The sequence below is a fragment of the Acidovorax sp. 35-64-16 genome (assembly GCF_002281195.1).
GTDB lineage: Bacteria > Pseudomonadota > Gammaproteobacteria > Burkholderiales > Burkholderiaceae_C > Acidovorax > Acidovorax defluvii.
Map to the genome: position 1 here is coordinate 1 of NZ_NCFM01000021.1, position 56,974 is coordinate 56,974.

The following is a 56,974-nucleotide window of genomic DNA, read 5'->3' on the forward strand; positions in this document are numbered from 1 at the left end:
CGCAACTCCCGCAATACAATTTGCGCAGCGCAACTCTTGCACGCTGCGCAACCGGTCACGATCGACCGGAATCAGCGGTCACGATCGCCGGAATACGCAGTGGTCACCGTCCAGACGATCTCCGATGCCCACCTGCTGCCCGTCATTAAGCAGATGGTGGTGCAGTTCCCGTTCGATATCTTGGGGTTTCACGCCGACAACTGCAGCGAGTACGTCAACCACCAAGTCGCCAGCATATTGGCAAGCTACGCATCGAGTTCACCCGCAGCCGCCCGCGGCACAGCAACGACAACGGTTTGGTGGAGACCAAGAACGGCGCGGTAGTGCGGAAGCTCTTTGGCTACGAGCAAATTCCGCAGCGCCACGCCAAGCGCTTCAACATCTTCTGCGTGGAATACTTCAATCCGTTCTTGAATTTCCATCGGCTTTGCCTGTTCGCCACCGAGCTGGCCGATCCCAAGAAGCCCGAGCGCATCAAGCGGGTGTACTGGCCCCAGGACGCGATGACGCCAGAACAAGCTGGTCAGCATGCCAGATGCTGCGAGGTACCTTTGTATTGGTCAAAACATTCTTAACCTGCAGGCATTGGCCAGAGCGCTCACCGATGTGCAAGCCGCCGATGAACTCAACGAAGCCCGATTGGCTCTGTTCAGACGCACTACCTCTCTTGCCGCCTGATTGCCCTACGGGCCTGAGCGCCGGGGGCAGGGCTATGGACATGTGGATGATGCGCTGCGCGCACCGGTGCAGCCCGTGGACAACGCCCAAGCGTTGCCCACCGCCTGCACCTTCGACCACATGCCCATAGCCCTCTACGACTACCAATCAACCCACAACAGTTGAGGACCCAATACACTGGTCCCGTCTACGACAGATCGACTCGTTTCACCTCGCCGATCTCAGACCGATCCGGGTCACACCTGAATTGGAAAGGACTGTCGCACCGGCGCATCACGCGGTTTAGCCGCCTACCGCCATTCGTCGACCGACACCGTCTTCTGGTAGCTACCGCCCATGATCCGCCAGTAACCGTTGGTCTCGCCGCCCATCACCACCACGTGGATGTCCTCCGGGCGGAACATGTGGATGAGCTCATCCGGCCCGGCTTTGAGCCTTGTTGCCCAGGGCTCCTCGCCGAACGTTGCTCGAGGATAGATGTAGTTCTGGACCAACTGGTAGTCCCAGTACTCTCTTGCTGCAATGCGGGCATTGTCATGAACCCACGCGATGAGCTGTTCCTTCGTGGTGAAGCCGTGCTCCACAAACTGCCGTGCCGCAATGGGATCGAGCAGAAGCGTCGGGGGGCTGAGCGGATCCATCCCTCGCAGCATGTGCCGGACATGATTTCGCCAATGTTCGGCGCGCAGCCCGAGAGTGAAAGCCGTTGAACGACACCCGTTAAACACACTGACCGTGCTGTCGGTTGATAGGAACCCACGCTGTACGTGGAAGGGCTCCCAGGGGCTTCGCTCCTCGTTTTCAGCGAACATCATATTGTTGTACGAGTAGTTGTTGCCTTGCGAGCCCATGTAGCTGAGACCTGGCACCGAACCGCCCTGAAGGTTCTGCGACAGGAGCCCATAAGCCCGTCCAATGGTGGCATTAGCGTGGTTGTAGGGCCCCGTCGCGCCAATGCCGCTGTTCATGCCGAGTTCGTGGCGGATCGGACCATTGACCGCCACCATGGCGGCCGCAGAGCTGGTCGAGCTCTCCCGCGAAGTGACTCCGCTTGCAGCCAGCGCCAGAATCACCGGGAAGTACTCTGGCTTTGCTCCGGCCATCACTGCATTGACCGCAACATTCTCGACCGTATATTCCCAGTACTCGCGAAATTGCGTGGCGCGCATATGCCCGACCACGTCGTTAGGCTTGCGCCGGGTGCCGGCCAGCATGGCCGCCACCCGCTCCTCGGTGGGCAACATGATCGGAAGTTGATCCGTCCAGTGGTTGTCCCGGAACAGACGGTGCAGGTTCTCTTTGGAATCAGGCTCGACAAGCCGCGGGGTCGAACGCACGAAGGCCACGCTCTTCAGCTCTTCGTCAGTGATCGGCTTGGTGAGACTCTCGATCACGCCCTCCATAACCGGACGCCCAGTCGTCGGGTCGTTGCCGTCGACATAGGCCCACAGCTCCGGAGCGGACTTTCCCATCACTGGTTGAGGCACGAACACCTGCCGCATATATGGCATACCGTTGGCCTGAGCAACCGCTCGCACCACCCCCTCAAATACGCGCGTATGGATGGCGACTGTCGGTACACCGTATTTGCTGTCGATTGTCATCCCATGCGTGACGACGCCCGGCGCGCAGGTGCTGCAATGACCGACGCCGATGATCGCGGCATCTCCCTTGGCCTTGATCTCCTCCCACGTCGCCGGGTCGTCCTGCATATAGGTGCTCGAGAGTGGCTTCAATACAGTCTTAACACTGGGCACATGCTCGGCAAACCACTTTTGCATCTGCTGCAGCAAGATGTGCGAGTCATCGAAGCGCACGTCTATCAAATAGATCGTCTTGCCATCCAGCGTATTGAGACGCGCGGCCGGAGGCTTGTGGGTCACTTTGGGCGGATAGCCCATCGGATTCAGAACGGAAAGCTTGTCTCTTGTCGTCATATCACTTCCTATTGCCATCAAGTTGATTCAAACCAGGCGCTGACCGGGTTATTTGCCAAAGTTCACCACCGTGTTCTGTGGGCAACGGGCCAGCACACCCTTCCAGGGCTCATCGTCAAAAGGATGGTCGACAAGATGAACCAAACCCGGGGGATCGAAGGCGAAATCTCCAGGGCCAGGTTCTATGTAGTCGCCAAAGTTTTCGCCGAAACAAATTCGCGCCCGGCCCGAAATGGTGTAGGCCGCAGTGTGGGTGTCGCCATGGTGATGGGGCTGGCCCCTCTCGTGCGGGACGACCGTGAGAGAACACATCCATATCTGCGTGGCTCCGACCGTCTCGGCCGAGATGGCAGGCACGCGTACCATGCCCCGTGTTTGAGCGGTTGCACTGGCATCCTGCGGAGTGTGAACCACCTTGACACCGCGCCCTGCATTCGGGACCTTCGATTTGGCGGTAATGTTGGTTGTCGTCGTGTCCAATGAATAGGCGAGTACCAGCACCAGCGGTTCGTCGTGAGGGTTTCGGATCACGTAAGGCAGGTGGGTCGGAGTAAAGTAAAAATCTTCCGCGCCGACCTCAGTCGAGTCCGCGAAGTCTGCCCCCGAATGAAGTCGAGAGCGACCGCTAACAACGTAGCCTGCCGTCTCCGTCTCGAGGTCGTTCCCGGGCACCGCCTCTTCGCCCGGCGCGATGGTGAGAATCTGCATCGATATCTTGCTTCCTGGAACGGTGGTGGCAGAAATGCCGGATCGGCGTCCGGGCTCACTGCGGATCAAAATTGACTTGCTCGCATCCAAAACGGTCATGACAGACTCCTGCTTAGTTGTTCAATCGACTTCGACTTTTCCCTTTTGAGACCCAGCATCTGGTCAATGCAGATTTCTAAAGGCGTGGGTGTCAACCCGAATTCCCCGGCCCAATCGGTCGATATGGCGTCGCCGATCGCGAGCCCCCGGTACAGGCCGAGATGAGATTGCTTCAGCGGATCGCTGGTCTGGCTCATCGCGCTCTCAATCTGCTCGAGCGACATGTACTCGAGCGCGAACTTCTTCTTCGTCAGCCGTTCCAGGAGCTTCACCACCTCAAGCTGAGAGAAAGCCCTCGGTCCTCCCATCGGTATCGCGCCGCGGCCGCGCGGCTCGGCAGCGCATATGGCGGCAAGACGCGCGACATCCGCCGTCGCAACGTAACTGATCGGACGCGTCCCGTCGCCGTAAATCCTGGCACGCCTCGCCGTCACATCAAAGCCTACCAGTGGCGACATAAACTTCTCCGGAAAGTAGGACGGCAACAGAATCGTGTACTGCATCGCGGAGTTCTCCAGGCGTCGCTCCGCGGCGCGCTTGAATCTGGCGAGCGGCGTGTCGGAGTCGATGCCGCGACTGAACGAGACCAAGACGACATGACGGACACCGTTGCGGATACAAGCCGTGATCAGTTCCTGCAGTCCGCGGCCATCGACGGCCTCCAGCGAATCGCCATCACGCCGCGACAGCGTCGCCGTCGCCGTGATAATCACCGAGGTGGTCCCGCGAACCGCGGCATCTAGCTGCCTGGCCTCCTTGAGATCGGCGACACAAAGCCGCACGCCCGCCCCCTGAAGACGCTTTGCAGCCGGAGACTGCCTGTCTCTCACCATGGCCACGACGGCATGGCCGGCCGCCCGCGCCGCTTCGGCCGAAAGACAACCAAGCGTACCCGTACTACCCACCACAAGAATCGTCATGGCTTCACCTCGCAGACCTGATCCACGTCGCTTCGTTGCGCTGCCCCGATGGATGCCAAAAGCGTGAGCAGCTTGGCCGGGAAAGGCTCGCCGCGCACAAGGCCGTTTTCAGTTCGATGGACCCAGGCGAGTTGCTGGTGGCCAATCGCAATCTTCTCGTTGCCGCCCTGGTTCTTCCGCAGAAATTCGTAGCGCACCCGCGCGCTACGTTCTGTGGCTGCGAGCAACTTCATCTCGACGGTGATCTCGTCGAACGGGAACGCCTCGCGCAGGTAGACCATCTCCTCGTCGATGCACAGCGCTTCACCGAGATCTTTCGAGGATCTTTCGGCACGCCGGTTCATCTCGTTGGGGACGACCGAGTGCAGAAAGCGGTCTCGAACGTGAGCCAGCCAGCTAAAGAAGGAGATGCTGCTCACGTTGCCGACGAGATCCGAGTCCATCAGCGAGGGGCGCATCGTCTCGACGTACAGGACGGGTCCCCCTCGCGGACCGGGCGGTGCCTCGAAAAAAGGCTGACCTCCTTTGAGTTCGGCGAAACCTGGGCCTTTGTCGATTTCTGACGCGGGGAGACGCGCCTGAACGAACCTGTCGTAGTCGCGAAGCGCCGTCAATGCCTCGCGCGAACGACGTCCTTCGCCCGTCGCTCCGACCACCCCGCCCTGGGCTTCGACGGTTGCGACAAGCCTATGTGAGCCTTGCGGCAGTTTCTTTGAGAAGTCGACGCGCCAACCCGCTTGGTTCTCGGACAGGGTGGTCATCCAAATGCGCGCGCTCATTTCGTCGTGGGCGGTCACTTCATCGTGGAGTTGCACATGAATCGAGCGCGCGACCAAGCCGGATGTACCGTCGAGCATGCCTGCGACCAGTCGTCGAGCCACCTGCGGCGGCAGCATCATTTCACGGGCCCGGTGAAACCAATCGACGTAGTGGGCCGCCATCGCCTTGCGGCTGGGCGTCGTGCACTCCTTCCAGCTGACGTTGAATTCATGCTCAAGGACATCGCAGCCGAGTCGCTCGTCGCGCGCGATCCTCCTTCCCGGCGACGAAGCAAAGTTGGGCTCCTCGCCGCGGTTCGGAAACTTGGCGGTCAGCGCCACGATGCTTTCGGGCCCGCGCGACATGCGCAGCGGAAACGTCAAAACGAACACCTCCTTGTCAGGCGTTCGGACTCGAAAGAGCACGCTCTTCTCGCAGCGTTCGATGACGGTCAACTCTTCGTTCTCTGTCGCGACCGCCTTTCTGGCCGCCTCCAGTGCAGCCCAGATCCGCGTGCCCGCCATATCAAGAGGCTCGTGGGCGCTCAGTGCGTTTAGCAGCGGCGCTCGTGCGGACCCAAAGAAGGATTGCCACTGCGCCTCGCTGCGATGCGATATCGCCGCGAGGTCGCATCCCTGCGCGTCCGACCCGACCGTGCACATGCAGTACGAGCCCTCATGACTGAACGAGATGTCGAGTTCCGCGCTCGCTTCCAGGCGCGGTCGCCCGGTCGGCAGCCAAAGCAGGCTGGACGTCTCCTTCGCACCGGGGGCCACCACCGCCACAGCCCGCGTCGCGAGGGCGCGCTCATGGACATGCCGCTCCTGCCGTGGAAAGCCAGCGAAGCCGTTAATGCATTCAAGCGCGACGAACGGGGCGACGACGCCAACCTGTCGCGATGCGCTGACAACGCTCTCCGAGAGCTGTTGCTCGTCACGCGCGTTTGTGAGACCCACGTCGAGGAGATCCTGGAGCGATGGCCAATCCGCCGGCCGAGCCAGGGCCTTGCTGCAGAAACCCGTCCAGCGCTCGAGAATTTCCCCGCTCATCGAAGTTGCAACGAGTTCGAATTCGGCGTCCTTGCCCCCTGACCAATGCAGCCTTGCGATGCAAAGCCGCTGCGCTGCCTGCGCTGCGTCGCTCCCTTTGAAAAGTTCGATTTTGTCGATGCGGGACGTGAACGCCATGTGCTCCAGGTGGTGAAGGAGCGACGTGTGCAAGAGGGTATCGCGAAAGAACGGATCGCCAAGAATGAGCAGGTCCTCACGGGCTCCGTCGATGCCGTCGAATGCTGTCCGTGCGGCATCCCTGTCGCCATGGATCTCGCCGATGCAGACGGCATTCTTCGGGTCCACGGAGTGGATGGCGCCCATCCGTTGATACATCGGCCCGACGAAGAACTGCCGGCCGTACAGGTCCTCTCGCGCGTTGATTGGAACGGGTGGGCCGAGTTCGACCGGTTCCTGCGCACCAACCCGACGTTCGCCGAACACCACCGTTGCGGACAACGCACTGGTCTTGAATCCGGTCTGTTCGGTCGCAATTGAAACGTTGATCCTCCGAAATCCGTCGACAGTCGCCTGCTGCTGAACCTCGGCACGCAACTCCACTTCCAGCCCGTTATCGGGATCAACCACGATCGGATAGGGCATCTCCACCCCGTCCAGTCTGCACAACGGGATCGACTCTCCCAGGAGCGCGTATGCGGCCTGTGCGATCGCCTCGAGCGCGAGGACCGTCGGCACGATGTACATGTCGTTGTAAACGTGATCGTGCAGATACCGATCGCGTTGGAGGGTCAGCCGGCACCGCGCCACCAGCTCCACTTCCGGCTCAACATGGAGAATCCGTTCGATGAAACGGAGGTTCGTCGGAATGGCCGGCTCAGGCCGCAGCTGATCCCACGTTGCGTAGCCGACCGAACGGCCATAGATGCACAGGCGCTTCACCCCCGGATCGAAAACGAACGCCTCGACGAAGCGCCGCACCCCCTCCTCGGGAGGTATCTCTCCGTCATGCAAGCCGACCGAGAGCAGATGGTCGTTCGTCTTCAGGACAGCCGGTCGTCCGACATTGCCCCACAGCCCGAACGAGACGATCTGGAGCGGAATTGGCGAGTCGGCCATCGCGGCGGCCTGGACCACGCGCTCCATCACCTCGTTCGCGAACGCGTAGCCTGCGCTCCAAGGCATACCGTGCTCGACCACCAGCGAAGAGAAGGCGATGAAGAGCTTTAGCGGCCGTCCTTTCAGCGCTCGACAGAGATTCCAGGCCCCCAAGACCTTCGGGCTTACTTCCTGGAGCATGCCTTCGACCGTCAGGCCGTCCGCCCGGCACGGTCGCAGGATTGACGCGCCGTGGACGACGCCAGTGATCGGGCCCGCCTGCGCTTCGACCTTTTCGACCAACTCCGCGAGGGCCACGGCGTCGACGATGTCGCACGAATGATAGTGGTGGCGCAGCCCCTCCGATCGGAATCGTTCAAGCGTGCGGCCGATCTCGTCGTCTGCGCCGTCGCCAGCCGCCAGGGGTTCGCCGCGGCCAACCAGGACCAGGGTCGCGCCGGTTTCCCGTGCGATGCCCAGGGCGCATTCAGCCAGGATTCCCTTGGCCCCACCCGTCACGAGAATGACGTCCCGGTCGGACCAGGTGATTGGCCGGGGCTGATAGGCAACCGGCTCGCTGAGCGAAGCCTCAAGCATCCGACGCGTGAGCTCGGCATCGAACCCGATGGCCGCAAATGGTTCGCCACCGCCAATTTCATCGAGAACGATTTCGGCGATCGTTTCGCAAGCGATGGACTGCGCCACGTCGAGCACGCGGACACGCAGGTCCTGGCGCTCCAGATGGAGCGTGCGAGCAAACGCCAGCGCGTTGCACAGCTCCGGCTCTGCGCCGGTTGCATCGTTTCCAAAGAAGCCGCCACCAAATTGCACGTAGGAGACCGTCGTGCGGTGGTGCAATGGGGCATTCTTCAGAGGTGCCTGGGCGACCGAGGTCACCCGCGAAATCATGCCGGCAAGTCGCGCGGACGGCGCTCCTTCGTCGGGAACCCTCGGCAGGACGGCGATCTGGTGCGTAAAGCGGCCGTCGCGCTGAAGCGCTGCGCGCGCTGCCGCGTCGAACGGTGCCATCTCGGCGCGGCCGCCGCGCTTCATGATCTCAGCCAACAGCGCGTCGGCCGGCGCGCGATCGCGCGGCTCGAAGAATACGAGGAAGAACGCATCTGCCAAGCTGACTTCACTTCGCTGGCTGGCAACGACCTGCGCAGCGGCACGTGGCCTGGGCTCCGCGCGCACGACGAAATTCCTCGTCCACGTCGGATGGCGTGACACGAAGGACAGGTCGCTATCGACCAGCGGCGCACGCTCGGCTCGGCGGGTCGATGGCGATGGGGCCGGGACAGCAGCGATCGCCTGGCTGCTGGGCAGCACATCGCAAAGCGCCGCCGCGATGTCCCGCAGCGACGAGTTTGCAAACCGCGTTGCATCGATCGCGCCGGCTGCGCCGACGCGCCTGAGCGCCTCGGCGACCAGTTCACCGGCCTTGATCGAGTCGAGGTTGAGATCGTCGAGCAGGCGTGACTCGGGGGTGATCGACGAACCAGGATAGCCAGTACGCTGGCTCGTGACTTGGACCAGCAGCGCGATCATCCCGTCGACGGAGGACACACCCTCGGTGACGGCGACGGCATCGTTCCGCTGAGTTGGCGCAACGTTCACCGGCGCCGCCTCGACCGGTTCGGGCGCCACGCCGTGAAGGGCCGTCGCGATGTCCCGCAGCGACGAGTTTGCAAATCGCGTCGCATCGATCGCGCCGGCAGCGCCGATGCGTCTGAGCGCCTCGGCCACCAGCTCCCCGGCCTTGATGGAGTCAAGGTTGAGGTCATCGAGGAGGCGCGACTCGGCGGTGATCGATGAACCGGGGTAGCCGGTGCGCTTGCTTGTCAGCTCGACCAGCAGTTCGATCAGCTCTTCAACGGACGGCTTTCCCGGGACGGTTGCACTGCTTGCCTGACGCGCCGAGACCCCGGCGGGCACCATCGCGGTCAACTCGGGCGCCTTGATCGGACTGGGCATGGCGGCGCCGGCGAGCGTTGCCATGTCCAGGCGTGCGACGCCGGCCAGAAACTTGCCACGGTGACGCAGGTACTCGGTGAGATGTTCCGCGTTCATGCCAAGCTCTTGTTTGAGCGTGTCGTCGAGTCCATGGTCGTTCGCCAACCCGGACGAATGGCCCTCAGGTAGGGACGTGCTCTGAAACGTCATGGGACGCTCCGCGGGATTGCTCAGATAGACCCGCTGCGATGGTTTCATATATGGTCGGACCAGCCGTTGGTCGTAGAACGCAGGCCAGTGGATGTCGACGCCGTTAAGAAATGCGACGGCAACGGCCGGGTTCGGGTTCCACTTCACCGCATCGGCGGCGAGGGGAGTGCACACGCCACCCTCGTCGAAAATATCGCGACAGAGTCCGGACAGCGTGCGCCCCGGTCCAACCTCGATGAAGACGTCGCACAGACCCCTCATCGTCTTGGCCAAGTCGATGAAATTGACCGGGCTCGTGATCTGACGCGCCAGGTGCCGGCGCAGATCGGTCTGCCCATCGATGGAGGCAGCCTCGACGCCCGAGACGACGGGCACGGTGAGGGTCGGCAGCGACTCAGGCAGATCCAAGGCGGCCTCGAACGCCTGCGCGCTGTGTGCGACCAGCGGCGAATGGAAGGCATTCGACACAGGGAGACGACGACAAAGGATATTTTGAGTCGCCGCCAATGCGACGACCGCGTCGATGGCCTCGGTATCACCCGAAACCACGGTTTGATTCGGCGAATTGATGTTGGCAACGACCACCGTGCCCGGCAGTTGCGCAAGAAGGTTCTCGGCTTCCTTCCTCGCACAGGCCAGGCTCGCCATCCCACCCGCTCGATCGGGCGCCGCGCGCATCACCTGGCCGCGGGTCGATGCGATCGAGAACAGCTTCTCCGCCCCGAACGCGCCGGCCACATGAAGCGCAGTGATCTCGCCCAGGCTATGGCCACCGACGATGGTCGGCCGTATTCCGAGGAGAGCCAGGTAACGGGCGCACAGCACCGATGCAAGGCAGATCGCCGGTTGGGCCAATTCGGTTTCCGACAACAACGCAGTCCACCCGTCGATCTCCGACGCATCGCGGGCGCGATCGATGGGACGGTAGATGACATCCAGGAGCGATCGGCCTGCGACCGCACGCTCGGCCTCGTCGGCGAGTTGTCTCGCCCAATCGAACCGCTCGATGAGCGTCCGCGCCATCAGCAGCTGATGCGAACCTTGTCCCGGAAAAAGGAAGCCGATGCGCCCCGGCCGGTTTCCACGGGCAATGAGCACATCCTTGCGCGGGGTTGCCCACTGCTCGTTGAGAGCCGGAAGTTCATTCGTCAGCGCATCGCGCAACACGACGAGCTTTGCAGCCAGATCGTCAGGAGATTCTGCGATGACCGCAGCCCGGATCGACAAGCCGGACGGCAACTCGCTTGACAGCGCAGCCGCCAGATCGACGAGGTCGCTTGAACTCAGCAGCGAAGCCTCGATCAAGACAGCCTCGACGCAGGCGATGACTTCGTCCTTCGTACTGCCCCCGAAGACAAATAGCTCGCTTTCCTGATGCGACACGAGGAGCGAACGCTCGTCGACCTGCGGTGCCAGTTTAGGCGAGGGCGGCCCTCCCGATTCGATGATGAGATGGGTATTGATGCCACCGAAACCGAAGGCGCTGACGCCCGCTCGCATCACGGCGTCGGGGTCTCGGACCTCTCCGAGCCCGATGGGGAACAGACGCGTTCCCACGCCGTCGAATGCATCGTTTCGTTGTTCGCAGCTCGCCGTGGGCGGCACGGCCCTGCGGTTGACGGCCGCGACCGCCTTGATCAGCGAGGCGACGCCTGCGGTGGCCTTGGTGTGGCCAATGAGCGACTTGAGGGAACCGATGCCGCAGGTGCGCCCATGCTCGTCGGCGCCGTCGCCCGTGCCCATCGCGAGCGCGAGCCCTTCGATCTCGGTCCGATCCCCCGCCCGGGTTCCGGTTCCATGGCCCTCGATGAAATCGAGCTGGTCCACATTGCAGCCCGCGCGATCGACTGCGCGACGTATCGCAGCGGCCTGCTGGCTCCCAACCGGCTGCATGATCCCGGCTCTGCCATCCGAGGCAAGGCCCCAACCTCGGATCACCGCGTAGATCGCGTCGCCATCTCGCTGGGCGTCGGCGAGGCGTTTGAGCACGACCATGCCACCACCCTCTCCCGCTATGAATCCATCTCCACGACGATCGTACGGTCGGATTTCCCCCTTGGACAGTGCGCCGTTGCGAGAAAAACCTACAAGCTCGAACGGATCCAGGCTGATGTCGACTCCACCCGCAAGCGCAAGGTCGAGATCGTTGCTGGACAGCAAATTGGCGGCCGTGATGACCGTGGCCAGCGAGGAAGCGCACGCGCCGTCAACGACGAATCCCCCGCCATGCAAGTCGAAGTAATTGCAAATGCGGCCCGCGATGGTGGCGGAAATGGAGCCGGCGACGAAGTCCTCGTTGACCTCCGGAAACATCGACTTGTAGAAGTCTTCCGTTGCCTTCATGAAGGGAACGAGGTTCTCCGAGGAAAGGCCCTGCGACTGCGCCGCCTTCACCATCGCGCGACGAACGACAGGCCATCTCAGGCGCAGGCTGTTTGACCGCATGTCCTCGCCGGTGCAGGTATTTCCAATGAAGACGCCGGTTCGGTCCTTAGGCACGGAAGCACGCGAGAACCCCGCATCCTTGAGCGCTCGATGCGCAATCTCAAGGGCGAGCCACTGGCACATATCGGTCCGGTCGTAGGTGCTCTCGGGGATGCGGTACGAGGCCCAATCGAAGACGAATCCATCGATGACGGCAACCTTGCTTTGATAGAACTTGTCCGGGTCCGCGCCCGTCTTGTCGTAATAGTCGGACAGCGGCGTGCGAACGTCCGGCATGCGGCGAAATTCGCGCCGGCGTGCCAGCACGTTCTCCCACAGCTGTCGCGGGTCGGACGCACCGGGAAGCCAACATCCCATGCCGACAATCGCAATGGGAGAACTCGGAATCAGGTTATCAAGTAGACGTGACATGGAAAGCTCCGGTAGATTGGGGCGCGCCTTGCTCTTCATTTGGATTCGGTTTCACTTGAACATGCCAAGATGGCACGGAATAACGGTTGAAGTTAACTCGAAGCAATTTCGAACTGCAGCGCTTAGCAGTTCAAAAGAAGTTACTGACGTTCTTGGCCGAGAGGACGTTTTGCGGCAGGATCACCTTTCTGTAGGCAATCTTCCAGTCGCCATGGACATTTCTAACGATGTCCTCCCGGCTGCCGACATAGAAGTCCTGCTCCGTTTCGGCTCGGGTGCGGTACATGATGAAATTGGAGTAGACGGTCAGCTCTGACTCCTTGTCTCCCTCATGCACCTCTATGTTGGAGACGAAGTGACGTGTTTGGGATGGCGGATCCTCGGCCCAGGCCATGCCCGTATCCAGCCTTGCTATTCGCTTGGCGAGAGATTCCTTGGTCTCGTCGAGAATGGCCAGCTCGCCTTCCTGCGAGAACTCTCTTTCTTGATAACGATCACGGTCCAGGATGGAAACTGCCTTGCTGGACACCAGATATTTGCGGGACATGATTGGCATCCAGTACCGAATGTCTTCCGTGAGGAGACTCAGCCATTGCTGAAAGTCGCGTTCGTCGAGAAGGCGGGCTTCTCGGTACAAGAACTGCTCGACGTCGTGAACGACGTCCTGTTTCGCGGGGGCATGGCGCATTCTCATAATTGAGCCCAGTCGTCGGCCGCCATCATCTGTGCCCAGCGTTCATAGAAATGGCGCTGATTGCTTTCGCTGACGCAGAATCCACTTGTCGAGGCCTTGAGATCCTCATCGAACCGGTCTTGTCCCAGCCCCATTTGCATATTCAACTGATAGCGCCTTGACACCACGCCGCGGGCGGTTTGGGTGCACTCTTGCCAATTGTCGATATCGTCCTGCTCGAAAGTTCCAGCCGGGCCGAAACTGCGAAGGCTTCCCAAACGGATAGCTTCCTTAACCTTCGGCGGCGCCAGCTTGTCAACAAAGACCCATGACCAGATCTCGATACGGTCGGGCCCGCGCGGATGCCAGACTCGGATGGATTGGGCGGTACCCCGGTTGAATGAAAAGTTGGGAAAAACCGTCCCGACCGCTGGTCTCACGAGGTCGATGCGGGAGCCAAGGCGCTGTCGCACTTCCCCGCGGACTTCCTTTTCGTAAGCGACGACCTCCGGCGAATCAGACGTGTCGTCGGCTTGCCGCGCCATCACGCAGTGGCCGTTTCCAAGGGCAAGATGGAACCGTCCGACGTCTGTCGGGCGAGGACGCCTGGCGCTGAATCCCGTGTTCATGGCGGAACGATGCGCCCAAGGACCGTGGTAGCTGTCTCCGGCAAAATTCTCGGCAGCGATTTTCCAATTGCAGGGTACTACCCATTTGTGGACCCCGGCCAGCACATCAACCCCGCCTTCCCGGCGATCGAAGATGGCATCCAGATACCAAGCCATCTCTCCTAGTGTAGTGTTGCATTCTGTTTGGAACTTAATCGGCTATTGGCGCGGATGACCTTTTGCAGGATGTCGCGAGCGTTCTTGGTCCAGATGAACGGCTTGGGGTTGGTGTTGTGATGCGCGATGTACTCATCGATGGCCGAGACGAGTTCGGGCACGCTGGTGAACACCCCGCGGCGTAGCCGGTTCTCGGAGATGTCGCGAAAGAAGCGCTCGACCATGTTCAGCCACGATGCCGAGGTCGGCGTGAAGTGCATGTTGAATCTGGGGTGCTTGGCCAGCCACTCCTGCACAGCTGGATGCTTGTGCGTGGCGTAGTTGTCGGCGATCAGATGCAGCGTCTTGTCCTTGGGCGTCTCCCGATTGATTTGACGCAGGAACTTCAGCCACTCGATGTGGGTGTGGCGCTGCTGGCACTGGCCGATGACCTGACCGTTGAGCACGTTGAGCGCAGCGAACAAGGTGGTTGTGCCGTTGCGCTTGTAGTCGTGCGTCATGGTGGCCGCGCGCCCCTTCTTGAGCGGCAGCCCGGGCTGCGTTCGGTCCAGCGCCTGCACCTGGCTCTTTTCGTCGCAGCACAGCACCAGCGCATGCTCGGGCGGCGACATGTAAAGCCCCACGATGTCTTCGAGCTTTTGCACGAACTGCGGATCGCGCGAGACCTTGAAGCCGCGCACGATGTGAGGCTTGAGACCGTGGGCCTGCCAATGGCGCATCACGGTGCTGGCGCTGACGCCCAACTCAGCGGCCATCGTGCGCGTGCTCCAGTGCGTGGCCGCCTCGGGCTTGGTCTGTGTGGTTAGCTTCACAAGCTTGGCCACATCCACCTTCACCGGCGGTGCGCCGCGCGGCAAGTCGCGCTCGATACCTTGCAGCCCCAATTGCAGGTAGCGTTCACGCCAGCGCGCCACCTGCACGCGCCCAATGCCAAGCTGCTCGGCAATATCCTTGTTTTGCAGCCCCTGCGCGGCCAGCAGCACGATCTGGGCGCGCTGGGCCAATCTGACGCTGGTGCGCTTGGAGCGCGCCAGCCGGCTCAGCTCGCTTTCCTCTTCATCCGTCAACACAATCGTCGGGGCAACTCGCAATTTTTCACTCCAATGCAAACCGTAGTAGAGCATTGGAGCGTGGTTGCTCAATTAAGTTTCATTAAGAATCAAGCACTACACTAGATACTCGAGCAAGGGTGGCGCTGTGGGGTCGAAGGTAGCAAATATCAGGCCCTTGTAGTTGTCCAACTTCGCCACGCCGATCAACGGCCATTTCTCTTTTTCCAACTTGCCACAGTAAGCGGCTTGAAGATGAGGAACCCCTTTCAACGCGCCGTCGTTGCCATAGGTCCAACCGTGATAGGCACAGGTAAAAGCAGCCGCATTTCCGCTATCAGCCCTGCAGAGCCGGTTGCCGCGGTGACGACATATGTTCAGAAAGGCTCGTATGGTGCCATTGGTATCTCGCCACACCAACACCGGGTCCTCGCCCATATAGGCCGTGCAAAAATCACCCGGACGGGGAATTTGACTTTCGTGACACAAAAAAAGCCAGCATCGAGCGAATACTCTTTCGCTTTCTTGCTCGTAGATCTGCGGCTCGATGTAGATACGTCTGCTAACCAGGCCGCGGTCCACGTCCACCAGATTTTTTATCTCTATAGCCATCCCTGAGCCCTCGTAGTTTTCTTATTTAAAAAATTAGTTATTGGACTCGTCAAGCATAAGTACCCGCTTCAATGCAATCAAGCTAGGAACTTTCCCTGTGTCGTATCGGAACAGTGCGGCTCAGGCCGGTGCCGGGATAGCCTCGGCGATGCCGCGTGCCGTGGCCCAACAGGGGGCTGCGTCGGCGCTGCGATGGACGCCTACGTATACGTCGAACGCCTACTGCCTCCCCGGCAAAGCCGACAGGTCTCCCATTGGACTAGGAGGAAGACTGAACTACCGGGCAGAGAGGCTGCAATCACTTGATCGCAGCGCTGCTAGGTCCAGAATCCGCAGGACGCCGTACTCGACTGAGATCGCACCCTGCGCCTCCAGCGCTTTCAGTGCCTCGTTCACGCGCTGTCGCGACAGGCCGATCAAGTAGGCTAGTTCCTATTGAGAAATGCGCAGCGCCTCTCCTACGCCGGGATAGAGGATGGGATTGAATAGTGCCGCCAAACTACGCGCCACACGCATGTCTGGATTGTTCGAGCGGTCGATCTCGCGCGCGGCGATGAACTGACCAAGCCGCTCGTTAAGCTGGTTCATCACAAAGCGGTTAAAACCGATCGAGTGGTCAAGGAGCCAGTGGAACGAATCAACGGGCAGGCCCGCCACTACGCTCTTGCGCAAGGATATGATGTCGTAACGATAGGCTTCGCGTTTCAGGGCTGTACCTTCACCGAACCAACCGCCAGGTGGCACTCCGGTGAAAGTCATGGTCTGGCCGAGCTCGTTGTCACTGCTCATTTTCAACAGCCCTTCAATCACGCCAAACCAGTAGGTTATGGGCTTGCCGATACGGCAGACGTAGTCGCCTGGCAAGGCGTCGCCCACGGCGATGTGCCCAACGGCGCGCTCGTATTCGGCTGGCTCCAACACCTTAAGCCATGGGATGCTCGCAATTTCGCATGCGGTCGGGTCGCGGCGACGCTGGTATAGGGGCTCGTGGAAGGTCATTGGTCACGCCGGGCAGCAGGGTCGAACAAACACGTCCGCAACACATTCCTTAACGCCTGCGCCATAGCCGGCTCCGTGGCCAAGTGTCCGGAGTGAACCCAGGTACTACCGACCGCCCCCGTACAGTCCGGATCGGCGAACCATTTTTGCAGGCGATGCACATTGTGCGGTGAGCAGACGGCATCGAAGCGGCCATGCAGCAATTGCACCGGCGCGCGCTGGTCGTCCGATCCGGCCGCTTGCGCAAGCCAGTCGCGCCAGCCCGGCACAGCCCCTCTCAACAAGTGGTCGCAGCCGCGCGACAGCAACCGGGCCTGCAGCGCCACCTTGCGTTCCTGCGCGGGCGCTACTGGTCGCCGCATTTGAAGCGCAACTCCGGCACGACGCTCGCTGCGCCTCAAGTCCCGCCAGGCGGCTCGCAACCGGCAGGACGCCGTGACCTGACCATCCGCATCCGTATCACCCGCATGCAGCCAGGCCCGGCGCGCTCCGTGTGTGGCGGAGCGGCGCTCCGCAAGAAGCCAGGCCCCGGTCAACTGACTGGCCGCCGAACCAGGTGCTGTAAACCGAAACAGTCGTCTCGCCCCGGCCAGCCAGGCCGCCAGCCCGCTTCGCGATGTCGGCTGCGGCAGGCCGGCTTGTCGCAGCGCGCCGCTTGGCATCGAACGGATCAGACGCCAGACATCATGGGTTCCTCCCAAGAAACTGCCACGCAGGAGCAGCCGCTCGACGGAGGCGGGATACCGCCGGAGATAGGCCAGCGCAAGGTAGGCCCCCCAGGATCCGCCCAGCACCGACCATCGCGGGATGGCCAACGCCACCCGCAAGGCTTCCAGGTCAGACACCATCGCCGCCACGGGCAGGCGCCGCGCACGGTGCCACCCCGCGGCGTCACTGCCACGCTGATGGGGTCCCCAGGCCGCGTGGCGCGTTCCATCGAAAGCTGCCAGCAGGGCAGGCGACGCGCCACCGCCGGGCCCCCCGTGCAGCACCAGCCACGGCTCGCCACCGGATTCGCCCAGGCGCCAACCAGACTGCGTGCCGGTAGCGGTCACCAGGCGCCATGGCTGCGGAGTTGCTTCGCGATTCACCGAGCCTGAGCCTGCTGTTCAGCCATCCAGCTGGAGCCGCACGCCGATCCAGGCCGCGCGCGGCGCACCGGGCGCGACGAACTGCTCGTTGCGCCACGCGGCCGGCGCCGACACGCCGTCTAGTGGGCTGATGCCGTTGGGGCCGAGCTGGCCGGCACTGGCATAGCCGCGGTTGAACACGTTCGTCGCCTTGGCGAAGACTTCGACGTTACGCCGCAACTTCCAGCTCGTCGTGAGATCAAGCAAGGCATAGCCGCCGAGGCGGCCGGCGCCGTTGAAATCAAGCCCGTCGGGACGGTGCGCATTGTTCTCGTTGCCGCGCACGTATTGGCGCGAGTAGGCGCGGTACTGGGCGCCGACAGTCCAGTTTGGCGTCACCTTCCAGTCGGCGTTCAACTTGAGGTTGTGGGCCGGCAACCCGGGCAGGCGATCACCGCGCCGCACCGCGATCTCGCCTTCGCCGCCGCACGCGGGACTGGTCTCGGCGGTGCTGTTCGACTCGGACACCAGGCACGCCGACGCGTCGTGGGTGGCGCGCAGATAGCTGTAGGACACGGACCAGTTCAGGCGGTCGGTCTGCTGTCCCAGGCCGAGTTCCACGCCCTGGCGCAGGGTACGCCCGAAGTTCGTGAAATAGCCACGCGCGAGCCCGCTGCTGACGAACAGCAGATCGTCCTGGTTGGCCGTGCGAAACAGCGACGCATTCCAGCGCAGGCCGGGCTCGAAGCTGCCGCGCAGACCTGTCTCGAAGGTCCGCGACACCACCTGCTTCAGCGGCGGATCGGACTGCAGCGCGTTGGGCAGCACGCAGGCGTTCTGCGGATCGGAGCACCCCAGCTCGATCGGGCTCGGCGCGCGATTGCCCTGGCTCCAGCCGCCGTAGGCCGTGAACTGCGGCGTGAACTGCCAAGTAAGGCCGATGGCCGGATTGAACTTGCGGTAGCGGCCGTCGCTGTCGAGCTGCGTCGGAAGGCCGAGCAGAATCCGCCCGTCATCGCGGGTCGTGACCTTGGTGTCGTTGTAGCGGCCCGACAGCGTGAGCTGCAGGTTCGGCCGCAGCGCCACCAGGTCGGAAAAGTAGACACTGGCGGTGCGGCTCTTGCCCGACAGCAGGGCATCGGCTTCGGCCTCCTCGGTCGCCATCACACGGCGGCTCGGATCCAGGAAGCCTTCCGCCTCGGTCTGCGCGAAGCGGGTGCGCGCGCGGTCGAGCGAGACGCCCAGCGTGAACTGGTGATTGTCCGTGTTGGTGGTCGACTGCAGAGCCATACCCTCACCTTTCTGGCGAGTACGGGTACGGTTCTCCACGCCCGACTCCTCGACCCCGGGCGGGTCGAAGTCGTCATTGAGATCGCCGTTGAGCGTCGACGTACGCGATTGCCTTGTGTAGGCGGTCATGGCGATCTTCTGCCGGTCGCTCATCTGGTAGCTGGCATTGAGCGTGAGCATCGACATCAGGTTATCGGTCTGGTCCGGCCGCGTGTAGACCTGCCGGCGGTTCTGCACGAGCATGGACTCGGGCAGCAGGCCGTTTCCCACCAGTGTGTTGTCGCCGTGGGTGAAGCTCAGGTCCCAGGACAGTTGCGCGCTGTCCTGGCCAACCTTAGCGAACAGCTGGCGCACACGCGACGGCGAATGGTCGCGCCAGCCGTCTTCGTTGAGGCCGCCGAGCCCCAGGAACAGATGCCCGTTCTCGCCCAGCTTGCGCCCGTGCGTGAACTCAGTGCTCACCCGGCCGAAGGAGCCGGCCTGCAGTTCCAGTTCGGTGCCGGGATGGGTGTCACCACGCTTGGTCTGCAGTGACAGGGCACCCCCGAGCGTGTTGAGGCCGAACAGGGGGTTGGAGCCCGGCAGCAGCGTGATGCTGGAGATTGCCGCGCGGGGGATCAGGTCCCAGTTCACGACGTCGCCGAAGGGCTCGTTGACGCGCACCCCGTCCATGTACACCGACAGGCCCTGCGGCGTGCCCAGCAGCGGGCTGGCGGTGAAGCCACGGTAGTTGACATCGAGCTGGAACGGGTTGCCCTGGATCTCGTTGACGTTGACGCTCGACAACTGGCTGGCCATGAAATCCGGCAGGTTCAGGCTTTGCACGCGGCGCAACCGCGAGTCGTCAGCGGTTTGCACATTGGACGGTATCTGGTCCCGCGGCACCTCCGTGCCTGGCACGGGCGTGGTGCCAACCACCTCCACGGTCGGCAAGGTGGCCGCTCGTGCCGGTTGCGCCTGCGCCTGTCCCGGCATCGGGCTGGCTGCAGTTGCTGCGGCCAGCGCTACCAGCCGCAGAATCTTTTGCTTGTTCGCCCGGCTCATGCGACTCCTTCAGCCACCGGCGCGCGCAAGGCCCAACTTTTCCACGATGGCGCGCTCCTTAGCGAAGGTCTCGCGGCAGGACTGCGCGTACAGGGTCGGACCGAGGTAGTCGATTTTCTGGTCATACTTGGATAACTCTTCGTTGAAACGTGGATCGAACATGGCCTTCTTGAAGGCATCGTGCAGCACCGATACAACGGCCGGCGGCAGGCCCCGCGGTCCGGCCAGGCCGTAGGGCGACTTGGCCACGATGTCGAAGCCGAATTCGCGCAGAACGGGCACATGCGGCCAGCGCTTCGAACGCTCCGCGGTGAAGAGCACCAGCAGCCGAAGCGTGCCCGCATCGACGGCCGGCCCGAAGCCGGTGGAATTAACGCCGGCCATCACCTGCCCGCCGGCCACTGCGTTGAGCTGCTCGGCCGTGCCCTTGTACGGCACGTGGATGTAGTGCAGGCCGCGCGCCGTGAACAGTTCCTCGAGCACCACGTGCGGCGTGGTGCCGATGCCGTTGGTAGCGATGGTCAACTCGCCGGGACGGGCTCGGGCGAACGCGAACAGGTCGTTGAGCGAGCGGATCGGGCTGTCGGCCGCCACCAGCACGCCGAAGGTGACGCTGGAAATCTGGATGATCGGCGTCACGTCGCGGATCGGATCCCACAGCACCTTCTGGATGTGCGGCGCACGGAACACCGGGTGGGGCATCTGGGCGATGGTGTAGCCGTCGGGCCGGGCCTGCTGCAGCACCGGCATCGCCAGCGTGCCGCCGGCGCCGCCGCGGTTTTGGGTCACCACCGGCTGCCCCAGCCAGGGGCTGGCGAGCTCAGCCAGAAGGCGTAGCGAGATGTCGGTGGCCCCGCCGGCGGGCCAAGGCACCCACAGCGCGACCGGGCGCGACGGAAAGGGGGCGACCGAGGCCATCGCGCGACCAGGCGGCAGCGCACCCAACGCCAGCGCAGCCGCCTGACCCAACCAGCGGCGCCGGTCGCAGCGGCCATGGTGGCTCACGCCGCGCCTCCCCGCTTGGTCAAGCCGCCGAAGCCGCGCTGCGGGTCGTAGCCCCAGCAGGCCAGCGCGAAGAACACCGCGAGGCAACCGAGCACGACATAAGGCGCGAGTCCGGGATCCTTGCCATAGAGTGCGAACCGGATCCACTCGACGGCGTAGGTGAAGGGATTGAAGCGCGCCAGTTGGTACACCCAGTCGGCGCCCGACTCCTGCAGCTTCCATAGCGGATAGAGAGCGGTCGACAGGAAGTACATCGGGAAGATGACGAAGTTCATCGTGCCGGCAAAGTTCTCCAACTGCTTGATGTGCACCGAGAGCAGCAATCCGAGTGCGCCCAGCATCAGCGCGCCAACCGCCAGCGCCAGCAGCGCATGCAGGCCAGCGAGCGAAAGCAGTGGCAACTCGGTGCCAATCAGGGCCGCCACCAGCACGAAAGCCAGCGCCTGCAGCACCGAGAGCAGCGTGGTGGCGCACAGCTTGGAAAACAGCAGCCAGGGTCGCGGCAGCGGCGTCGTGAGCAGCAGACGCATCAGACCCATCTCGCGGTCGTAAACCATCGCCAGCGAGGACTGCATGCCGTTGAACAGCAGCACCATGCCGATGAGGCCGGGGGCGATGTAGACGTCGTAGGGAATGTAGGTGTCGTAGGGCGGGACGATCGACACGCCGAACACGTTGCGAAAGCCCGCGGCAAACACGGCCAGCCACAGCACCGGGCGGACCAGGGCCGACACCAGACGGCCGGTCTGCTTGAAGAACTTCAGCAGTTCGCGCGTGACGATGGCTCGAAGAGCCTGCAACGCATGCATTATTTCGCCTTGCACAACTTCTCCGGCTCGTCTGCGCCCAGCGTGTCCAGTGCGTTCTTCGGATGCATTACGCCCTCGTCCGGTGCGATGCCGATCACGCCCACGCCGTCGGTCAGCAGCAAGGGCTGGCGCAGCTGGCGGTCCCAGGCGCGAAAGGAGGTGCGCGAGCCCTTGAAACCATCAACGTTGAAGTCGGGCGACGCCAGCGCCTTAGCCACCGTGGCGGCCGTGGGTACCGCCGCATTGAGCAGGGCCGCCTGCAGCACGGCCTTGGTCGCCGCCCACGACGCCCAATCGGGCGCGGTCATGGGGCGCTTGGCGACCTTGGCAAATCGGCGGGCCAACTGTGGGGCGCCGAAGCGCTCGAAGTGCGGCGCCCAGGCCAGTGCACTGAAGCCGCCATCACCCACCACCGGGCGCGGCAGCGCCGTGCGGTAGTTGAGAGCGCGCGCGAACTCGCCGCTGCCATCCACCACCCAAACGGCATCGTAATCGGTGTCGCCGGTCAGCAGCAGCGGGTTGGCAAGGTCACGCTCGCGCGGGTCAGCCGAAACCTTGAACGGCCGGGTGGTGACGAGCTTGAGGCCATAGCGCTTAAGGGCCGCCTGCGTGACACTCGCCCGTGCGGCGTCATCGGACGTAGGGCCTTGAAGCAGGAGCACCTTGTTCCAGCGGCGCGCCACTAGTGCCTGCGCCATCGCGTCGGTGCGCATGCGCTCGGACGGCAGAGTGTGAAAGAGGTTCGGCAGGCAGGCCTGCTGGCGCAGGCCATCGGCTGCCTCACCGACATTGATCACCGGCAACTTGACGGCCGGTGCCGCAGCCGCAATCCAGGCCGCTGGCCAATCGACTAGGGCGGCCTGAGCACCGGCCTTCTCCAGCTTGAGCAGCGCGGCCTTGGCCTCGACGGCGTCGCGCACGTCGACAACTTCGATCCTGACCTTCAGCCTGGCGGCCTCCAGCTCGAAAGCGACCTCTTCCAGCGCCACGTCCACGGCATCGGTGGCCGGGCCACCGGCGTGGCCGGCGTAGGCGAGTTCCACCCGGCGTGGATCCAGGCGCTCGTCGTCAGTCCGGCCCAGTACGCCCAGCGTAAGTGTGGCCGCCGAGACCGAGACGGCCGCGCACAGTGCCGCCAAGAGCGCGGTACACACCCAGGCCCGCAGCGTCCTCGCACGCTCAGTCATCGATCAGCACTCCGTAGGGCACGCGGCCGACGGACACAGTTTTGAGAGCCTTGCCGCTGGCGGTGTCAATCACGGTCATATCGTCGGACAGGCCGTTGACCACGAACAGGCGGGAGCCGTCGCGATTGAGTCCCAGACCCCAGGCCCGCTTGCCGACGAGCGTAAGTTGCTTGATCTCCCTGGTGGCCGCATCGATCCGGGCGACGTGATTGGCCCGGCCCAGGCCGACATACATGCTCTTGCCATCGCGCGAGCGCACGATGCCCACGGGCGAGATGTCGTCGGCCCGCATGCCTTTGACCTTGAACTCCACCGTATCGGTCACGGCGAGGTATTTGGTCGAAATGATAGACACGCTGGAGCCGAGTTCGTTGGTAACCCACAGTTCCGAGCCGTCCGCGTTCAGCGCGAAGCGGCGCGGGCGCTGGCCGACCTTGATGTTCTTGAGCACTTTGAGCGCGCCGGTGTCGATGACGTGCACCATGCTCGCCACCTCGGAGGTGACGTACACGCGCTTGCCATCGGGCGAAACCAGTACGCCTTCGGGCTCTTTACCCACCGGGATGGCCTTGACTATCTTCTTGGTCGCCACATCGATGACAGTCAGCGCACCCTCGTCCTCGCTCGACACGTAGACCAGCTTGCCGTCGGGCGACAGCTCGAAGGCTTCGGGTTCATCGCCCAGAGGCAGGCTGCCCACGGACTTCCGCGTGACCAGGTCGATGATGTCGGCCTGGCCGGAGTCTGCGCAGGCCGCCATCAACCGTGTGCGGTCGGGCGTGAGCAGCAGGTGGCGCGGTCGCTTGCAGGTCTTGATGGTGCCCTTGATCTCCAGGGTCTTGGCGTCGACGACCGTGATGGCGTTGTCCTTCTCGCTGGAGATGTAGGCCAGGCCGGTGTCCTTGGCCATGCTCCCGGTGCTGAACATGATGCAGAACACGGTGCCGATCGTGGCGCCAGCGGCGCGGATCAATGGGTGCGGGCTCATGCGATAGTCTCCTTGGAGTTTCTTGGAATCGCAGCTGGAAATGAGGTGGCAGCGCCCGCTCAGGACGGTGCCGCTTCCGCGGACCGAGTGGCCCGCACGAATGCGTCTTCGAGCGTGGGTCCGTTTAATTGCATGGTGACATGCTGCGGCGTTCCGTCGGCCAGCAGCGCACCCTTGTGGAGCACCAGCACCCGGTGCGCCTGCGCGGCCTCCTCGACCCAGTGCGTGGCCCACAGCACACAGGTTCCACGCTCGCGCACATCGGCGTGCAAGGCGGCCAGCAGGTCGCGGCGCGATTGCGGATCCAGCCCCACCGTTGCCTCGTCCATCAGCAGCACCTGCGGCTGGTGCAGCAAAGCCCGCACCAGCTCGACCTTGCGGCGGTTGCCACCCGAGAGTTCGCGCACCGGTTGCATCAGGTCAGCGCCGATTCCCAGTTGTGCACAGCCAGCATCGATGCGTGCGTTGGCCACACGGCGCGGCAGGCCGTGCAGGTCAGCGTGCATCCAGAGGTTGCGGCGTATCGACAGGTCCAGGTCCAGCGACATCTGCTGGAACACCACGCCGATGTGGCGCAGTGCGCGCGTGGGGGCATGGCGCAACGAGTGACCAGCGACGTTCACATCGCCTTCGTCGGCGGAAAACAGGCCAGTGAGCACTTGGAACAGCGTGGACTTTCCAGCGCCGTTCGGGCCCAGCAGCACATTGAATGTGCCGACGGCGAGCTCGAAGTTCACGCCGCGAAGGGCCATGGCCTTGCCATAGCGCTTGGCCAGCCCATGAACGCTCAGCATGCTGGCGGCTCCGGACACAGCAGTGACGGCCAAGCTAGAGTGGAGACCCATGGACCGGAAAGGTTAGAACGGCTGCGACTACTCACGAACCAGGTCCATCAGACTGATCGGCGCGCTCACCTGCGGTTCCGACGGTGCAATCCACGTGGTCCCCGCGGCAGCGGCCCAGCGCTGCAGTTCGCCATCGGTCAACGAGCGCGAAATCACGCGGCTTGCCGCAGCCAACACCTCTGGCGAGTCGGAACGCGCGACGAAGCCGACGTTGATCCGCAACGGGTGAACGTAGGCCGCGCGGCGCACAGCGCTGGCAGGGTGCTCAAGGCGCCAGGCGTCGTAGCGAGCAACGCTACTCAGCGTGGCGTCGATCTTGCCAGCCTCGAGCTGTTCGAGCGCGTCCTGGTTCTGCGACAGATTCACAAGCTGCGGTCGAAGCTTGCCATTGCGATACAGCATGACGACGCTACCGGTCATCGTCCCAGCCATCACGCCGATGCGCGCATCGCCTGGCTCGGCGAGCGTGGCCGATTCTCGCGACGCCTCCCGCACGATCAGGCCCCATGCCACAACGTGATAGGCGAGGCTCGGCGCCAACGTGCCCAAGGGCACCCAGGGCCGTTGTGGTCGGCGCTTTGCTCCCGGATAGTCGGGCACGCGCGCGGTGGGGCGAGTAGCCGGGCCGAGGTCACCGGCCAGCAGGGGGAAGCCGCTGGCCAGTTCGCACACGCCGGACGACAGCAACGCGTTGACCTCATGCGCCAGCGAACTCTCCGCCTCGTACTTGGACTCGAAGGGGATGACTTTCAGCGGCCGTTGGAGTTCGGCAGCGATCGCCTGAGCGATGCGCAGGTCCAGCCCCCGCATCTCGCCCCTCGCCTCGTAAGACAGCGGCGGGTTGCTCTCGGCCATGCACACGGTCAGTGCCTGCGCACTTGCATGGCCAACGCACAGCGCCAACGCGACCGCCGCAAGCGCCCCCTTCATTTGACTCGCCAGCATATTCAGGGCTCCTTTCCGCCGCGGCTGCCAACATAGGCCCAGAGCAGCTTCATCTGCTCCGGGGTCAGTGCATCCTTGAACGAGGGCATACCACCCTTGCCGTTGGTCACTGAGTTGAAGAAGCGGCCCGAGTCATCGACAGGAAAACGCCGCAGGTCATACGCCGTGGTGCCCGAACTCACCATGTTGTAGCCATGGCACTGCGAGCAGGTGCGGTGGAACTGTTCACGCCCCTTGTTGATGTCATCAACCGGGAAACGAGCCTGGGCTGCAACCGCCGATGCGAAGAGCACACCGGCGGCCAGTGCGATTGCGGTGCGTGCCGGACTCATTTGATCGCGAAGGTCCACAATGAACCGCCTGCGGGAATCTGCGCCATGCGCTCGTCGCCCGTGAGCGTGTACACCCCGCCGCCGCCAGACACGATGGACACGTACTGAGTCCCGTTTCGCTCCCACGTCACCGGCAGTCCGATGATGCCCGAGCCGGTCTGGAACTGCCACAGCTTCTTGCCCGTGTTGGCATCAAGAGCCATGACCTCGCCCGTGGCCGCGCCAGTGAACACCAACCCACCCGCCGTCGACAGCGTGCCTGCCATGCTCGGAAGGCCTGGCCATGCCATCTCCCATTTGCTCTTGCCGGTCATCGGATCGATGGCTTTGAGGTGGCCATGCGGCTCATTCTTCGGGAACGTGAAACCGCGGAAGTTCATGGCAATATACCACTCGCCCTTCTTGTACTCGGGCTTCGCCTGTTGATAGGGAAATCCGAAATTCAGGGTATTGGCATACGCCAGCTTCGTGGCCGGGTTCCACGACATCGGCGTCCAGTTCTTCCCGCCGACCGCGGACGGAAAAACCACCTCGTCGCCACCGGCACGAATGCGCTTGGTCAGCTCCGACTCCACCGGCCGGCCGGTCGCCAGATCGATCTTGTCGGCCCAGTTGACCTTTACATACGGATTGGCTGCAAGCAGCTTGCCGTTGGCGCGATCCAGGACGTAGAAAAAGCCGTTCCGGTTGGCTTGAGCGAGAACTTTGCGCTTGGTCCCGCCAATCTCCATGTCGACCAGCATGCCCACTTCGGTGGAGTCGTAGTCGAACGGATCGTTGGGCGAGAACTGGTAGTGCCACACCAGCTCACCAGTCTTGGGACGAAACGCCAGGACGGAGTCGATGTACAGATTATCGCCCTTGCGCACTTCGGCGTTCCACGGACCACCGTTGCCGGTACCCCAGTAGACCAAATCCAACTCGGGATCGTAGGCCCCGGTTAGCCAGGTTGGCGCGCCGCCATGAACGTAGGTCTCGCCCGGCCAGGTGTCGCCGCCCTTTTCCCCCGGTGCCGCGGTCGTGTAGAAGCGCCACAGCTTCTTGCCAGTCTGGGGATCCCAACCGTCGATGAAGCCGCGTGTGCCGTACTCACCACCGGAGATGCCAGTCATCAGCACACCGTTGGCGATCAACGGTGCCGCAGTCAACCCCTGGCCGTCCTTGTAGTCCGCTACCTTCGACTTCCAGATCTGCTTGCCCGTCTTGGCGTCGTAGGCGATCACATGCGCATCAAGCGTGGTGCGATAAACCATGCCGCTGAGGATGGCGACGCCGCGGTTGATCTGCCCGCAGCAGTGATACTTGGCGATGTCAGAGGGAAACTCGAGTTCCTGTTTCCAGACTTGGCGGCCAGTCAGGGCATCGACGGCCACTGTGGAGGTGTGGGTCGTCACGTACATGACACCTTCATAGACGATCGGCTGGGACTCTTGCGCTTGCGAATTGTTCAAGCTGTAGTTCCACACCGGCGCCAGCTTGCTCACGTTGCCCGTGTTGATGCCCTTGAGCGTGCTGTAGCGCTGGTTCGAGTAACCCATGCCATAGGTCAGGACGTTGTCCTGTGTGGCGTGGTCGTTGCGCAGATCAGTGAGGGTCTGGGCCTGCGGTGCAGACCATCCTCCGAGCGTGATCGCACTAGCTATAACAAGTTGAGGAAAAAAAAGGTGTTTCATAGTGTCTCCATGTTTTGACTAAGTTTTTCAGATGTGCGCTTGCGGGTTTGCGTTTGCGCTTCAGACCGCGATGTAGACCGACTTCGTTTCGAGATACGAATCGAGTGCAGCCTTGCCCATGTCACGGCCGACACCCGACTGCTTGAATCCACCGAACGGGACGGCGGGATCGAGGATGCTGTGACAGTTGACCCAGACCGAGCCGGCCTTGATCTTGGGGATCAAGCGGTGCACTTTGGACAGGTTGTTCGACCAAATGCTCGCGCCCAGACCGAACGGCGAGTCATTGGCCCATTCAGCCACCTCATCGAGATCGTCGTAGGGCATGCACGTCAGAACGGGGCCAAAGATTTCTTCCTGCACGACGCGCATGGCCGGCGTCACGTTGGCCAAGACGGTGGGCTGGACGTAGAAGCCCTGACCCTTGGCACGCCCTCCGCCGGCCACCACTGTGGCACCCTGAGAGCGCCCGATGTCAATGTAGCCGCACACCCGCTCCATCTGCTCGCGCGAGACCAGCGGGCCCATTTGTGCCGCCGGGTCGAGGCCATGACCTAACTGCATCTTCTCCGCAATCTGCGCCACGTCGGCGACCACCCGGTCGAACATCTTCTTGTGCACGTACAGGCGCGAGCCCGCACAACAAACCTGGCCGTGGTTGAAGAAAATTGCCTGCGCTGCGCCCGCCGCCGCAGTGGCCGGATCGCAATCGTCCAGCACAATGACCGGCGACTTGCCGCCCAGCTCAAGCGTGCAGCGCGTCATGTTGTCGACTGCAGCCTTGCCGATCAGTTTGCCTACCTCGGTCGATCCGGTGAAGCTCACCTTGTGTATCCGCGGGTGGCGCACCAGCGGCGCGCCGGCATTCTGGCCGTCGCCGGTGACGATATTAACCACCCCGGCCGGGAAACCCGCTTCGAGAATCAGCTCGCCAAGCATCAAGGCCGTGAGCGGCGTTTGCTCGGCCGGCTTAAGCACCACCGTGCAGCCGGCCGCCAGCGCGGGGCCAAGCTTCCAGACGGCCACCAGCAACGGGAAATTCCACGGCACGACCGCTGCTACGACGCCCACTGGTTCGCGCCGTGTGTACGCCACGAATTCTGCCCCTGGCGCATAGGGCACCGACACATCCATGGTGGCACCTTCGATCTTCGTCGCCCAGCCCGCCATGTAGCGCAGGAAGTCGACGGTCAACCCCACGTCTACCGCCCGCGCAATGGCTGCGGACTTTCCATTGTCGATAGATTCGATCTCGGCGAAGACCTGCGCTCGCGCCTCAAGGAGGTCGGCGAGCTTGAGCATCAGTCGCTGCCGCTCCACCGGGCGCATCGTGTGCCACGGTCCGGATTCAAAGGCCCGGCGCGCCGCGTTGACGGCAAGATCGACGTCTCGCTCGTTCGCTGCCGGAACGGTGCCGATGACTTGCTCCGTTGCTGGATTGATGACATCAAGCGTAGCACCGTCAACGGCTGCACACCACTCGCCGTCAATCAGCATGCGATGATTCATGCGGGCAAGGAACTGCGTGGCTGCTTCTGAGATGAGATGCTGGGTATCCGATAATTCCATTGAAACTCTCCATGTGTTGGGACGGAGGCAATGTTAGGAGCGACAAGCATTGCATCGAACCCTAGGGCTTTCCCTGTTTCGCGACGGAACATGTCAGGCACGAGCTTGCACTGTCGGTAGCTGCCTGCTGCTCACCGAACGTTCTGGATTGCGTGCAGCCTTTGCTGCCGAGAGCCTGACCATTTACTACCCCCGAGCCAGAGTTTGAATTTTCGAAATGAAGCAATCCCGAGCCGGACGACGCAAGTGATCCCAAAGCGAGCTTTGAAAAAATCAGGTTGGCGTTGCCTGCGAGAAACTGGGGCGCAACGCGCCGACCACGCTATCAATCGTGAACACGCAAAGGGTGATGGGGACGAATAGGGCGGCCCGCAAAGGTTGTGACGCGGGGGAAAGCTCAGACATCAAACGCAACATTGCAGTAGATACACACGGGTTGCTGCACACGATGCAAGTCACCACGACCGAGGTCACCGATCGCAAGGGTGCGCTACAGGCATTCAATCGCTGTAAAACGGCCTTGGGCCGGGTTCAGAATGTGCCGACTGACAACGACTACACGAAAAAGCCGTTTGTGCTGGGTGGTCGAGTGAAGCTTTGCTTGGAGGAGAAGAACAAGCGGTTATGGAAGAGCTGTGAGCGCAAGCTCAACACCAGCCTGCAGTTCGTGCATCTCGCACTTCTGGCTCTGCTGCTCAGAAATTCGTAAATAGATTCTGAGAACTACCGTTTCCCACGTAAGTGCCGGTGGATGAGCCCTCGCGAGACGCCCAGTGTTCGGGCCGCACTCGACACATTGCCGCCACAGGCCGCCAGCGTGCGATCGATGTACTCCCGGTTGAGCACGTCCAGTCTTGGATTGGCTGCTGGCACGGGCGCAGGTGACGGTGACTCGGGGGGTGCGGGCTGTACGGTCGGCGCCGCCCGAGCCACCGGGACCAAGGTCCCATCGCGGGCGTGCAGGCTTGCCCGCACCCACACGGCAATGCCACTAGGCAGGCAGGTCAGCGTGGACTCGGTGCACCGCAGAAGAGTGGTCAAATGCGACAACGTGACTCCGAACAGTGATTCGACATCTCCGACTGCACTCCTGAAACAGCGTGTCGCAACTTCGTTCAACCAGGCGACTCGCCCCTCCTCGGTAATGCCCGCCAATGCCTCGAACGGGGTGCCCAGCAGCGTGGCATTAGTGTGAAAGTGCACGACCAGTTGATCCTTGGCACCCGCCAGCAGCAACCGGTTCTCGATCCCCGTGGCGTACTGCACAACAAGGGACTCTGCATCGAAGCCGAACGTCCGAGACTCGATCGACAGGTCCAGCACACCGGCAAGACCACCACTGGCATCGCGAATCGGCGCGGCGGCGCAATACAAAGGTTGTATTGTCTCAAAGAAATGCTCACCTCCCAGCACCGTGCAGGAACGGCCGGTCTTGGTGACGATGCCAGGCGCGCTGGTCCCGATCAGGCCTTCGGCCACGTTGACGCCGACACGGTCCAGCGTTGGCAAGATTTTTTCGCAGGCCCCACCGGCTGGCTGGCTGGTGTGTACCACAACACCCGTCGCATCAATGAGCAAGGCCCGGCAGCCAGTACCAGCCAGCGCAAGTTTCAGTTCGGCTAGCCCTGCTTCGGCAGCCTCCAGGAACTGGCGATTGCGGCCGAGAGTGGAATGCACCCGACTTCGGGTCACAGGCTCAAACTCGACGCGTTCGCGTGGATTTCGTCGTGCGCCTATGCAACGCATCCAGGACTGAATTACCGCCTCGCTGATCAACCCGGTCGGTCGCACACCATCGTCAAAAAACTGCTGCCGCGCAAGAGCGAGCCGCTGCTGCGGCGTCGTAAAGAACAGTTGCGATGACACCGTGGACCGCGTGTTCATGGAATTCCTTGACATCGAGTCTTTGATTATGGGAACTTTTGCCAACTCAAGGTGAGGACAATACCTAGGGAAACTACCAACACTAACTCGAAATGGAACAACCTTGACAGCGCTTCGGTAAACGGCGCAAGTTGCGTGTCAATGTCTCCCTTCATTGCTTGGCGATCGTGCAATCGCCCGGCAAAAGACACCACTGCTTCCTCGCAAGCGAAAGCGCGTTGACGGTCGAGATCGAGCTGAAGATCAGCTTTCATTACTGGCACGATGTCGGACGCGACACCAAACGCGAATTCGTCTGCCTGCGTCAGGGGTACCACGGTGAGACCTTGGGCGGCTCGCGTCACAGCGCAGGAATGCGGCAGCCGACGACCTCGGGAGCCGGCTTCTTTACGCCGAGGCGGCAGGCGACATCCAGTCGGGCCACATTGGCGTCCCTCCGCTGTAGCGGCAGCGTCACCAGCCCCCGGTAGAGCGGGTTGCTGATCCAACGCGGCGTCGCATCAACCAAACTGAGGTCAGGCCAACGCTGTAGCACCTGACCAAAAACCATCTCGGCTTCCATACGGGTGAGCGCAGCGCCAATGCACACATGCGGGCCAGAGCCAAAGGAGAGGGAGCCGCCGTCACTGCGCATGATGTCCAGCATGTCCGGCTGGGCATAGCGCGCCGGGTCACGGTTCGCCGCACCGATCAATGGCACAACCAGGTCACCACGGCGCAGCAATTGGCCGTGCAACACCAGATCGGTGCTGACGCGCCATCCTGTGTACTGCACGGGGCTGTCATAACGTAGCAGCTCACGCACCGCACCCGGCCACAGCGCAGGTTCTTGCTGCAGACGCTGCCACTGGTTCGGATGCGTCAACAACGCCTGCAAGCCACTGCCCAACAGATGGCGTGTGGTCTCAAAGCCAGCAAATAACAACATGACGCACTGCGCCAGCAACTCGGCACCGCCCTGAATCTCGCCAGAGGCCTCGGCCTGTACCAGTCGACTCACGAGGTCATCGCCAGGTGTGCGGCGTTTCAGCGCGAGTAGAGACTCAAAGTAGCGGCTCATGGCCAACAGGCTGGCCTGGGCATGGCGTGCCTGCTCACGTGTGGGTTGCACCGCCCCGATGAAAGTTGCGAGATCGTCCGACCAGGTCAGAAAATCATCCTGTCTGAGGTTCTCAATGCCCAACAGCAGCGCAATCACCCGTGCGGGCAGTGGCCGGGCAACGGCCTCGATGAAATCGAAGGTGGCCAGGTCACTCACCTGATCGAGCAGTTCCATCACCACCTGCTCAATGTGCGGCACCAGTTTCTGGATCACATCGGGCCGAAAACCCGCATTGAGCACCTTGCGGATACGTGGGTGATCAGGTGCGTCGAGAAACAGCAAAGACCGGGCGAACAACCGCTGAAAACCTGCCAACTCGCCACGCGTGCCCGCGCGGTCGTTCACCTAGGCACCGGTGCGCTGCGCAGAAAAGCGCGGGTCACGCAGAACCAGCGCCACATCGGCATGCCGTGTCAACAGCCAGGCACCACCAAAAAACTCCTCGCTCCAGTGAATCGGGCCAGCATCACGCAAGGCCTGATAGGTCGGGTAAGGGTTAACATGGAACGCATCGTCCAGGAGGCGTTTGGTCACCGTCGGCCTTGTCAACACGGCATTCATCAGTGCTCAATGTGCTTCGCTGCGTGGCGCAGGCCGCTGTCCTTGCGCCGTCAATCCGAGGCGCTCAAACAACTGACGGTCCCGATCGGCTTGCGGGTTGCTGGTAGTGAGCAACCGGTCGCCATAAAAAATCGAATTGGCCCCGGCTGCAAAGCACAGGGCCTGCAAGGCTTCATCCATCTGCTCACGTCCAGCCGACAGGCGAACCATGGTGCGTGGCATGGTGATGCGTGCCACGGCAATCGTGCGAACGAATTCAAACGGATCCAGGGGTTCGGTGTTGGCCAGTGGCGTGCCCGCCACCGCCACCAGGTTATTGATGGGTACCGACTCGGGGTAGGGATCGAGGTTGGCCAACTGCGCAATCAGACCAGCCCGCTGGAGCCGCGACTCCCCCATTCCAACAATGCCGCCACAGCACACGTTGATGCCGGCCTCACGCACATGGCTCAGCGTGTCAAGGCGATCCTGATACGTGCGGGTAGTGATGATTTTTTCGTAGAACTCGGGCGCGCTGTCCAGGTTATGGTTGTAATAGTCCAGCCCGGCCTGCTTCAGGGCCAGGGCCTGCTCGGCTTGGAGCATGCCCAGCGTCATGCAGGTCTCCAGGCCAAGGGCACGCACTTCTCGCACCATCTCAGTCACGCGCGCCATGTCACGCTCTTTGGGGCTGCGCCAGGCGGCGCCCATACAAAAGCGGGTCGCACCCTGGTCTTTGGCCGCCTGTGCCGCTTCCACGACTTCGGCCAGTGGCATCAGCTTGCTGGCTTCCAGGCCGGTGTCGAAATGTGACGATTGCGGACAGTAGCCACAATCCTCTGCACAACCACCGGTCTTGATCGACAGCAGGGTTGATAGCTGCACTTCGTTGACATCAAAGTGTTCGCGGTGTACCTGCTGCGCGCGAAACAGCAAGTCCATGAAGGGCAGCGCATACAAGGCTTCTACAGCCTGAACTGGCCAACGTTGGTGAAATTTTGGCGTCTCTTCGGGCGCCGGTGGACGCAGGAAGGAAACGGGAACCATGGTCACGGTGGTCATACGGTGTCTTTCAGAAGGAAGCCAGGAAGGGTTGCTGTAAAAGCGCTGTACAAGGCCGCATCGTTCAGATGGGTGCCGACGCTACGCTTGGGCGGCTCGCTGACCTTCAAGGTCTTAATGCGCGGCGTCACGTCCACGCCAAGATTTTCCGGCTTGAAGATTTCTACCCAGCATGAGGGGGCTTTCAAAAGGAACCAAACAGCGGCATAAGAAAGAAACCCATGTAGAGCCATTGTGCGCAAAGCATAGAAGGACAGATGCATGCATAACGGACACATTGGTAGCAAATCATGCCAACTTTTCAATCAAACTTAAACTTACAGACATTCGAAAAAAGCCTGAAATGACTCGTCATGCAAACTCCAGGCCTTGCTCAAGTAATTCTTATAGTAGCTAATATTGAAGCCTACTCCCGCTCGAGTCAAAGCCCTCAGAAGCCATTTGACTTGGCACAAATTTCGCCGAATCTATCGCTTCATATGGCATCTCGCATCACGATCACGCAGGTGAAATGCATCTCCGGTGCCGCGATGAAGGAACTGGACGACGAAGCCTTGGACTGGTTCAGTCGGAACCTGCCCTGGGGCAGCTACGGCATGCTGGCGCGCGCCTCAGTCTGCGCGCCCAGTCTGGGCGTGGCCTTGAAGCGCTGGTGCCGCCACCATGGGTTGATTGCCGATGACATCACCCTGAAGCTGATCGTATCGGATGACACCGCCACGCCGTGAAGGACATGCGCTCAACGTCCATGCTGCCTTCCCATATTCCAAGTAACCGATGACACTCGTACGATAGCCGATACTTGTTGACCCAGCCGCTGCTCAACCACAGGCCTCCACGGCACCAGACTGAACCCCGTGCCATCGTCGAGCATCGCGAATCGACCGCTGGCGAGTTGAACTGAGCGGCGATAAATGCCGTTTACACTCTCGCCATCGCAAATTGGTCGGTGGATCAGCCCGGTCTGGTGCTGGATAGCTTTTCCCACCTCGGCCAGTTCTCGGTCACGCAGGGTGGACAGCAAATTGCGCGCTAAAACCACATGCGGTCCACGCCTCTCGGCCAAACCCTGCTCGACAAGGAAGCCAATCCGTTCTTGCAATGCGCCATACACCTGGGCACCAAAACCCCGTGGCGGGAAATCATTGGTATTGCCCACCATTTGGTGGTCCAACCACGTCGAGCCCTGAGCACGCACTTGCTGCGCAATAGACAGGTGCGAGCGCAATTCGATGGTTACTCCTGCAGCCCGCTGCGCATCATGCGCTTGAACGCGCGACAAGAAGTCAGGCGGCACGCGCCAAACACCGTCGGCCATGCGCTCCACGGCCCCCGAGCGGCGCAGCGCTTCAAGTCGACGCACATGAACATCCACCGCCGTTTGCGGATCTAGGACTCCTTCTTGTCGAAGCCGCACAAGATGGTCAACACTGCGGTAGAGCCCCTCGCGCACGATACCCGCGATATTGTGGTCCACCGCCCGCTCCCCTCCAGCCGCCTTCACCTCCACGATACCCCCCAACGGCAGTGCCGCCAAGTCGGCACCAATCGGAAGCTTCACGTAGTGCGCCCGACCATCAATGCCATCAACCACCAGATAGCCCCGGTCGTTGAGCTCGTCCGCCAGGCCCTTGGCGGCGATGCGGCCGATGACAATTGCTGCCGATCCCGTTTCCAGTACCACCTCCCGCTGCTGCCCCTTCAACGCCTTGTGGATCGTGCGCACAATGTCGCCACGCTCGCCCATGACGGTCAGCGCCTCTTCCATGCTAGGGGATAGCCGCCAGTGGTTCGCGTCGATGCGTTCGGCCAGTGCCATCGCCTCCAGCCGCTGCAGCCGGGCACGAAGAAAGGTCTGGCGCTGTCGGTCCGTGGGTTGCTGAGTCAAGTCCACGATATCCACGGCGGCCTGCCGCAACAGCGCCCGGTCCAAGCTAGTCAGCCGCTCTTGTTCCACCTCCCGTATCAACTCCTGCCGTATTTCCAGTTCAGTACGTGGCCCCAGCCATTCGGTCGCCAGTTCGCTGGCCCTCATGCGCATACCGTGCGCCATGTAGTCCGGCGCAATCACCAGGTCCTGGCCCGTTCCTCTCCCTTCCCCGGCACGCCCACGCAGCACAATGTGTGTGTGCGGGTTATCCGTATCCCAATGATCAACCGCCACCCAGTCCAGCCGGGTTTCAAGGTCGGTAGCCATGCGCTGCATGAACTCGCTCGTGTAGCCGCGCAGGTCTTCCAGCTCCCCGGAATCCTCCACCGAGACGATGAAGCGGAACTGGTGGCGGTCACCCTTGCCGCGCTCCTCGAAGGCCTTGAGGTCAGCCATGTCGGTTTCCGCGCCGTAGGCCTGACCACGCTGGCCGTCACGCGTCACTCCATCGCGCTCGATGTAACGCAAGTGCGTTGAAACAGATTTAGCCCCAGCCTTCTTCAACACCACATAGCGGGACTTGATGACCACGCGTCGGGCAGTTACCGCCAGCGTGTGGCCTGCCCTGCCCGCTGCAACGCGCCCCCGACCGAAAGTCGATGCAGGACGGGCAGCGTGCGCGCCAGAAGCTTTCGCACCGGACTTGGAGACCTGCTTCAGAACCTGCGAGACGAAGCGCTGCGCCCGTTGTCCATTTCCCTCACCGGCACGCCCATTGGGCGCTCCTGGCTTGACCTTAAAACGATCATCGTCACGTGTGACCATGGCACAAGCTCCAGCGCAATGCAGCGAAACGTATCGAAGACGGCACGCCGCCAAGCGCGATGCCCAGCGGGTTTTCGCTCCACGACAGCACACAGGCTGCAAGCCGCCGTGCCGCGCCCAACCCACGTGCAGACTGGCTTTGCGGCCGGGCACGTGCCGGCCCTTTTATCTTGCCCTCTCTCTTCACCGGTCCCTGAAGCCTCCGACTTCCTGCCCGGCTCCGAGTCCACGCCAGCCGCATGCGGTGCTTGCAGCGCTGCCAAACAGGCAGCGCCAGTGCAGCCCACGCTGCACGCTGGCGGCAAGACATCTGCACGACAGAAGGTGTGTTCATGGCGTACTCCACGTCCAAATCGGCTGCGCACGGCCAATCACATCCGATGCACGGATGGGGCCAAAGTAACGACTGTCGAACGACGCCGGATTGGTATTGCTTAAGAGAAACAGCTCACCGTGCGCCAGACCTCGGCACTGCTGCCAGGCAGACAGTGGACGGCCATGCCCGTCGGCACCCATCACGGTAGCCACCGCCACGTTGTCGATGCGCAGCGATGCGCCATCAACGCACACCCACTGCGGAGCCACAGCACCAATGCGCTTGAGCAAGGGAATGCCAGCTGGCAGATAGCCGCGCTGCGCCGCCAGCGCTGCTGCCTGTGCCGGAAGTCGGGCCAGCACGATGCTGCCAACCTGCAGCGAGTCTGCAGGCCCGATGCGGTACCAGCCGCGCGGCACGCTGTAGCTGGGGTTGTAGACCAGATGCACACGGTTTGGGATAGCCAGTGGCATGAGCAGCGCCGCCAGACCAATATCCATACAGAGAATCACAACGGCCCGCTTCATTGCAGCGCTCCGCGCGCAATGTGCGCCGCATGCCGCCCGGGTGTGTACTCAGGCAGCGGCTGGCGTGCGGCCAGTCGGTTGCCAACCGTGCGCCAATACGTCACGGCAACTGCACAAGGATCAATGCCCGAAGCCTCGATATTGTCGATAGCGGTCAACACCGCCTTGACCTGCAGCTCGCCATCGGCACGCAGCAGGATGCGCGCGCCCGGTACCACGCCAGCGATGCGCTGTGCGCCATCGAATGGCATGGGAGCCTGCAGCACCATCAACTGCCAGAGCGCCGTCCCGTAGTCATTTGCAATCCACTTCACCCGACAACAGACCGCGCCGGGTTCGAACACCGCAACACGTCGCCAGCGGTTCAGAACGGTCTCGCGCACTGGCTTGCCAAAGCGAAGCCACACGTTCACCCGTTGATCAACAAAGGCAAGGGAGACCTGCATCGGTATTGGCCTGTGCGCTGGCAATTCAGCCCGCACCGTTTGCACGACTGCTTGCACGTTCGGCTGCATCATGGCCTCCCTTCCGGAAACTCACGCTCCAGCAGTTCACGCAACATCTCAACAGCAGTGATGCCGCGCTTGAATGCCACGACCTTGATGCGCCCACGCAGCACAGGCGTGACGTCAATGGTGAGCCGTGCGGTGTAGACCGATGCCTTTGCGCTTGCCATCACCGAATCAACCTGCTGCACCCAGGCCGAGGCCGGGTCGGCACCGGGCCTGCGGCCAATCGGTGCCCGTCGCTGCGAATTGGATGGCTGTGGTTTGGTCATCCCAGCATCTCCCGCACCGCCTGCGCCAGCGCCGCGATCTCACGCGCGGCTGCGCAGTTCGGGGCCACCTCAAACGCCAGTCGGCCCGCAGCCACGCTGTCGGCAAACACGATGCGCTGTGAAACTTCCACCTGTAGCGCCGGAAACGGCTGATCGGCCAGCGCGGCACGTGCCTCGCGCCCAATCACCGTGCCCACGACGCGCCGGTTGACCACAAAGGCCGCGCGCAGCTGCGGCCGGAACACCCGCGCCTCGGTAATCAGTTGCACCATCTCATGACTCGCCCACACGTCGTAGGCACTGGGCTGTACCGGAATCAACACCAGGTCGGCGGCCAGCAGCGCGGAGCGCGCGAGTGCCGCGACCCGAGGTGGCCCATCAATCACGACGAAATCAGCCTGCAAGGCAATCTGCGGCGCTTCCTGGTGCAAAGAGTCCCGCGCCAAGCCAAACACGCCGTACAGGCGACCGTGACCGCTTTGCGCACGTCGCTGCGCCCAGTCCAAGGCTGACCCCTGCGGATCGGCATCCAGCAGCGTCACGTGCTGCCCCTGCATGGCGAACTCCCCAGCGAGGTGCGTGGCCAGCGTGGTCTTGCCTGCCCCGCCCTTCTGGTTGAGCAGAGCGATCACTTTGCCGGGCTGTTTTTCTGCTTCGGTTTCTGCCCCTGATAAACGGTTTTCTGGAGCTTCGAATGAAGCACTGCCCGTTTTTTGAGCAGCGGTGTTTCCTCTTTTATCCATAGTTATGTCTTTAGTTAGATTAGTTAAGGAGGCCCGATTCCGTTGCTGGGCGTGGGCTGGCGGCCGATGCGCACGTGTGATTACCCGTGTCGTTTGCGGGCGATTCCCCGAATGTCGTGCGGGTGATTCCCGAGTCCGGACACAGCTTGTTCACCGACTTGTCAACAGTGCCTGTGGATAAGTCGGACTGACGTGGAACTGACCAGCAGCGGAACCGGAGCCATTCGGTGCCGCCCACGTGCTCAAGGGAGAGCCAGTAACCTGGCAGCGACTGCCGGTGTACCAGCCGCCGCAACTGAACGGCAAAGTCGGCATAGCGCTGCAAGCTGCCTGACTTCAAATGAAGGTGACGCAGGTTGAAGCGCCAGCCCTCTACCTGTCGGCCCCCATGCTTGCGCACCAACCGGTACAGCCAGCGCTCGAAGCCACCGGTAAGACGAAAGTAAGCGGGGTCCAAGGTCAAGACCAAGGCATCGTCCATCACACCGGCATAAAACCAGTCAGCCAGGATCAGCTCAATGCCATAGGCTCGGCCTCGGGCACCGGGCAGTTCCTTCCACTCGTTGATCCAGGAGAAGCGGTGCATGCGCCGCCCGGCGGGCTGGCGGATCGACGTTGCCACCGTGGTGGATTGCAGCCGGTCCAGTGCCGCCTTGAGCATCAGGTAGTCCTTGAAGCCGGTGCCGCGCTGTACAAAGGTGAGGATTTCATGCGGCGTCGCGGCCATGAGGCGCGAAGTACGCAAGCCCTGGTCTCGCGCTTGCACGAGTTGGCTGGCAGCCCAGATCAGCACATCAGCATCCCTGATCGTGGCAATCCCATGTTCCGGCACACCTTCAACCGTCAAGCTCACCCCACCGGCCTCGAAACGGATCGGCACCACCCTGCGGGACTTGGCCAGAGAGAAGAACGGGTAGGCCATCAGGTCCTGCGCATCGCGCGGGGCCATGTCGCCACCCGGCAGTGCGCGAAACAGCATCAGCTGTTCGCGTTCACTCAAGGGCTTGACCATGGCTACAACGCTGTTTGTGAATCTGACACTGAATCAACCCGGAATCAGCGCACCGTGGCCCGCTGAGGGCTTCCGGGATCGGAGGTCATGCCGTAGGCACGGCCATCGGCCCAGGTACGCAGATCACCGACTGCGTAGAGCACACGCGCACCGAACTTCCGGTAACGCGGGCCGCCACCTAGCACGCGCTGCTTCTCCAAGGTGCGCGGCGAGAGACGCAGAAAGGCTGCGGCCTCGTCATTGGTCAGAAACTCGGGATTGCCGGGTGCAGCAGCAGACGGTGGCGCAGCCGCAGGTAAGGGACGCAAAGGCAGGGAATTCGCAGTTGCCATGAAGGACTCCATCGACAGTCATCGCCTGGCAGCGAAATGCCGCCAGATGGAGGGAGTCTCAGGAAAGCCTGGCTAACTGCGAAGGGAGATACTCAGTGCGCGGGTTCGTCTCCGGGGGCACTGCGGGGGACATCGATGTGATGCTGGCGTACACCAGCCAAGGCCAGATAGCCACCTCGCATCAAACCCTCGGCACGGGTCAGGAGATGGCGAACCTGCGCGCGTAACTCACTATCGGCTGTCCAGCGCTTGCGCACGGCATCAACGCCGAACAGTGCGCCGGCAATATCGCGATGGTGAGCGCCGGCCTGCGATGCATCGAGCGCCTGAAGGGCGTGCAGATGCAGCAGAGAAGCACGCGTGACTTTCTTTGCCGCCACAGGAGGCCATTGGCCCTGGATGGCATTGGCCTGTGCCTGGTACCCCGTCAATCGCGTGCGCAGGTGGGTATCGAGAGGCACGGTCAAGCCATAGGCTACACCGGTCTCCAGTGCAGTGGCCAGTGAGGCCCGCAATCGGTTCGATCCGTGTTCCGCCTTGATGTTCAGTTGCGAGCCTGCATGCGACAGGTACTTGCGACCGGGAATCTTCCAGAGGTCGAAGGTCAAACTAGCGGTTGAATCGTGCGTGAAAGCCGCACGTACATGCAGCAGTGCGTCAGCCGCTGCGGTCCAGAGCGGGCGTGCCTGGCGCGCATCGAGCCGTGGGTCTTCGGCAACTCTGCAACCCCCAGCGGCGCGCTGACGCGCGGTGTTGCCCAAGGAGCCAGTTGGCTTGGTAGCCGGTGTGGCGCCTCAGATACTCCCAGGCGAGTGCTGGACCGTCCAGGTCCAGCGTATAGAGGTAAGCAGCCGCAGCACGCCAGGGCGTGGACAAGTCGGCAGGGTCGTGATGGATCGTCATTGCGATGGCTCCCTTTGGAATTTGCGGGAGGATGCCACGGATCTCATCGGTGCGTGTAACCATTAAAGTCACACGCAACAACTCTTGGGGCTCAACACAAACAATCACCCCAATGGTCAGTCGTTGATTGAGCCATCCCGTATCGCCTCGGCCGCATAAGCCGACAGCGACTGGCGTGGCTTGAAATGCGGATCGGCAACGATGCGCATGCCCCGCGGCCCGTGTACACCTTCCAATGCAGACAGGCTTACAGCTCCCAGCTCCGGGAAACCGGTTCCTGCATCGCATAGCCCATAGGCCTGGTCCCCATCTGCATCCAGGCTCACCAGCAGCCAGACGGCACCGGCATCCAGTGTGTGAAGCTTGACGACAGGATAAGGATCGATGGCTTCGCCGCGCGCACGGGCTGCGCCGTTGGCCAGCATTTGTGAGCGCTGCAACTCAGTGAGGAAGGTCATGGAGCATCCGTAAGATCATTTACAGAAATTTACCGTTTTTAGAACCGCCCTGAATATTCCCCACTTTACTCCAGCGGAAGTTTGCGTTCAAGGCAAAAGAGTTAAATATAACGTGGTTTAAATTATTCTAAACGCCGACGCTCCTGTCCATGCAAAAGCGTGGAATCCAGCGAGGAAGACCGACAGGGGCGACAACCTTTGAAGCTGCCCCTGCGCAAGCGTTCGGCGCCGCAGTGCGGGCAGTTAGAACTGAAGACGGCATTGCCCAGGAAACGCTGGCGCATCTGGCGGGCATCGAACGCTCCCACATGGGCAAGATCGAGCGTGGCGAGCATATGCCCACGCTGGCCCTGGTGTTCAAGATCGCCCGGGCGCTGGGCCGCAGTGCTGGTGAACTGATGCTGGAGACGGAAGCCAGGCTTCCGATGGAATGGCATCAACCGCCGACCGGCAGTTGATGCCTGCGGCGTCTACGCCACGATGCGTCCCGCCAACCGGGCTTCACGCGCATAAGCGCGGATCGGCTTCGAGACCGTGAAGTGCAGGTTCCGCTCCACCAGAAGCCCAAGTCGGCCCAGTTCAGCTTGGCGGACACACAGACCAACGACGAGCACACTCCTCTCAGATCAGCAAACAAATAAAGCCAAGAAGAGCGCTCGGCGCACTTGAAAGGAGTTCGACGGCCTTCTGCTGCAACTCTTTCCGGTCATCAGCCATCAACTTAAGGTGACCGCAAGCAAGGGCCGCAGCGAACTCGATCGACGCCGCGCCATATGGGTGAGCGTTGCGTGAAAAAACCTTTAGCAAGAACTCCTTCATCAGACGACTCAAGTGAGGGCTCGATGAGTAGTCCAGTTCGGAAGGGTGCGCTGCGCGCAATACACACGCCTGCAGAAGGTTATCGTTGTACCGCAGGAAGTTCTCAGGTGACAGTACGACCGATTCGTAGCCGGTGGGCTTCAGCTGATTCGCGGGAACGTTCAAGTCCCGGGCTGCTTGAAGTACCGAAGCGACTGTTAGGTAGGTCGCGCTCACTGGGACTTGGTGCAGCCGCCCGTCAAACGCATCACCGAAGAAGAGAAACCCCTCTGACAACCCGAGTGCTGTGCCGCTGCTTGTTGGCAAAAAGCCTTTGAACGCGCCTTGGACGAGCTGTACTGCTAGGTCGACTGACTCGGTGAGAATTTTGGGGCTGACTCCTGTGACGACCGGCGTCTGCACCTGCGCCCGCGTCGCGAGTTCACTTAAGTCCTGCCAAGCGTTGGTCGTACCGTCTGACCCGATTGGTAAGACCAGCCATGCTGAGAAACCGTAGTCACGAGGACTTGTGTTCTTAACAAGAAACTGCTGTAGGCGCAGCCATGTCTCTTCGCTTTGTGGCAGCCCCACGCCGGCGAGAAAATGACGAGGCACGTCGGGCGCAATGAACTCTCGAAGGTCACGGCTTATTTCCCGCAATAGCCCGCCATCACCTGCTACGGCTTGCACGACCAGAACACCTTGCGCCTGCGCTAAAGTGTCCGTGGTGAGGTTGGAGTAAGCCGTAACCACCGGCCGGTTCGGACAGCCCTTCGCAGCATGGAGTTTTTCTGCCGCGGCTTCTGAAAGCGCCTTTGAGCCATCGTCATCTGCGTAAATAACGTGGTCGATGGCGACCGACACTCGCCAGTCAATCTCATCCTTCAACCAGTCAAGGAGCTTTTGGTTTCGCCCTGCTGCGTTGCTCTCGAAGCACACCAAGCGCGATGCCGCCCCACCGGCCGGCTGCTCATTCAATCCGAGGAGTCCCCCGATACCGAACTGCTTCAAAAACTCCCCGAGACGTCTTGGGAAATGTGGTTGCCCAAGGGTTACGGCTCGTGGAGGCTTTGCCTTCGAGGAGAAGTGCTCACCGAAAAGCTCAATCTGGGTCTCCGTTCCATCAGCTAGTTGCTTTCGGTACGAGATGTCTACATCATCAAGCGCAATCATGACCGTGCCGTTGCGGCCAGCCGCCGTTGTGTCAATCAGCGTCAGAAGCCGGTCTTCCACGAACCCCTGCTCCTTGTGCAGCTTATGGGCCATTCCGCCACTAGTGGAGGCCGAAATAATCAACGCGTAGGGCTCAGTCGGAGGCGAGAGCTCCGAAAGCTCAGTGTATGAATGGAAGCTATGAATGGTCGCTTTGCTACCGGCATAAATCAACGCTTCACGCACGAGCGAGTAGATGCCCATGGTGTCAATGTAGACGACAGATAGTCCTGCGTCAGCCAGCGGCTTCAGCGCCCGGCAAAGGCATCTCCCGACAAAGGCTAGTTCCGCCTCGCTGGTCGCGAGCTCTCGCGCTTGGATGAACAGTTTGTTCACCGTCTTGGACGGATGCTTGAAAACGTGCCCTGCCGGTGCAATCTGAACCACCGGGTTGGTGCTTATGAGCGCGTGGAGTCCTTGCTGAATGAATGAGTCAATGGGAAGGTCAAACGATGCTGCCGAGCCCCCAGCGCCGAGCATGTTTGCGATGCTGAGGCCTAAGACAGCGTCCCATGTCACGAAGTAGTAGCTCTTGACGAACTGAACGCCTTTGCGGAAACCCCGCTGCTCAAAGACCTGTCGCTGGGCATTCCAGGTTGCCCAGTACTGGTGAAGTGTACTGAGACTGGCCGCATCCGCGATAATGACCACGCAATCGGGTAGCGTCTCAAGTCCGCGTAGCGACGCCTCCAGTTCATCGAAGAACTCAAGGGCACTGACGTTGCGCTTGGTGTCGACGAAGACGCATAGGGCATCTATCTCGTACCCCGACCTTTTGCAGGCGCCGCGCGCGGTGTACGAGTACGCTTTGCGCATCATCTTCTGATGGGGATAAGAAGCGAAATCACAGCTCCTGCAGCTGGAGCAAGCGGCTTATTCGTCCAGTCCGCAAAGTCGAACACATCTCGTTCATCGCCTGGAGTGAAAGCGTTGAACACGCTTAGCCTGCCGGAGCGGATGCAAATCAGTCCACCGACCTCCCGGAGCTCCTCCAAGACGTCCGGCAGCCCGTTGCCAGAACCGGCCTCCCGCTTGGTGGAGGCGTTCTTCTGCAGGGAATCCAATAGGGCCTTGCGCTCGTCTGCCAGTGAGAGCTCCTCTACCAGCTTGCCCGTTGCACGACTCGCGAACCCGGGTCCGGTATCGAAGAAGCTGAGCTGCAGGCAGCGCAGAGCTGTCCCCTGGCCATCTCGAACAGGAACGCGCTCTCGTTGCCAGAACTCCTGTAATCGGGGGTGTCCTTCAAAGTCCGACCTGTAGGATTCTTCACGCATTTGCTGCCAACTCATAATCAGGCCCTCGGCGTGCTCAAGGTAGGGCTGGTTTCGGTGGTCGCTTGTTGCATGCTCTTGCGTGTTCTTCAGAAGCTCGCTGGCAAAAACCGCACATGCTTTGATGAAAGACTTCGGTATCAGCTCCGCATCAGCCTTGGCGACGAATTCGCTGAGCGCGGTCAGCACGAGAAACATGCCTTCCTTACGCTTAACTGCGTGCTTGTTTCGCACACCGAACAGCGGTCGCAAATACTGAACCTTGGAGCCACTGACACACGTGAAGTCCATCGTCCGCCCCTTGATGATGCGACTCCACAGCATCTGATCAGAATAGCCCATCTTCTCTGAGGCGGGCTCAAGCGCATCCCGCCTGCGAATGTGCTGGTCACCGACCACTACGCCGTCGCACAAGCGGAGTGCCGTGATTCCAGGGGCGTAGTCGCAAAGCTCCTCAAGAACCGATCGAACCGAGTTGGCACTGTGAAAGTGCAGCTGGCGCTCACGAGCGAGGCGCGCCCAGGTGACGAGTAGCTGGAGCCTCGCGGCGTCGTGCAGTGCGCCCTTGCGCCGGCTCGCAAAGTCCTTATTCAACTGCAAAGGAGCGCCGCCGCTCGCGACAATTCGATGCATCGAATCCTCGATGCCGTCGAGGGTCGAGATATCGGGCAGGACGAGCGGGTCCATCAATGGCGCCTGGAAGCTAATGCGTGTTTGTGTCGTCAGAAACCATCTTTTAGCGACTTGCCAAGAAGCTCTCGAATTTTCGGTTCCGGCTTCCAGTAGCTTGGGCCCTTCAGGAACTTGCCATTCTGGTCGTAGATGGGGTTCCCGTCGGCTCCAAGCTTGCTCTCGTTGCTGTCCATGATGATGTCAAGGACCTCTTCGAGAGGCAGCCCATACTTGAGGGCCTCTGAGCGGCAGTACACGATAATGTCGCCCAGCAAGTCGGCGATGGCCACAGCAACGTCTAACGCGGAAGCGCCGGAGCCAGCCATCGCCACGATGTCATCAACCTCGTGTACTTCGTCCATTAGCGTGGCCTTGAACTTCACCAGGCGGTCCGCTACATCGTCTGGAACGGTCGGCGTGTCATGCGCCGCCAGCCGGTACATCGCGTTCATTGCTGCAATACGTTCGTGGAATGGCCGAGTCATACGGAGTCCTGGGTTGGCTATTGGAGAGGGGCACTTTGACACAGGATGCTTGACATCCCTGAATTTTCTAAGCATACAACACCCAATCGTCCGAAATCTCCGACTGAAGGGCAACCACCGTGCCTTGAATGGGTGCTAGCGCAGAAAATCGTGGCACCGTTGCAGCCGGACCAATCAGCACAATGGCGCGGCTACTCTACAGGCCGATCAGGCACCGCCTGTTCGGCGGACTTGCAGAGGCGCCAAGCACCGCGCGGCGGGGACGGGCTGATAGCCGGTCCCCTGGAGGGCGAGCGAAGCGCGCAGGCGTCAGGGATGAAAGCCCGAAGGGGCGAGACACCATCGGTGGCTCGATGCGCAGCACGACAGCGCGACCCGGCAAAGCCGGGAGAAGCACAGAAATCCGTGGAACCTGCAATGCATCTTTACTAAAACCTCAGAAGCACGAAACCACCTTCACGCATCTGCGTAAACCCACAGAACCGTACATTCGTAAAAGCGGCTTTGTGCCCATGCACGAATCCGGATTTACTTGACTGTGTGAAGCCGTACATCCGTGCATCCGTAAACCCGTCAATCAGCAAAACAAGCCAAACGTAAAAAAGCCCGCGACATACGGCGGGCCACTCACTTGCTGGCGCTCGTAAACGCCCCGCCGCAAGGCGGGGCGTCAGGGTGACGTTCAATCGCCCTTGCTGCGCGACCAGATCAGGTTGTGCGTACCGTCCTCGGCTTCCACCAGACGGGCATAAATGGTCGCCGGGAACGACGGATCATCCAGGGTCGCCGACAGGTAAGGCCGATCCGCTTTGCTGACTTTCTTCCATGCCGCACCGATCTCGAAAGTGCCCGCGACGATGCGATAGTCCGGGGCATTGTCGCTCTCCTTGGTGTTGGGAACGAATTTGACCTTGACATTGAGCGTCAGGGTGCGAACGCTGCCGGTGAAGCTGTTGCCTTGTGCGGTGAAGTTGCCGATGTTTGACATGATGAAGTCCTTTAGAAGTTAACCAGGTCGCAACCATTGCGGCCTTGGCGTGATCCGATGGGCGCGGGTCCGGGCGCGCTGCACCGCAGAGCAAAGCGATGAGGCCGCAACGCAGTGAAGGACCGGTAGGCCCAAAGAATTTGTTTCGCGAGGAAGGCGCGCAGCGACGGGGAAATTGTTTGGGCCGGACGGTTGCAGCGAACAAGCCCGAGGCGAAGCCGTGCCTGCGCCAGGATTCACGACAAATACAAGGCCGCTGTGGTGCGATCCTGACCCTAAAGGACGCATGGCCCAGGCACCATCACCGTGAAGACGTATTCCGGCATGTACCCAGACGCAGTCCAGGTCAGTCCCCCAGCAACAAGGATGAATGCCCCACCGCATTGGTGCCGGCTGGACCAGATCGGTCTCGGCGTGGTCAGTTTGGGCCTGGTGGACGGCCTGTTGGAGACCCGCCGTCGTTCGTGGCGATCTGCCCGCCAAAATGGAGAACGGTCAACATTGCATAACCTGGCGCAGCAAAGGCAAACATGCTCTGATGCCCCGCCTTGCGGCGGGGCGTGTTCAGGAAGTTTCGGGTTCCTGGGCGCTGGAAGTCAAAACGCGCGCGGCACACCTGCCGCGCGCGCCGTCAACAAAATCCCCAGCAGGGCTGACCACAAGCGCCCCAACTTTCTCAGCGATTCGAGACTCCATCGACGCCCGCTGTGCCGCCACCAGCGTGACGGAACTCTCACAAACGACCTCGTGGGCATCAGACGCTTGAACGCAAAACGTCGCGCTCCGCTCTCCAAGGCGCTCAACCCATCCTCTCAACTTCAGCGACGATCCCGGCGGGATCGGCCCCTTATGCTCCATCTGGATGGTCCGACCCACCACGACTTCAGTGGCAGCGTCCACGTGCAGCTGCATCTCACGGATGCAAATGGATTCGACCACGGCGACCAGATACCCGGTCGCCAGGCATTCGATCAACCTTTCTGCATAGTCGCTTCCATGCGGGAGCCTGGAAAACAATGCCCGTGCCGTCTGCTCGGGCGGCACGCTGTAGGTTTCTTCAAAGAATATTTCACTGACGCCTTGATGGTTCATGGGAATTTGGGGGAAAGGTTGTCGAAGTGCATCCGTTCCGGGCAACCCAGCACAAAGCGGGGTGGCCGAAACGGTGCTCGATCCTCGTGCGGATGAACCGCACGGCCAACCCAATCAGGCGTTCTCCAGCGTAGCTGGCTGGATGCCCCGGCCTATGGCGATTGCCCAACCGGGGCAACGCTGGAGGTCTGTTGAGGGGTGTGGGCTGTTGGAAGTTAAAACGCGCGCGGCATACCTGCCGCGCGCGCCGCGCAAAACACCCCGGCGACTCGCCGGGGCATCCTGCTTACTCGGTTTGCGCCTCTTCCGCATTCCCTGCTTCGGGCTCCACCTGTACTTCGGGCACGGGTGCCCGCAACATCACCGGCAACCAACCGGTGCCCACTGCCAGCCGCCCTGCCTCGCCGGCCAGCTCGTTCTTCTTGAGCGTGAGCAAGCGCGCCGCCTGTTCCGGTGCGAACACTTGTACCGCCTCAATGGTCTTGGCTTTGGAGACATGGGCAAAGTAACCTTCGGCGGTCGGAGTCCACCACGCATGCATGTCCAGCCCCACGGCTTGCGCCAATGCAGCGGCGGGCATTGCATCTTCTCGCGGCGTCACCGCGCCGACCGTCACAGCCACGCACACCGCCAGCAGTGACAGCAGTTCTTCCTGCGGCAATGCCAGCAATTCCACAAACAGGGCTGCCGGGTCTTCGGGCAGGCGTTCCGCCCATGCTTGGCGGGCTTCCCGCATTTGGACCGCAGCAGGCGAGTGCGCCACGTCCGGGGCATACGCATCGAGCCCATCCTGCGGGGATGCGCTGATGTTGATCACCGAATCACCTGAGCCGTAGCCATTGATCACCACGCGCAAGGCAAAACGGTGTACCACGGCCACCAGCGCCACCTGGGGATGGCGGGCGACCTCGGCTTGCAGCGCCGCCGTACGGTGCGCACTCAAGCGCCGCGCAAGCTTCTCGGAAATGCGGGGCAGGGTTGGTGTCTGTGCTCCGCCTTCAGCATCGCCGCCGCCTCTGTTCTGTTTGTCTTGCCCTTCCTGCGCCCGCAGTGCCTTGGCTTCGGCTTCGCGCAACAGGCCGCGATGGATGGCGATTTCGCCCGCATGATCGACGGTCACGATCACCCCGGCCACTGCCCGTGCTTCCAGTGCGAACACCAGCAGGGTTTGCTCAATGGCTTCGATTTCCGCCCCGAGCTTGTCGTTTTCTTCGTAAAGTGCGGATGTTTCCTCTTCAGCCATGTCCTCGGCATCGTCCGCATTGAGCTTGTCGTCAATGGCTTGTTGCCGTGCTTGCAGCTTGGCGATACGTTTGGCTTCCGTCTTGTTCGGCGTGCGCCGGTCACGGCGGGCACGCTGGAACCCGTGCAGTTCCGCTGACGTGATGCGTGGCACGGCTTCAACCCATGCCCAGCCGTCCAGGCGGGCAGTCTCGGCAGTGGCGGCAAGTTTGTCGCGTGCCAGCGTCTCCAGCAATGCTGCGTCTGTCAGGAACACCCCGCGCGAGTCGTCCGAAAACAGGTCACGCCGCACCCCACCGCCTGCGGCCTCGTAGGCCTCAATACCGACAAAGCGCGCCAACGCATCGCGGGTGGCATCAATTTCGCGTTCCGTGAGGTGTTCCCGCAAGGCTTGCGGGTTGCGCCGCCATTCTGGTACGTCATAGAACGCCGCTTCCTGTGCCGTGTGGTCATCTGTGATCGCCAGTGCCATCAATTGGTCGAGCGTCACGGCATCAGCCCGGTAGTCCGCCAGCAGGCGCGGCGAGACATTCGCCAGCTTCAAACGCCGCTGCACCACCAAAGGCGTGACTCCGAAATCAGCGGCAATGTCTTCGATGGGTCGGCCCTCGGCCACCAAAGCAGCAAAAGCTTCAAACTGCTCACCGGGGTGCATCGCTTCCCGCTGGACGTTCTCGGTCAGGCTCACGGTACGCGCCGACGCATCCGGCACCAGCAGACAAGGCACGTCATGCGCCTTGTCAATCTTGTGCCGCTTCGCCAGCAGCTTCAATGCCGCCAGCCGTCGTTTGCCTGCAACGACTTCGTAATGTTCACCATCACTGGAGGCAGTGACGGTCAGGTTTTGCAGCAGACCCACGCGGGCGATACTGGAGGCCAGTTCGGGAATCGACGCGCCGCCGCTTTGGCGCACGTTGCGGCTGGAAGGCCATAACTGTGACAACGGAATTAGCAGCAGGCGGTAATTCGCCGTAACGATGGCTTCGACGACAGGGGTCGTGACTGCCGCTTGCAAGGCTTGGGTTTCTTGAAGGGTAACTGTGTTCATGGTGATAGCTCCTGTCCCTGACGGGACGTTGATGACAAAAAGAATAAAAAATGCAAAAAGAAAACAAACAAAACTTCGGTATCGATTCACGGTGTCAATGTCTGCATGCGCATTCCTTCCAAGGTTTTGAAAGCTGACCGGGTTCCAAGATTCGGAGCCCGTTGTTGCCTCCGGTTTGGCCGGCGTAGCGATCTGGGCCGATCGTTGCCGCCGTACTTCCTGAGTTCATCGCCCGCGAAAAACCGGCCGACACGGCCAGCCCATCAAGGAAACAAGCGCAGGGGGTGGGGCGGCCCGCAGCAAAGCGAGGACACGGCCCTGCGCGCCTTGAGGGGCTGGCCGTGTCGGCTAAGGTCGCGGGAATAGCGATGAAGGAAGGCAGTACGGCAAGCAGGGCAACGCCATCGCTGCGACGGTCAAACGCCGCGCGGCGAGCGCACCCTGCGTGCCACAGGCACGCCTGGCTGGAGGTGAACAAAGCGCCAGCGCGACATGACTGCCGTGCACAGGCCGATCAGGCACCGCCTGTTCGGCGGACTTCCGGGGCGCCAAGCCAGCGCGGCGGGGTGGGCTGCAAGCCGACCCCTGGAGGGCAAACGCAGTGCGCAGCGTCAATCACCCGATAGGCATATCAGGCTGCTCAACGCGAAGCGTCGAACATCCATCGATCAGATGCCCAAAGTCAGGGATGGCGAAGTCATGCAGCCATCAGGCAGTCGGTAACCGACTGCCCGCCGCGCCGCCCAGACTGCCAAGGCTGGGCGGCGCGGCCGCGTGGCATGGCCACCCGCAGCCGCTTTACCCCGAAATGAGAAAGGGGCGAAAACAGCCAAGAAGAAAGAAGAGGAAGAAGGGGCAAAGCCCCCTCGCCTGTCAACCCTTGAGCCGCTTCATCTCTTCGGCCAGTATCCAGAGTGCCCGGTTGACCTTGACGTTCTGGTCAATACCCTGGATGGCGCGGGTGTGGCTCCTGCGTCCGTTGGTCGTGCGTGCAGGCAATCCCCCTTGAACCAGGTTTTCTTGCACGCGGTTGAAGGTGCTCCACAGGTCGGGGCGGTCGTCGCCCAGTCGTCGGGGTTGCAGCAATTGCGCTTCCGTGATGGGTGCGGGCTTGACCGGGTCATCGTATTTGAGTGACAAGGCGGCGCGAGCGAATACTTCGGATTCGCCATGCTCCAGCGTGATGGCGGCCATGCCTTCCCGGCGTTCGCGCACCAGCTCGAAGCCGTCCAGCACGTCGTAGGCTCCTGCGATCACTTTGCCGATCACATCGCCTTTGTGCGGGATGCGCAGGTCGGCCACGGTGTCGCCGCACACCAGCCCGTTGCTGCAGACGAAGCGAAACATCCCGGCCAGCATCTGGTAACTGCTGGTGCCGTCGTGCGAGTTCAGCAAAATGATTTCGTTGGCCTCGGCGCCGTTGATCTGGTTGGCATGGCGCAATCGCAGCATATGCTTGGTGTGTTCACGCTTGCCGGTGTCGCGTACACGGGTCTGGCACACCATGAACGGCTGAAAGCCTTCTTTGCGCAGGGCACCCAACACCTCCCCCGTCGGGATGTAGGTGTAGCGCTCGGATCGGCTCTGGTGCTTGGCCTCCGCATAGATGGCGGGAGCTACCCGATAAATCTGCTCATCCGATAGCGGATAGTCGGCACGTAAGAGAGGGGTCGTATTTGCGAAACGGGAACTGAGTTGCATGGTATTTCTCCAGAAGTTGCAAGTTGTGGTTTCAAAGCTGACCGGATTCCAAGATTTGGAGCCCGGTGTGGCTTTGGTGGGTTCGGCGCAGTAACCTGGGCTGGTTCCTGTTGCCGCCGTCTTTCCTGAGTTCATCGCCCGCGAAGACACGGGCCAGCGAGGGACTGGCCGTCAAGGAAACAAGCACAGGGTGGGTGCGGCCCACAGCGCAGCGAGGACACGGCCCTGCGCGCCTTGACGGACAGGCACTGCGGGCTACGGTCGCGGGATCAGTGATGAAGGAGAGGGAAAGACGGATGACCGGACAACGGCCACAAAGACCAGAGAGGCGCTGGACCCACGCCGCGCGGCGAGCGCCCCTGCGTGCCAAGGGCACGCCTGGCTGGAGGTGAGCAAAGCGCAAGCGCGAAATGAACATGGTGCACCGGCCGATCCGGCACTGCCTGTTCGGCGGGCTTGCGGGGCGCCAAGCCAGCGCGGCGAGGTGGGCGCAAGCCGACCCCTGGAGGCAAGCGCAGCGCGCAGTCTTTCCCCTGCACCACGGACGAAGCAAAAAAGGGGGCAACGCCCCCTTGCGTCACATCAGCCCGCGCTCGGCCATGGACAGGATGTCGTTGCCCGCCACGATCAGGTGATCCAGCACCCGCACGTCCACCAGCGACAGTGCCGCCTTCAACGTCTGTGTCAGGTGTTCGTCGGCCCGGGACGGCTGGGTCGAACCACTGGGATGGTTATGCACCAGCAACAAGGCAGCCGAGTTGCGCATCATGGATTCCCTGACCACCTCGCGCGGATAGACCGATGTCTGGCTCACAGTACCGCGAAACATCTCGACGTATTCGATGACGCGGTTCTGCGTATCCAGATGCACCACCGCGAACACCTCATGCTCCAGCGTCCCCAGCTTGACCCGCAAGAAGTCGCGCACCGCCTGCGGCGATGCCAGCACGTCACTGCCCCGCACCCGGCTCAGCAACACCTGCTGTGCGGCCTGCAGCACCTCGTCGGCATCAACCTGCCGGTAGTCGCCCGCAACGTCACGGACGAGAAGGACAGAAGAATTTGAAGAATCGAAGGAAGAAAAGAGATCGTGCGACATGGTCAGCTCCGTGCATCGGGCGGGATTGCCCGAGACCGGAAACAGCACGGCGCAGCGCAGTTGTCACAGGTTCAAAGACGGCCGCCAGGACGCAAGCGCAAGCATTGCGCGCAGACCTTGACAGCGAGAACGCCGTGGTACGGTGAAGGGAACAGCAAGCCAGCCCCACACACACCGCAAATCTCCCTCGGCAAGCGCAGCGCGCAGACCCATCGGGCCGGAGGCGTGAGGGATCAAAGCCGAATGGCCGCGACTCGTTACGAGGCGCGGGGCAACGCCCAAGAGCCCGACGGCGCTATCGCGCCGGGACGCATAATGTTTCTATCTTCAGCCACGAATATTGCTGTAAGCAAATTCGACGATCAGATATTGAGTACGTCGGGAAGAAATAAAACAATGCCAACAAGTGGAGGAACCCCATGTCGATACTGCAGGAAATACTGGTTTGGACACAGGGGTTGCCCCTGTGGCAAAGTGATGCCGTGGCGCGCTTGCTGGTCAGGCAGACTTTGACGGCGGAAGACCAAGACGATCTTTTCGCGCTGCTCAAGGCCACGCATGGCATTTCCGATCCCAAGGACCGCAAGCCCAAACCCCTCACGGCAGACCAAATCCCAGCACAGGTAAAGGCGACGACGCACGTCGAGCTGCGTGCCATGAAGAACATGCGGCACGTCAACGCAATTGCCGAAAACCAGCACCTGCCGTTCGGCGCTTCCGGAATGACCGTCATCTACGGCGACAACGGCTCGGGGAAGTCGGGATACTCGCGTGTGCTCAAACGCGCTTGCCGTGCTCGCGACCAGATGGAAGCAATCCATCCCAACGCCAACCTGCCGACAGGCAAGACAGGCGCTCCAGAGGCCGCCTTCGAGATTGCCGTTAACGGCGTTGCCATGGATGTGCACTGGACCCAAGGCAAGGCAACGCCTCCCGAGTTGTCATCGCTCGCGATCTTCGACTCGCGTTGCGCGCGCGCTTACCTTGATAGCGAAGACGATTTTTCCTACGTCCCTTACGGGCTCGATGTGTTTGAGGGACTGGCGAAGGTCTGCAAGCAGTTGAAGACCTTAATCGAGACGGAGCATTCACAGTCCGCCGCCGACCTCACGGCGTTCGTGCCCTTGCAGGGCGATACGCCCGTCGGAAAGCTGATCGGGTCGCTGTCCGCCAGGACGACAAAGGCCCAGATCGACGCGCTGGCTACGCTGACGCCGGAAGAACTCGCCCAGCATGCGGCGCTGGATAAAAGCCTGAAAGAGAACAACCCGAAAGAGAAAGCCACTCAATTGCGCCTGCGCGCCCGCCGTGTCGCGGCCATCGCGACGAATGCAACCACCAAGGGTGCGCTTGTAGATCAGGCTGCGGTCGCCAAGCTGCGTGGCCTGGCAGATGCCTATCGTACGGCGAAGGCTGCGGCCGCGCTCGCAGCCAAGCAGTTCAAGGAAGGTGAGAACCTGCTGCCCGGTACCGGCGGCGAGGCGTGGCGCGAGCTGTTCGATGCCGCCCGCAAGTTTGCGGTCGAATCTCACCCGGACAAGGCATTCCCCGACTTGGGCGCGGACGTGCCTTGCCCACTGTGCCAACAGCCACTCGCCAAAGGCGCCGCACGCCTGCTGCGCTTTGAGGCGTTCATCCAGGAGGAAGCGGAGAAAACCTCCCAAGCGCGTCGCATTGCCCTGTACGCCGAATACAAACCATTTATCGCGCACGTCCTGACGTTGAATCTCGACGACGTGACCCATGGTGAGATTGAAATTCTGGATCCGCAACTCGCCGCCGATACAAAAGCCTTCGAACCGGCGGTCGCCGCTCGCCGGGAAGCCATCAAGGCGGCTGTGATTTCACACCAGTGGGACGGTACCGATCAGGCTTTGTCGAACCCAGCGGCGCGGCTCCAAGCGCTGACCGACAAACTGAATGCCGAAGCCGAAACCCTGGAGAAGGCATCAGACGAGAAGGCCCGCGCCGCACTTCAAAAGCAGTTCGGCGAACTTGATGCACGGGTGCGACTGAGTCAGGTCAAGGATGCGGTGGTCACAGCGGTGAGACGGCTCATCCATCAGGCCAGGCTCGCGCAATGCCTGTTGGCCATCAAGACCAATGCCATTTCGCTGAAGGCATCGGAGCTGGCCGAAAAAGTGGTCTCCAAAGAACTGGCCGATGCGCTCAACCGCGAATTCAAGGCACTGGGCGTCGGTACGCTTCGCGTTTCACTCCAGAGCCGCTCTGACAGAGGCAAGGCCTTGCATAAGCTGAAACTGGAACTGCCGCAGAGCCGCCGTCCTGCCGATATCCTGAGCGAGGGCGAGCAGCGCGCGGTCGCTATTGGCTCTTTCCTGGCCGAAGTCGGGCTGAGCGGCGGCAAGGACGGCATTGTTTTCGACGACCCGGTGTCGTCGCTCGATCATCGTCGCCGCGAACGCGTGGCAAAGCGCCTGGCGGTCGAAGCTGCACAGCGCCAGGTCATCGTGTTCACCCATGACATTTATTTCCTTTGTCTCCTGGCAGAGGAAGCAAAGCTGGCTGGCGTGCCGGTTGCCACGCAGAGCCTGATCCGCCGTGCCGAGGGGTTCGGGGTTGCCGATCCAGACCTGCCGTTCGAGGGCAAGAATGCCAGCAAGCGAATCGGCGCCTTGAAGGCCCAGCACCAAGCCATCGCCAAGCTATACAAGGATGGCGAAGAGCAGGAGCACCGCAAGCAAACCATCGAGGCCTATTTTCGATTGCGCATGACGTGGGAGCGTGCGGTCGAAGAAGTGCTGCTGCGCGAGGTCATCCTGCGATTCCGTAAAGGCGTGGAAACACAACGACTTGCCGGGGTCGTGGTCGAAGACGACGACTATGCCCAAGTGAATGCTGGCATGACAAAATGCTCAAACTATGCGCACGACAAGGCGTTCGTGGGTGGTATCGCAGTCCCCGAGCCCGACGAATTGCTCGCCGACATCATGGCATTGGAAACCTGGCGCGCGCAAATCGACAAGCGCAGCGGAGAAACAGCCAAGAAGCGCAAAGCAGGACCAACTGCTGCTGTGCCTGCAACAGCAGCAGCTACGCCATAAGCTGTAACCTGATGGGCATTGTCTACATCTCATCCCATGATGTCGGAAAAATTCGTGTAGCGTCCACACCCAGTTCTTGAAGTCGATCCTGTTTGTCGGACCCGTCCGAAGCAGAGCGGCACGCGATGCTCCAGCACGCGCGTGAAACGCTGGGCACAGTGAGAAGAGCTTTGAAATACGGCTCATCGACATCGGACAGTGAGTGCCCCAACACCCACACTTCCTGAATATCAAACAACCCATCGAAAAACTGGCGATTCCTTTGGATCAACTGATCGGAGGGTTTGAACGTGGCGGCAAAATAGGTGTCGAGGATGTGGTTCGCTTCCATCAACCTCGTATCAATCTCTTCGATGTCTTCACGATCGTTCAGCGACTTTCTTGTCTGAGGATTCCAAGCGTGCCCCAAGATCAGATCGTCGTCTTCCAAGTCGGCGCAGCCATGGATGTGCAGCACATGTGCGTCTGGCACGGCGTATCCCTCGCGGAGGGTTCCGGTGTAGTTGAACGTCAGAAAAATGCCATTGGCATCGATTGACTGAAGTCGCTTCCCTGCACTGGAACGAGTCGGAATGACGAGCTGGCGTATCCATTTGCCAAACTGATTTCTGAGCATCACCGATAGTCGCTCTACGACCCTTTCGACTTCATATTGAAAGTCGTGATGGTACGCATCGCTCCAGTCATCGGCAGCATACGAAACCATGAAGTCCCCCAGGTCCTTGATGATGCTGTCCACATCGATCGAAGTGCGTATTCCGGCGATCGTGACCGCTGATTCCGGTCGATCGTGACCGGTTGCGCAGCGTGCAAGAGTTGCGCTGCGCAAATTGTATTGCGGGAGTTGCG

At 61.6% G+C, this 56,974-nt stretch carries 46 protein-coding genes and 8 pseudogenes; 8 read left to right on the top strand and 46 right to left on the bottom strand.

What is annotated here, in order from left to right; translation table 11 throughout:
- The 3 genes and pseudogenes from B7Y64_RS13120 to B7Y64_RS13130 form a co-directional block, all read left to right on the top strand.
- Positions 1-324: pseudogene (locus B7Y64_RS13120) on the top strand (hypothetical protein); the annotation flags it as partial.
- On the top strand, positions 300-575 hold the full coding sequence (locus tag B7Y64_RS13125; protein ID WP_291329071.1) for a hypothetical protein: 276 nt from the start codon (positions 300-302) through the stop codon (positions 573-575). The pseudogene B7Y64_RS13120 and the gene B7Y64_RS13125, both read left to right, overlap by 25 nt.
- 103 nt (positions 576-678) lie before the next feature.
- A complete protein-coding gene (locus tag B7Y64_RS13130) occupies positions 679-843 on the top strand; it encodes a hypothetical protein (protein ID WP_291326562.1) in 165 nt (54 codons plus the stop codon).
- Positions 844-968: 125 nt separating this feature from the next.
- Here B7Y64_RS13130 and B7Y64_RS13135 read toward each other — a convergent pair whose 3' ends face one another.
- From B7Y64_RS13135 to B7Y64_RS13230, 20 genes and pseudogenes are all read right to left on the bottom strand, one after another.
- Positions 969-2,615: a UGSC family (seleno)protein gene (locus tag B7Y64_RS13135; protein ID WP_291329072.1), complete on the bottom strand. Its 1,647-nt coding sequence runs from the start codon at positions 2,613-2,615 to the stop codon at positions 969-971.
- Between the two features lie 48 nt (positions 2,616-2,663).
- Entirely contained in the window at positions 2,664-3,422 is a 759-nt protein-coding gene (locus B7Y64_RS13140) for a cupin domain-containing protein (protein ID WP_291329073.1), read from the bottom strand.
- Entirely contained in the window at positions 3,419-4,342 is a 924-nt protein-coding gene (locus tag B7Y64_RS13145) for an NmrA family NAD(P)-binding protein (protein WP_291329075.1), read from the bottom strand. The genes B7Y64_RS13140 and B7Y64_RS13145 overlap by 4 nt, the downstream gene beginning before the upstream one ends.
- A complete protein-coding gene (locus tag B7Y64_RS13150) occupies positions 4,339-12,225 on the bottom strand; it encodes a type I polyketide synthase (RefSeq protein WP_291329076.1) in 7,887 nt (2,628 codons plus the stop codon). Before B7Y64_RS13150 ends, B7Y64_RS13145 begins: the two co-directional genes overlap by 4 nt.
- Positions 12,226-12,355: 130 nt before the next feature.
- Positions 12,356-12,913, bottom strand: coding sequence for a 3-phenylpropionate/cinnamic acid dioxygenase subunit beta (locus B7Y64_RS13155; RefSeq protein ID WP_291329077.1), 558 nt, complete (start codon positions 12,911-12,913; stop codon positions 12,356-12,358).
- A gap of 2 nt (positions 12,914-12,915) precedes the next feature.
- A complete protein-coding gene (locus B7Y64_RS13160) occupies positions 12,916-13,683 on the bottom strand; it encodes an RHO alpha subunit C-terminal catalytic domain-containing protein (protein WP_291329078.1) in 768 nt (255 codons plus the stop codon).
- Positions 13,684-13,688: 5 nt separating this feature from the next.
- Entirely contained in the window at positions 13,689-14,753 is a 1,065-nt protein-coding gene (locus B7Y64_RS13165) for an IS630 family transposase (RefSeq protein WP_232476568.1), read from the bottom strand.
- A 96-nt stretch (positions 14,754-14,849) separates the two neighbouring features.
- A complete protein-coding gene (locus B7Y64_RS13170) occupies positions 14,850-15,344 on the bottom strand; it encodes a Rieske 2Fe-2S domain-containing protein (protein WP_291329079.1) in 495 nt (164 codons plus the stop codon).
- A gap of 276 nt (positions 15,345-15,620) precedes the next feature.
- Positions 15,621-16,343: pseudogene (locus B7Y64_RS13175) on the bottom strand (Crp/Fnr family transcriptional regulator).
- Positions 16,340-17,434 carry an alpha/beta fold hydrolase gene (locus B7Y64_RS13180; protein ID WP_298205809.1) on the bottom strand — a complete coding sequence of 365 codons (1,095 nt, stop codon included), beginning with the start codon at positions 17,432-17,434 and terminating at the stop codon, positions 16,340-16,342. The pseudogene B7Y64_RS13175 and the gene B7Y64_RS13180 overlap by 4 nt, the downstream one beginning before the upstream one ends.
- An 18-nt stretch (positions 17,435-17,452) precedes the next feature.
- On the bottom strand, positions 17,453-19,747 hold the full coding sequence (locus B7Y64_RS13185) for a TonB-dependent receptor (RefSeq protein WP_291329080.1): 2,295 nt from the start codon (positions 19,745-19,747) through the stop codon (positions 17,453-17,455).
- Between the two features lie 9 nt (positions 19,748-19,756).
- Positions 19,757-20,752: a tripartite tricarboxylate transporter substrate binding protein gene (locus B7Y64_RS13190; RefSeq protein WP_291329081.1), complete on the bottom strand. Its 996-nt coding sequence runs from the start codon at positions 20,750-20,752 to the stop codon at positions 19,757-19,759.
- Complete coding sequence (locus tag B7Y64_RS13195; RefSeq protein ID WP_291329082.1) at positions 20,749-21,561, bottom strand: ABC transporter permease; 813 nt, start codon at positions 21,559-21,561, stop codon at positions 20,749-20,751. Before B7Y64_RS13195 ends, B7Y64_RS13190 begins: the two co-directional genes overlap by 4 nt.
- A complete protein-coding gene (locus tag B7Y64_RS13200; protein WP_291329084.1) occupies positions 21,561-22,748 on the bottom strand; it encodes an ABC transporter substrate-binding protein in 1,188 nt (395 codons plus the stop codon). The genes B7Y64_RS13195 and B7Y64_RS13200 overlap by 1 nt, the downstream gene beginning before the upstream one ends.
- Positions 22,741-23,736: a PQQ-dependent catabolism-associated beta-propeller protein gene (locus tag B7Y64_RS13205; protein ID WP_291329085.1), complete on the bottom strand. Its 996-nt coding sequence runs from the start codon at positions 23,734-23,736 to the stop codon at positions 22,741-22,743. Before B7Y64_RS13205 ends, B7Y64_RS13200 begins: the two co-directional genes overlap by 8 nt.
- 59 nt (positions 23,737-23,795) lie before the next feature.
- On the bottom strand, positions 23,796-24,530 hold the full coding sequence (locus B7Y64_RS13210; RefSeq protein WP_291329086.1) for an ABC transporter ATP-binding protein: 735 nt from the start codon (positions 24,528-24,530) through the stop codon (positions 23,796-23,798).
- Positions 24,531-24,608: 78 nt separating this feature from the next.
- Entirely contained in the window at positions 24,609-25,526 is a 918-nt protein-coding gene (locus tag B7Y64_RS13215) for a transporter substrate-binding domain-containing protein (protein ID WP_291329087.1), read from the bottom strand.
- 2 nt (positions 25,527-25,528) lie between these two features.
- Complete coding sequence (locus B7Y64_RS13220; protein WP_291329088.1) at positions 25,529-25,876, bottom strand: c-type cytochrome; 348 nt, start codon at positions 25,874-25,876, stop codon at positions 25,529-25,531.
- Positions 25,855-27,531: a PQQ-dependent dehydrogenase, methanol/ethanol family gene (locus tag B7Y64_RS13225; RefSeq protein ID WP_291329089.1), complete on the bottom strand. Its 1,677-nt coding sequence runs from the start codon at positions 27,529-27,531 to the stop codon at positions 25,855-25,857. Before B7Y64_RS13225 ends, B7Y64_RS13220 begins: the two co-directional genes overlap by 22 nt.
- Positions 27,532-27,591: 60 nt before the next feature.
- Positions 27,592-29,100 carry an aldehyde dehydrogenase family protein gene (locus B7Y64_RS13230; RefSeq protein WP_291329090.1) on the bottom strand — a complete coding sequence of 503 codons (1,509 nt, stop codon included), beginning with the start codon at positions 29,098-29,100 and terminating at the stop codon, positions 27,592-27,594.
- Positions 29,101-29,349: 249 nt separating this feature from the next.
- Here B7Y64_RS13230 and B7Y64_RS13235 point away from each other — a divergent pair.
- Positions 29,350-29,809 (top strand): annotated as a pseudogene (locus tag B7Y64_RS13235) (IS5/IS1182 family transposase); the annotation flags it as partial.
- Between the two features lie 14 nt (positions 29,810-29,823).
- Here B7Y64_RS13235 and B7Y64_RS13240 read toward each other — a convergent pair.
- The gene (locus tag B7Y64_RS13240) at positions 29,824-30,984 is read right to left on the bottom strand and encodes a helix-turn-helix domain-containing protein (RefSeq protein WP_291329092.1); all 1,161 of its coding nucleotides are present in this window, start codon (positions 30,982-30,984) and stop codon (positions 29,824-29,826) included.
- A 26-nt stretch (positions 30,985-31,010) separates the two neighbouring features.
- Positions 31,011-31,238: a hypothetical protein gene (locus B7Y64_RS13245; RefSeq protein ID WP_291329132.1), complete on the bottom strand. Its 228-nt coding sequence runs from the start codon at positions 31,236-31,238 to the stop codon at positions 31,011-31,013.
- Between B7Y64_RS13245 and B7Y64_RS13250 the strand changes: the two are divergent.
- Positions 31,176-31,316 (top strand): annotated as a pseudogene (locus B7Y64_RS13250) (adenosylmethionine--8-amino-7-oxononanoate aminotransferase BioA); the annotation flags it as partial. The gene B7Y64_RS13245 and the pseudogene B7Y64_RS13250 overlap by 63 nt on opposite strands.
- 8 nt (positions 31,317-31,324) lie before the next feature.
- On the opposite strand, the gene B7Y64_RS13255 reads toward B7Y64_RS13250, so the two are convergent.
- The 4 genes and pseudogenes from B7Y64_RS13255 to B7Y64_RS13265 form a co-directional block, all read right to left on the bottom strand.
- Positions 31,325-32,431 (bottom strand): cytochrome P450, encoded by a 1,107-nt coding sequence (locus B7Y64_RS13255; protein ID WP_366444447.1) that lies wholly within the window; start codon positions 32,429-32,431, stop codon positions 31,325-31,327.
- Positions 32,432-32,647 carry a hypothetical protein gene (locus B7Y64_RS19000; RefSeq protein ID WP_366444449.1) on the bottom strand — a complete coding sequence of 72 codons (216 nt, stop codon included), beginning with the start codon at positions 32,645-32,647 and terminating at the stop codon, positions 32,432-32,434. It abuts the gene before it with no gap.
- A gap of 6 nt (positions 32,648-32,653) precedes the next feature.
- The gene (gene bioB / locus B7Y64_RS13260) at positions 32,654-33,688 is read right to left on the bottom strand and encodes a biotin synthase BioB (protein ID WP_291329094.1); all 1,035 of its coding nucleotides are present in this window, start codon (positions 33,686-33,688) and stop codon (positions 32,654-32,656) included.
- Positions 33,685-33,879, bottom strand: a pseudogene (locus B7Y64_RS13265) (hypothetical protein); the annotation flags it as partial. The pseudogene B7Y64_RS13265 and the gene bioB, both read right to left, overlap by 4 nt.
- 162 nt (positions 33,880-34,041) lie before the next feature.
- Between B7Y64_RS13265 and B7Y64_RS13270 the strand changes: the two are divergent.
- Positions 34,042-34,410, top strand: a pseudogene (locus B7Y64_RS13270) (AraC family transcriptional regulator ligand-binding domain-containing protein); the annotation flags it as partial.
- 17 nt (positions 34,411-34,427) lie between these two features.
- Here the strand turns inward: B7Y64_RS13270 and B7Y64_RS13275 are convergent.
- The 10 genes and pseudogenes from B7Y64_RS13275 to B7Y64_RS13320 all read right to left on the bottom strand — a co-directional run bounded on the left by B7Y64_RS13275 (position 34,428) and on the right by B7Y64_RS13320 (position 41,452).
- Positions 34,428-36,383 (bottom strand): relaxase/mobilization nuclease and DUF3363 domain-containing protein, encoded by a 1,956-nt coding sequence (locus B7Y64_RS13275; protein ID WP_291329096.1) that lies wholly within the window; start codon positions 36,381-36,383, stop codon positions 34,428-34,430.
- Positions 36,384-36,713: 330 nt separating this feature from the next.
- On the bottom strand, positions 36,714-37,226 hold the full coding sequence (locus tag B7Y64_RS13280) for a S26 family signal peptidase (RefSeq protein WP_291329098.1): 513 nt from the start codon (positions 37,224-37,226) through the stop codon (positions 36,714-36,716).
- Positions 37,223-37,741 carry a DUF2840 domain-containing protein gene (locus B7Y64_RS13285; protein ID WP_291329130.1) on the bottom strand — a complete coding sequence of 173 codons (519 nt, stop codon included), beginning with the start codon at positions 37,739-37,741 and terminating at the stop codon, positions 37,223-37,225. Before B7Y64_RS13285 ends, B7Y64_RS13280 begins: the two co-directional genes overlap by 4 nt.
- Positions 37,741-38,004, bottom strand: coding sequence for a chromosome partitioning protein ParB (locus B7Y64_RS13290; protein ID WP_291329100.1), 264 nt, complete (start codon positions 38,002-38,004; stop codon positions 37,741-37,743). The genes B7Y64_RS13285 and B7Y64_RS13290 overlap by 1 nt, the downstream gene beginning before the upstream one ends.
- A complete protein-coding gene (gene parA / locus B7Y64_RS13295) occupies positions 38,001-38,636 on the bottom strand; it encodes a ParA family partition ATPase (RefSeq protein WP_291329102.1) in 636 nt (211 codons plus the stop codon). The genes B7Y64_RS13290 and parA overlap by 4 nt, the downstream gene beginning before the upstream one ends.
- Before the next feature lie 346 nt (positions 38,637-38,982).
- Positions 38,983-39,759, bottom strand: a pseudogene (locus tag B7Y64_RS13300) (replication initiator protein A); the annotation flags it as partial.
- Between the two features lie 44 nt (positions 39,760-39,803).
- Positions 39,804-40,091 carry a helix-turn-helix domain-containing protein gene (locus B7Y64_RS13305; RefSeq protein ID WP_291329104.1) on the bottom strand — a complete coding sequence of 96 codons (288 nt, stop codon included), beginning with the start codon at positions 40,089-40,091 and terminating at the stop codon, positions 39,804-39,806.
- 92 nt (positions 40,092-40,183) lie between these two features.
- Positions 40,184-40,699 (bottom strand): DUF2285 domain-containing protein, encoded by a 516-nt coding sequence (locus B7Y64_RS13310; RefSeq protein ID WP_291329105.1) that lies wholly within the window; start codon positions 40,697-40,699, stop codon positions 40,184-40,186.
- 49 nt (positions 40,700-40,748) lie between these two features.
- Complete coding sequence (locus B7Y64_RS13315; RefSeq protein ID WP_291329106.1) at positions 40,749-40,994, bottom strand: DUF6499 domain-containing protein; 246 nt, start codon at positions 40,992-40,994, stop codon at positions 40,749-40,751.
- Positions 40,995-41,110: 116 nt separating this feature from the next.
- Positions 41,111-41,452, bottom strand: a complete 342-nt coding sequence (locus B7Y64_RS13320) for a DUF2958 domain-containing protein (protein ID WP_291329107.1) — start codon at positions 41,450-41,452, stop codon at positions 41,111-41,113.
- A 149-nt stretch (positions 41,453-41,601) separates the two neighbouring features.
- On the opposite strand from B7Y64_RS13320, the gene B7Y64_RS13325 reads away from it, so the two are divergent.
- The gene (locus B7Y64_RS13325; protein WP_291329109.1) at positions 41,602-41,910 is read left to right on the top strand and encodes a helix-turn-helix transcriptional regulator; all 309 of its coding nucleotides are present in this window, start codon (positions 41,602-41,604) and stop codon (positions 41,908-41,910) included.
- A 12-nt stretch (positions 41,911-41,922) separates the two neighbouring features.
- Here the strand turns inward: B7Y64_RS13325 and B7Y64_RS13330 are convergent.
- From B7Y64_RS13330 to radC, 9 genes and pseudogenes are all read right to left on the bottom strand, one after another.
- Positions 41,923-42,027 (bottom strand): annotated as a pseudogene (locus B7Y64_RS13330) (DUF2958 domain-containing protein); the annotation flags it as partial.
- A gap of 46 nt (positions 42,028-42,073) precedes the next feature.
- Positions 42,074-44,281 carry a hypothetical protein gene (locus tag B7Y64_RS13335; protein WP_291329111.1) on the bottom strand — a complete coding sequence of 736 codons (2,208 nt, stop codon included), beginning with the start codon at positions 44,279-44,281 and terminating at the stop codon, positions 42,074-42,076.
- On the bottom strand, positions 44,278-45,420 hold the full coding sequence (locus tag B7Y64_RS13340) for a hypothetical protein (protein WP_291329112.1): 1,143 nt from the start codon (positions 45,418-45,420) through the stop codon (positions 44,278-44,280). The genes B7Y64_RS13335 and B7Y64_RS13340 overlap by 4 nt, the downstream gene beginning before the upstream one ends.
- A gap of 35 nt (positions 45,421-45,455) precedes the next feature.
- A complete protein-coding gene (locus tag B7Y64_RS13345) occupies positions 45,456-45,857 on the bottom strand; it encodes a pyrophosphatase (RefSeq protein WP_291329114.1) in 402 nt (133 codons plus the stop codon).
- Positions 45,858-46,572: 715 nt separating this feature from the next.
- Positions 46,573-46,878 (bottom strand): DUF736 domain-containing protein, encoded by a 306-nt coding sequence (locus B7Y64_RS13350; RefSeq protein ID WP_291329116.1) that lies wholly within the window; start codon positions 46,876-46,878, stop codon positions 46,573-46,575.
- A gap of 564 nt (positions 46,879-47,442) precedes the next feature.
- Positions 47,443-47,970: a hotdog domain-containing protein gene (locus B7Y64_RS13355; RefSeq protein ID WP_291329117.1), complete on the bottom strand. Its 528-nt coding sequence runs from the start codon at positions 47,968-47,970 to the stop codon at positions 47,443-47,445.
- Positions 47,971-48,256: 286 nt separating this feature from the next.
- Entirely contained in the window at positions 48,257-50,260 is a 2,004-nt protein-coding gene (locus B7Y64_RS13360; RefSeq protein WP_291329119.1) for a ParB/RepB/Spo0J family partition protein, read from the bottom strand.
- An 873-nt stretch (positions 50,261-51,133) separates the two neighbouring features.
- On the bottom strand, positions 51,134-51,961 hold the full coding sequence (locus B7Y64_RS13365) for a DUF932 domain-containing protein (RefSeq protein WP_291329121.1): 828 nt from the start codon (positions 51,959-51,961) through the stop codon (positions 51,134-51,136).
- 577 nt (positions 51,962-52,538) lie between these two features.
- A complete protein-coding gene (gene radC, locus B7Y64_RS13370) occupies positions 52,539-53,060 on the bottom strand; it encodes a DNA repair protein RadC (RefSeq protein WP_291329122.1) in 522 nt (173 codons plus the stop codon).
- A gap of 419 nt (positions 53,061-53,479) precedes the next feature.
- Between radC and B7Y64_RS13375 the strand changes: the two genes are divergently transcribed.
- A complete protein-coding gene (locus B7Y64_RS13375) occupies positions 53,480-56,125 on the top strand; it encodes an AAA family ATPase (protein WP_291329123.1) in 2,646 nt (881 codons plus the stop codon).
- A gap of 22 nt (positions 56,126-56,147) precedes the next feature.
- On the opposite strand, the gene B7Y64_RS13380 is transcribed toward B7Y64_RS13375, so the two are convergent.
- Positions 56,148-56,974: bacteriophage abortive infection AbiH family protein (locus B7Y64_RS13380; protein WP_291329125.1), on the bottom strand; the 827-nt coding region annotated here is incomplete at its 5' end.

Excerpts from the sequence above, each read along its gene's own strand:
- B7Y64_RS13365 (WP_291329121.1), bottom strand. The coding sequence starts at position 51,961 with ATGCAACTCAGTTCCCGTTTCGCAAATACGACCCCTCTCTTACGTGCC.
- radC (WP_291329122.1), bottom strand. The coding sequence starts at position 53,060 with ATGTCGCACGATCTCTTTTCTTCCTTCGATTCTTCAAATTCTTCTGTC.
- B7Y64_RS13305 (WP_291329104.1), bottom strand. The coding sequence starts at position 40,091 with ATGGCAACTGCGAATTCCCTGCCTTTGCGTCCCTTACCTGCGGCTGCG.
- B7Y64_RS13335 (WP_291329111.1), bottom strand. The coding sequence starts at position 44,281 with ATGATGCGCAAAGCGTACTCGTACACCGCGCGCGGCGCCTGCAAAAGG.
- B7Y64_RS13145 (WP_291329075.1), bottom strand. The coding sequence starts at position 4,342 with ATGACGATTCTTGTGGTGGGTAGTACGGGTACGCTTGGTTGTCTTTCG.
- B7Y64_RS13135 (WP_291329072.1), bottom strand. The coding sequence starts at position 2,615 with ATGACGACAAGAGACAAGCTTTCCGTTCTGAATCCGATGGGCTATCCG.
- B7Y64_RS13245 (WP_291329132.1), bottom strand. The coding sequence starts at position 31,238 with ATGAAAGCTGATCTTCAGCTCGATCTCGACCGTCAACGCGCTTTCGCT.
- B7Y64_RS13360 (WP_291329119.1), bottom strand. The coding sequence starts at position 50,260 with ATGAACACAGTTACCCTTCAAGAAACCCAAGCCTTGCAAGCGGCAGTC.
- B7Y64_RS13200 (WP_291329084.1), bottom strand. The coding sequence starts at position 22,748 with ATGACTGAGCGTGCGAGGACGCTGCGGGCCTGGGTGTGTACCGCGCTC.
- B7Y64_RS13160 (WP_291329078.1), bottom strand. The coding sequence starts at position 13,683 with ATGGCTTGGTATCTGGATGCCATCTTCGATCGCCGGGAAGGCGGGGTT.
- B7Y64_RS13280 (WP_291329098.1), bottom strand. The coding sequence starts at position 37,226 with ATGAAGCGGGCCGTTGTGATTCTCTGTATGGATATTGGTCTGGCGGCG.
- B7Y64_RS13240 (WP_291329092.1), bottom strand. The coding sequence starts at position 30,984 with ATGAACACGCGGTCCACGGTGTCATCGCAACTGTTCTTTACGACGCCG.
- B7Y64_RS13195 (WP_291329082.1), bottom strand. The coding sequence starts at position 21,561 with ATGCATGCGTTGCAGGCTCTTCGAGCCATCGTCACGCGCGAACTGCTG.
- B7Y64_RS13290 (WP_291329100.1), bottom strand. The coding sequence starts at position 38,004 with ATGACCAAACCACAGCCATCCAATTCGCAGCGACGGGCACCGATTGGC.
- B7Y64_RS19000 (WP_366444449.1), bottom strand. The coding sequence starts at position 32,647 with ATGAATGCCGTGTTGACAAGGCCGACGGTGACCAAACGCCTCCTGGAC.
- bioB (WP_291329094.1), bottom strand. The coding sequence starts at position 33,688 with ATGACCACCGTGACCATGGTTCCCGTTTCCTTCCTGCGTCCACCGGCG.
- B7Y64_RS13150 (WP_291329076.1), bottom strand. The coding sequence starts at position 12,225 with ATGTCACGTCTACTTGATAACCTGATTCCGAGTTCTCCCATTGCGATT.
- B7Y64_RS13275 (WP_291329096.1), bottom strand. The coding sequence starts at position 36,383 with ATGGTCACACGTGACGATGATCGTTTTAAGGTCAAGCCAGGAGCGCCC.
- B7Y64_RS13355 (WP_291329117.1), bottom strand. The coding sequence starts at position 47,970 with ATGAACCATCAAGGCGTCAGTGAAATATTCTTTGAAGAAACCTACAGC.
- B7Y64_RS13285 (WP_291329130.1), bottom strand. The coding sequence starts at position 37,741 with ATGCAGCCGAACGTGCAAGCAGTCGTGCAAACGGTGCGGGCTGAATTG.
- B7Y64_RS13185 (WP_291329080.1), bottom strand. The coding sequence starts at position 19,747 with ATGAGCCGGGCGAACAAGCAAAAGATTCTGCGGCTGGTAGCGCTGGCC.
- B7Y64_RS13325 (WP_291329109.1), top strand. The coding sequence starts at position 41,602 with ATGCAAAAGCGTGGAATCCAGCGAGGAAGACCGACAGGGGCGACAACC.
- B7Y64_RS13315 (WP_291329106.1), bottom strand. The coding sequence starts at position 40,994 with ATGACGATCCATCACGACCCTGCCGACTTGTCCACGCCCTGGCGTGCT.
- B7Y64_RS13210 (WP_291329086.1), bottom strand. The coding sequence starts at position 24,530 with ATGCTGAGCGTTCATGGGCTGGCCAAGCGCTATGGCAAGGCCATGGCC.
- B7Y64_RS13215 (WP_291329087.1), bottom strand. The coding sequence starts at position 25,526 with ATGCTGGCGAGTCAAATGAAGGGGGCGCTTGCGGCGGTCGCGTTGGCG.
- B7Y64_RS13375 (WP_291329123.1), top strand. The coding sequence starts at position 53,480 with ATGTCGATACTGCAGGAAATACTGGTTTGGACACAGGGGTTGCCCCTG.
- B7Y64_RS13170 (WP_291329079.1), bottom strand. The coding sequence starts at position 15,344 with ATGGCTATAGAGATAAAAAATCTGGTGGACGTGGACCGCGGCCTGGTT.
- B7Y64_RS13205 (WP_291329085.1), bottom strand. The coding sequence starts at position 23,736 with ATGAGCCCGCACCCATTGATCCGCGCCGCTGGCGCCACGATCGGCACC.
- B7Y64_RS13230 (WP_291329090.1), bottom strand. The coding sequence starts at position 29,100 with ATGGAATTATCGGATACCCAGCATCTCATCTCAGAAGCAGCCACGCAG.
- B7Y64_RS13320 (WP_291329107.1), bottom strand. The coding sequence starts at position 41,452 with ATGACCTTCCTCACTGAGTTGCAGCGCTCACAAATGCTGGCCAACGGC.
- B7Y64_RS13140 (WP_291329073.1), bottom strand. The coding sequence starts at position 3,422 with ATGACCGTTTTGGATGCGAGCAAGTCAATTTTGATCCGCAGTGAGCCC.
- B7Y64_RS13345 (WP_291329114.1), bottom strand. The coding sequence starts at position 45,857 with ATGAACGCGATGTACCGGCTGGCGGCGCATGACACGCCGACCGTTCCA.
- B7Y64_RS13155 (WP_291329077.1), bottom strand. The coding sequence starts at position 12,913 with ATGCGCCATGCCCCCGCGAAACAGGACGTCGTTCACGACGTCGAGCAG.
- B7Y64_RS13350 (WP_291329116.1), bottom strand. The coding sequence starts at position 46,878 with ATGTCAAACATCGGCAACTTCACCGCACAAGGCAACAGCTTCACCGGC.
- B7Y64_RS13340 (WP_291329112.1), bottom strand. The coding sequence starts at position 45,420 with ATGGACCCGCTCGTCCTGCCCGATATCTCGACCCTCGACGGCATCGAG.
- B7Y64_RS13225 (WP_291329089.1), bottom strand. The coding sequence starts at position 27,531 with ATGAAACACCTTTTTTTTCCTCAACTTGTTATAGCTAGTGCGATCACG.